The following is a 57671-nucleotide window of genomic DNA, read 5'->3' on the forward strand; positions in this document are numbered from 1 at the left end:
CAGATGGTCCGAGGTGACTGAAAATCGGGTGTTCTGAAACGGCTCGCTGAGCAGCGGAAACCAGGAAGTGAAGAAGAGCCCCGACATGATGTGCGGCGCGGTGAAGCGAATCTGCTCGCGTCTGCCGGCGACTTCCGCATGGACCGCTTTGCGTACGCTCTCGAGCGCGGTGACGGCATCGGCCGAAATGGGCAACAAGCGCTGTCCGACCTCCGTCAGCTCGATGCCGTTTGCCGATCTGACCAACACCGGCGCACCCAGCCAGATTTCCAGCGCCTGAATACGTCGGCTCAGCCCGGACGTAGAGACATGGCATTGCTCGGCGGCACGGCCGAAATGCTTGAGTCTTGCGAGGACGAGAAAGTCCTTCAGGCACTGAATGTCCAACACGATTTTGCTCCGTATCCTGCTCCGTATCGGGACCCCGATTCGTCTTCACGGACGACGCCCATTCTACTGCGTTATCCCGCCCGAGATCGGCGCGCGGGCGGACTGGCCAATGACAGTTTGGCAACGCCGGATTTTTTTCTCGCAACGCTTGCCGTACGGGCAATCGGAATAATTGCCTCGCAGGTTGCGGAACGCGATGCGCATCGAAATGCCGCGTCGCCTTGTGCCGCAGGCTGCCACGAGAAAAGACTTTGTCCGAACACTTGCAGCATGCGCTGCCGCCTTTCCGGGAGACACGATGAAAACCTTATCTCAACCGCAGGACAGCCGCGAGGGGCGGCGCAGCCTCAGGATCGGGCTGGCGTGGCAAATCGTGATCGGTCTGTTCGTCGGCGTTGTCGTCGGACTTGGACTCAATCACGCCCCCGAGGTCAGGGACGCCGCGATTGCCGGCTTTTTGCAGCCCGCCGGCGACATTTTCGTCAAACTGGTGAAGATGGTCGTGGTACCCATCGTATTTACCAGCATGGCGATCGGGGTGGCCGGCGTGGGCGACGGTAAATCGCTCGGTCGCATCGGCCTGAAGACCCTGGTGTATTTCGAGCTGATCACGACCCTCGCGATCGTCATCGGCCTGCTCGTCGGCAATCTGACGCAGCCCGGGGTGGGCATGGACATGGCAAGTCTGGGCCATGCCGATATGTCCGCGGTGGCGAACACCAGCAAGAGTCTGCACCAGCAGCATGGATTCATGTCGATCGTCGTGTCCGTTATCCCGGATAACATCTTCGCTTCGATGGCGCGCGGCGATCTGCTGCCGGTCATCGTCTTTTCGATTCTCTTCGGCATCGGTTTGCAATCGTTGCCCGACGGGGTGAGCGCTCCGGTGATCGCGGCGCTCCGGGGCATCGCCGAGGCCATGTTCAAGGTGACGAACCTCGTGATGCGCTACGCGCCGGTCGGTGTTTGTGCGCTGATCGCCGTGACGGTCGCGACATTCGGGTTTTCCTCTCTGCTGCCGCTCGTCAAACTCGTCGTCATCACGTACCTTGCGCTTCTGTTTTTCGGTATTGTCGTGCTGGGCCTGGTCGCGCGGGTTTTCGGGTTCAGTATCTTTCGACTGATGCGGGTGATCCGCGACGAACTCATCATCGCGTTCTCGACGTGCAGTTCGGCGTCGGTGATGCCTCAGATCATGAAGAAGGTCGAGGATCTGGGCGTGCCGAAGCGCGTCACGACGTTCGTGGTCCCGACCGGCTACAGCTTCAATCTCGATGGCGCGTCGATTTATCTCGGCATCGGCACGTTGTTCGTCGCGCAACTGTATGGCATCCATCTGGGGTGGCAGGAGCAGATCTTGCTGACGCTGACGATGGCGATGACTTCCAAGGGCGCGGCGGGCGTGCCGGGATTCATGCTCGTCATTCTGCTCGTGACGCTCTCGAGCGCCGGATTGCCGATCGAGGGCCTGGCGTTCATTGCCGGCGTGGACCGGTTGATGGATATGGGGCGCACAACGTTGAACGTGCTGGGTAACGCGCTGGCGCCGCTGATCGTCTCGAAATGGGAAGGGGTCTATCGCGCGCCTGTGTCGGCGGGTGTCAGTGCACAGGCGCGGGACCGATGAACGGTGGGGGGCGGCGCGTTATCGCGGATTGAGTTCGTCCTGACTGCGTCGCATGGTCGTCGGGCCGAGCCACCTCACGGTAATCGCGACAATGCAAAGCGCCAGCGAGATGACGCCGAACATGACGCCCGCACCGTAATTGACCAGCACGGGGATGAGGAGGAACGGCAGCGCGCCGCTGACGATTCTCGATAGCGCGTAGGTGCTGCCCACGGCCGTCGATTTGATCTCCGAGGGGAATATCTCGGCCTGATAGACGTGATAGGCGTTGCTGAACACATTGGACGCACAGGTGGTCGCAACGCCGAACAGGACGATCAGAAAGTTGGTCGGCGCATAGGCGAAGCACAAGCCGAACACGGCGATCGACATTACCGCAAAGATCACCAGACTGCGCCGCTCGAAGTGCTTGAGTAGCGGGATCGAGAGCAGCGAGCCGAGCGGGTAGCCGAGAAAGGACAATGCCATGAACAGCGTGCCATCCGTGACGGTATAGCCGCGACTCTTGAGCACGACGTTCGCGAGCGTGCCGAACCCGTAGTAGCCGAACGCCTGAAACAGATGGAACACGACGAGCATGCCGTAGCGCGAGCGGTAGGGCGCTCGTCGCAGCAAAGCGATGCGTTCGCCGAAACCCAGCGCTTTCACGCCGGCGCTGCTGTCAGCCACATGTTCGGGCAAGCCGACTTGCGAGCCGGCAGCGAAGCGGCGAAGTTCCCGCAAGGCTTCACTCGTGCGTCCGCGCGACGCCAGCCAGCGCGGACTCTCCGGCAGCTTGTGTTTCGTGAGCAGCACGATCACCGCGCCAAGGCTACCGATGGCGAGCATCACGCGCCAACCGTCGACGCCTTCGACCCTGGCGCCGTTCAGATAGAACGCCAGGAAGCCGACGAACGGGACGGCAAGGTATGAGCCTGTGTATGCCCAGGCGGCGAGCCGGCCGCGACGATCTTTCGGCAGGATCTCCGACAGATAACTGTCGGCAATCGGATATACGGCGCCGACGCCGATGCCGGTCAGGAAGCGGCTTAGCACGAGCATTGTCGCGTTCGTGGAAAATGCCCCGAGCAACGAAAACGCGCTGTACCACGTCAGATTGAAAATGAGCGCGTTGCGTCGGCCGATCTTGTCCGACAAACTCCCGAATACCGACGCGCCGAAGAACATGCCGACGAACGCCGACGCCAGAAGCAGTTTGAAATCGAGCGTATCCCGGCTGATACCGAAGGTTTGCTGGAGAGCCACGCCAATCGAGCTGACGAGAAAAATCTCGTACATGTCGAAAAAGAGCGTGACGCCGATAATGCCGATGGCGAACCAGTGCGCTTTGCCGACCGGGAGCGCATCGAGAAGCTGTCCGATGGTCGGTGCGGTTCCGGTCGGCGCAGCCGCTGAAGGTGAGGGGGCCTCCCGGGAAAGGCCGAAAGCGCTGCTTGCGGCGGCATTGGCAGCGAGCGCTTGCGCGCCGGTGCGGATTGTCTCCATGATGTCTCCACTGCATTCGAGTTGTTGTAGACGCTTCGGGGCGCCGGCCGGGGGTACGGCTGTCGTATCCGGCGAGTGCTTCACGATGGCTGCGCGCAAACGTCTGTCATCCCCTCGGCTGCGTTACCACCTGGGAGGCGCGCGACGTTTGCAATGCGGCTAGCCTGGATGTTGTCCGACTTGTGAAATGCGGGAAATTGATCGATGCTCAACCGTCGTTTCCGATGTGGAAAGCCTGTGATCCTTGTCTCAGGGTAAAGTCGGGGGCGGCAGTGCGCGGTGGCCGGTGCGGCGCGCTCGCCGGTGCTGCCTGCCGCTTGCGGCCGAGATGGATGGAAAATGGAAAGCGGATCGACATTGGCGTCGAATCGGCAAGAAAACAGCAGGAAATCAGCGAAATGGCGAATCCCACTCACTTCGATCTCCGATCGTTGCGCGTTTTCATCAAGGTGGCCGAAACCGGGAGCCTGACGCAGGCCGCAACGCAAAGCCAGCTCACACTCTCTGCGGTCAGCAAGCGTGTCGCGGAACTGGAGGGGACGGCGGGATGTGCGCTGCTGATCCGGGGGGCCAGAGGCGTGACGCTCACGAGCGCCGGACATGCGCTGCATCACCACGCCAGGATGGTGCTCGATGCCGTCAGCCGAATGGCAAGCGACGTCGGGGACTACGCCATCGGCGTGAAAGGACACGTTCGCGTGTGGGCCAACACATCGTCGATCGTCCAGTTTCTGCCGTGCGATCTGAGTCGCTTCCTCGGGGCGAATCCGAGCGTCAAGATATCGCTGGAAGAGCGCTTGAGCCACGAGATCGTGTCGGCAGTGTCGGCCGGACATGCGGATCTGGGCATTTTCGCTGAAGACAATCGTACGTCGTCGCTTGATGTACGCCATTACCGGTCGGATCAACTGGTGTTGCTCGTGCCTGCTGGGCATCCGCTGGCGGGCTTGCCGCGTGTGGCGTTCGCGCAGACGCTGGCGTATGAATACGTCGGCCTGAACGAGGGGAGTTCGTTGCTGGCCCGGATGCGCCAGGAAGCGCTCAGTGCGGAAGGTGTGCTGAAGTTGCGAATTCAGGTGAGCAGCTTCGACGGCATTTGTCGCATGATCGAGTCGGGGCTGGGTGTCGGGATACTCCCGCTCGGCGCCGTGCGTAACGAACTGCGCTCCGCAGGACTGGCGACGGTGGAGCTCACCGACGCCTGGGCGCACCGCAACCTTTGCATCGGCACGTCGATGGCGGCGGCGTGCACGCCGGAGACGCTTCGACTGCTGGACTTTCTGACCGCGCCGCGCGAGGACGGTTGATACGTCGCCCTCGCGCGTGTCTGACTTCGACACCCTTCGATTGCCCTTGGATGGCTCTTGGATGGCTCTTGGATGGCTTTTGAGGCGCCCTGGTCCGGTCAGTCCTGCGTGGCGGCTTGCGTCGCTTTGGTCAGGCGATGTCCGGCCTTCAGAAGGTGGCTCGGCACATCGTGCCCGATCATCTCCGGCAGACGTCGCGAGACGTTCAGCACCGACGCAAGATCGACGCCCGTGTCGATGCCATTGACCTCGAGCATGTGCACGAGGTCCTCGGTGCAGACATTGCCGGTCGCCCCCGGTGCGTACGGGCAACCCCCGATGCCGCCAAGACAGGCGTCAAAGCGTGTCACGCCGGCGTCCAGCGCCACCAGCGTGTTGGCCAACGCTATGCCCCGCGTGTTGTGGAAATGGAACGTCAAATCGATTTCGGACGTCAGCGCAATCGCTCGGGTCGCGATGCGGCCGACCTGTCTGGGGTATGCCATGCCGGTGGTGTCGCACAGTGTGATGCCGTCCACGCCGAGCGCGTGAAACTTCTCGACCCAGGCGAAAACGTCGTCCTCTTCGATGTCGCCTTCCATCGGGCAGCCGAAGACAGTGGATAGGGAAACGTTGATGCGGCTTGTGGTGGATTTCACCGCCGATATCACGTCGCGAAGCTGGACGAACGATTCCTCACGACTCATGCGAAGGTTCGCCCGATTGTGGCTTTCGCTCACCGACATCACCACGTTGATCTCGTCGATCTGACATTCCATGGCGCGCAAGGCCCCGCGCATGTTCGGCACCAGCGCCGTGTAGACGACGTTGGGGTTTCGCTTGATGCGATGCATGACGGCTTCTGCATCTCGCAGCGCCGGGATCGCCCTGGGAGAGGTGAAGGAGGTGACTTCGATCTTCGAGAATCCGCATTCGCTCAAGGCATCGACCATGGCGACCTTGGCATCGGTATCGACGAAGCGGCATTCGTTCTGAAGACCGTCCCGGGGGGAGACCTCCTGAATGTGGACTTGACGGGGGGTATGACTCACGGTTGTCTCCAATGAGGGGGTGTCAGATGATGTTTTTTGACCGGAGGTCTTCGATGTCTTGAGCGCCCAAGCCGAGCGAGGTCAGCACGGATGCCGTGTGTTGGCCCAGCGACGGTGCAAGGCTTCGCACCGCACCGGGCGATTCGGACAGCTTCGGCAGGATGCCCGGCAGCAGCATCGGTGTCCCGTCGGCAAGCGTGCTCTCGAGCAGCATGTCGCGGGCGCGGTAATGCGGGTCGGCGGCGATGTCCGAGACGTCGTATATCTTCCCGGCGGGAATTTTTTCCTGCGCCATCGCCGAGAGCACGTGCGACAGATCTTGCCTGGCCGTCCATGCCGAGATGGCGTCGTCGATGAGGCCGACGGCGGCGACTCGGCCGTCGTTTTGCGCAAGCGCCGGATCGTTGCCGAGATCGTCGCGCCCGATCAACCGCATCAGCCGCTTGAAAATGCTGTCCCCGTTGCCTGAAATGAGTGCGTATTTGCCGTCGGCGCAGCGATAGGCATTGCTCGGGGCGATGCCCGGCAGGCTGCTGCCGGCGGCCTGCCGGATCTCGCCGGATACCGAGTACTCCGGAAGCAGACTTTCCATGACATTGAATACCGACTCGTAAAGCGCAACGTCGACCACTTGCCCCTTGCCGGAGTTTCGGTCCCGATGGTGCAGTGCGAGCAGTACGCCAATGACGCCGTGGAGCGCCGACAGCGTGTCGCCAAGCGATACCCCGACGCGAACCGGGGTGCGCCCCGGCTCCCCCGTCAGATGCCGAATGCCGCCCATCGCCTCGCCGATCATGCCGAAGCCCGGACGATCTTTATAAGGCCCGCTCTGGCCGTATCCCGACACGCGCAACATGATCAGGCCGGGATTGACTTCGCTCAGCGCTTCCCAACCCAGGCCCCAGTTCTCCATCGTTCCCGGGCGGAAGTTCTCGATGAGGATGTCGGCATCTTCGGCCAGACGCAAGACGATCGCCTGCGCTTCGGGCTGGCGCAGATCGAGGGTGACGGATTGTTTGTTGCGCGACTGCGCCGACCACCACACGGACGTTTCGCCATGCATCATCCGCCATTTCCGAAGCGGATCGCCGACCTCGGGCGGCTCGATCTTGATCACTTCCGCGCCGAAGTCCGCAAGCATTTTTCCTGCAAAGGGACCGGCGATGAGCTGTCCCAGCTCAAGTACGCGAATTCCGGTTAGCGGGCCCGACATGACTGCTCCTTTGGGGGCGTTGATGACGTTAAGGACATTGGGGACGTTGTCAAAGTGATGGACGTTAGGACGTTAAGAACGTTATTGCCGTTCGGAAGTTATTGCCGTTCGGCATCGAATCCGGAGCGATCCAGTTCCAGAATGGTTTCATAGAGCACGCGGGTGCCGTCGAGCAACTGTTCGGGCGAAATCCACTCCTCGGGGCAGTGGCTACGCCCGTTCAGGCAAGGAACGAAGATCATGCCGATCGGCCCGGTCGGCGCGACGTACACGGCATCGTGCCCCGCGCCGCTGGGCATGTTCATCGTCTCGTAGCCCAGCCGTTTCGCGGCGGTCTCGATCGCGTTCATGACGACCGGCTGGCAGTCGGTGGGTGTCGAACTGCTGACCGGGGTCATCGTGACCGAGAGACGCAGTTCGACGAGTTGCGATTCGACCTCGCGCAACAGGGCTTCCGGAAAGGCGTCCAGCACGGTGGTGCTGTCGCTGCGCACCTCCAGCATCATCTCTACCTCCCCGGGCACGGCATTGGCGACGTTCGGCGTGGCGGTAATACGCCCGATAGTGGCGACGACGTAATGCGGGTTGCCTGCGATGCGCGTGGCCAGTGCGCTCGCGCCGGTCACGAGATGCGCCGCGCCCACCAGGGCGTCGCGCCGAATGTGCATGGGCGTCGTGCCGGCGTGATCCGGTCGTCCGACTACCCTGAGGAGCACGCGACGAATACCGACGATATTGGTCACGACACCGATCGGGTATTGCCATGTCTCCAGGACGGGGCCTTGCTCGATATGGAGTTCGACGAACGCGGCGGTGGTGCCGGGCCGGCGTAGCGGCGCGTTGAGTTGCGTGGGGTCGCCGCCGATGCGTCGAAGGCCGTCGCGCAACGTCTCGCCCTGCGGATTGCGCAGGGCAAGCATGTCTTGGGAGAGCAAGCCGGAAAATCCCCGGCTCCCGATACACGACACGCCGTAATCGCTCGGCTCTTCGGAGAGGAAGTCGATCAGCTCGAACGGATGGTGTAGGCGAACGTTCTGCTCGTGCAGCGTCTGCGCGACTTCGAGCCCGGCAATCACGCCGAGAATGCCGTCGAAACGTCCACCGGACACGACCGTGTCGCAATGCGAGCCGGTGATGATCGGCGCAAGGGCAGGGGTGGTGCCTTCCCGGCGTCCGATGAGATTGCCTGCGGCGTCCTGCTGTACGCGAAGCCCTGCGGCCGTGAATTCGTCCTGCAGCCAGGCGCGTGCGCGTTCGAATTCAGGGGAGAAGGCACGGCGTGTCCAGGGGAGGTCGCTGCGCGTGAACTCGGCAAGCTTCTCGATTCTGGCGTTGAGGCGATCCGTGTTGATGGCGGGGGCGCTACGATTTTGCATGATGGCGTTACATCCGATCCTGGTTCGACGGGGCGGCGCTTTGCGCCTTCGGCCTAAGGAACTTGCCGTAACCCGGGTTGTGGGTAATGGTCGGCGTCGTGCCGCCTTCGTCGAAAACCTGCGTCCCGCGGCAGAAGGTGGCCATGACGCGCGCCGTCATTTCCATGCCTTCGAACGAACTCCACTGCACGGCGCAGAGGCTGCGCGACGGGTCGAACCGGTACGTCTCGGGTTTGAGCACCACGATGTCGGCGTCGGCGCCCTCACGCAGCGATCCTTTGCGGTCGTCGAGCAGGAAGTGACGCGCCGGATTGCGTGCGAGCAGTTGCGCCACCACCGTCGGCGAAATGCCGCGGGTCTCGCAGCCGGTCCAGAAGGCGGGCAACAACGTTTCAAGCCCCGGGCCACCGGAAGCGTTCTTGAAGACGTTCGGATCGCGTTTGCGCTCCAGCCCCCAGCTGACGTGATCCGACGAGACGAACGTGCAGTTGCCTGCGGCAATGTGCGTCCAGAGCTGGTCGACCTCGGCCTTCGGGCGAATCGGCGGATAGTGTTTTGTCAACGCACCGAATTTCGCCGTGTGTTCTTCGTGGTTGAGCATCAGGTATTGGACGCATGTCTCGATGCTCACGGCGTGTCCTGCGTTGCGGTACGTCTTGAATATCTCGAAGCCGCGCGACGTCGACACATGCACCGCGTGCGCGCGCGCACCGGATTGCGCGCCGATCTCGTAAATCAGGGCGGTCGCCAGGTTTTCGATCAGCGGTGTGTGCGCGCGGTGAAACGCGTCCCAACCGACGTCGTTCGCCGCCATCAGCCGCTGCACGTTTTTTCGCGTGAGTTCCTGCATCTGGTTGTGGACCCCGCACGCCAGGCCAGCCGGGGCGATGCGGGTGAAGGCCGCGAGAAGATCGTCTTCTTCGATGCGGGGGAAGCGCCCCGGCGCGGCTTCGAACGTGGAAAACTTGAACGCGCAAACGCCGCCTTCGATGAGGCCGGCAATGGCGTCGAGCCCATGCTCTGCGTCGATCGTGCCGTAAAGCGCCACGTCGACATGGCAGTCACGTTCCGTTTCCGCGATCTTCTCGTCAAGACGGGCGCGGTGCGATACCGGACCGCTCGCGTCATACGGCATATCCACCATGACGGTAATGCCGCCGGCGGCGGCTGCGCGTGAGGCATGACCGAGGCCTTCCTGATCCGCCTGACTGCCGGCATGCACCTGGCCGTCGACGATGCCTGGCAGGACCCAGCAACCGCGCGCGTCCACCGATTCGCCGGCCGACGGGGGCGTGCCATGGCCTCGGGCGACGATCCTGCCGTCTCGAATGCCGAGCCATCCGTCGTGTTGAACGCGATCGGCATCGACGAGGTTTCCGCGCACGATTTTTTCGAAATCGCTCATGTCACGTTGCCCTTTGATAGTGGAGTGAACACGAGAATGGTACGCAAGGAGAACTTGAGGTCGCATATACTTAATCTTCGTGCATCCATAACGCGAAGTTAATAGACCGCCATGCGACTCAATTTGCGACAGATCGAAGTCTTCCGGGCCATCATGATCACCGGTTCGATCAGCGGGGCCGCGAAGTATCTGCACGTGTCGCAACCCGGTATCTCCAGATTGATCGCCTACACCGAGAATCGCCTGGGCCTGAAGTTGTTCGATCGGGTCAAGGGACGCCTCTATGCCACGCCCGAGGCGCGCAGCTTGTTCGCGGAGCTGGAAAGCGTGTTCGAAGGGCTTCAGCGCGTGAACGACTTTGCGCAGGATCTGGTGGAAAACAAGACCGGCGTGTTGCGTATCGTATGCAGCCCGAGCCTTGGCTTGTCGCTGATTCCCCGCGCGGCGGCGCTTTTCTACCAGCGGCATCCGGATGCGCGCCTCATCGTCAAGACGATGCTGCCGGACACCATGGTCCACTCGCTGCTCACGCAACAAGTCGAGGTCGGCATCGTGTTCTTGCAGGAGTCGCATCCGAACTTGCAGTCGCAGCTGCTCTACGACAACAAGATGGTCGTGGTCATGCCGCCCGATCATCCGCTCAGCGAGCGCGGTACGCTGACGGTCGCCGATCTCTGCGGCTATCCGTTTATCGGCTACAGCAGCGACATTCCGATGGGGCGCGCCATTCGGGAGTTGTTCAGCGAGACGGAGGTCATGCCCCGGATGAAAGCCGAAGTGCAGCAAGTGCACATGGCATGCGCGATGGTTCATGCGGGCTTGGGACTCGCGCTGGTCGACGAATTGACGATGAGCGACCCGATCTGGTCGAGTTCGCTGGCGGTTCGCCCGCTGATCCCGACGGTCACGCTCCCGGTCAGCGCCCTGCATCTCGCGCACTCGCCGCTTTCCCGTCTGGCGCAGGAATTCGTGGGCCTTCTGGCGTCTCTCGCCCCGTAATCTCTCGTGAATCGGTCGGTGATCCTGACCGAGTTTTCCGCCTGTCCACTGCCGCGCGCAATGCAAAGCACATAACCGCGTGTTATGGGTGGCACTCAAAAAAGTAATTTCGTGACGAAATATGGCTCCCTAGACTGGGGACACCTTAGCCATGGGTCACGGCTTTTCGACGGTAGTTCTCGACGTGCGTTGACCTGTTGGCTCTGAAGCGCCGGTGTCGTGCCGGCAACGGCCGCAGCGGGGAGCACGTTGCGGCGAAATCTACGTCAAGAACGAGCCGAAATGAGCCACCAAAACAGTAGCGTGATCGAGTGTCTTCGTCGTCAAGCGGGGGAGCCTGGGAATGATCTTGTCGATGCCTTCGTGTCGCAAACGATCGATCGACGCGCGTTCATGCGCGCCGCCAGCGTTCTCGGTCTGACGTCGGTTGCCGGGGCGCTCCTCGGGGTCGGCACGGCCGCCCATGCCTCCGAAGCGAGGGCAGGAAAGGTCGGCGGCACGCTGCGCATCGCCCACATGGTGCCCGCCGGCGTGGTCGATCCGATGACCGTCATCGATGGACCCGGCACCGCCCTCATCAGTCAGACGGGCGAGTATCTGATCTTCAGCGACGCCGCAAGCCAGGTGCTCAAGCCGTCGCTGGCGACGGCCTGGCAGGCGAACGACAAAGGAGACGTCTGGACGTTCAAGCTGCGCAACAACGTGAAGTTTCACGACGGTCGCGCCATGACCGCGAAGGATGTCGTTGCGACCTTCGATCGCCTGACGGACAAATCGAAGGTGTCCGCCGCGCTGTCGATCTTCCGTAACGTGCTGTCCAAAGGCGGCGTCAAGGCCATCGACGATTTCACCGTCCAGTTCCATCTGGACGCGCCCAACGGCAACTTCCCGTCCTACGTTTCCTCCGATACGGCCAACGCCGTCATTCTTCCGTACGACTACGCGGGGAGTTACGAGAAGTCGTTCATCGGCACCGGGCCGTTCAAGCTGGAGAAGTACCAGACCAAGGTCGGGGCCTCGTTCGTGCGGAACCCGGATTATTGGGGCGCTCCGGCTCGCCCGGACCGTGTCGAATTCTCGTTCTACGCCGATCAGCCTGCGCTCATGCTGGCCCTTCAGGGCGGACGTGCCGACGTCATGACGAACTTCAGCGCGCATGCCGGACTCGGCGTGCTGAACAACCCGGCCTACAAGGTGCTGAGCGTGCGCTCGAGCTCCCACCGCCAGATCCACATGAAGACCGATGCGGGCCCGTTCAAGGACAAACGCGTGCGCCAGGCGCTTGCCATGACGCTCGATCGGGAGTTGATCGTCAAGGGATTGCTGCGCGGATGGGCGGTCATCGGTAACGACAGTCCTTTCGCGGCGGTATTCCCCTCGACGGACACCTTTGTGCCGCAGCGCAAGAAGGATATCGAAGGTGCGAAGAAGTTGCTGGCGGCTGCCGGTGTTCCGAACGGCTTCAAGGCGACGTTGACCACGGGGCGCTTCAAGGAGATTCCCGACCTCGCAGTCATCATCCAGAACGGCGCCAAGGAGATCGGCATCGACATCGATCTCAAGCTCGAGAGTCAGGAGCTGTATTACGGTGCGGGCAAGCCGGGCCGCTCGGATTGGCTCGACGCGAACTTCGGCATCACCGATTACGGCCACCGTGGCGTGCCGAACGTGCTGATCAACGCGCCATTCGTCACGGGCGGGACTTGGAACTCGGCGCGCTTTGCAAATGACGCTTACGACAAGCTCGTCGCGCAATACACCGCTGCGCTCGACCTGACGACGCAGCGCCGTGTGGCCGGCGAGATGCAGCGGCTGTTGCTCGACGAGACGCCGGTCATCATTCCGTACTTCCTCGACTCGCTGATGGTCAGCAAGGCCAATATCAGCGGTGTGAAGTTCTCGCCGATCGGGCAAGTCAACTTCAGCGACGTGTCGATTGGGTAAGGACGGGAGAGTCATATGCATCGACGGTTCATTCTCGGCATGTTGACGCCATCCGCGCGCGTTCGCGGGGCCGCCGGCGTGCTGCTCGCGAAATGCGCACTGCTGTTCGTCACGCTCGTGCTGCTAAGCCTGCTGGTTTTCTTCGGAGGCCAGTATTTGCCCGGCGACATCGGGCGCGCCATTCTCGGTCCGCTCTCCGACCCGCAGGCCGTGGCCAACCTCAATCATCAGCTTGGGGTGGATCGCCCGCTCTTCGAGCAGTACTCGGGGTGGATCGTCGCGTTCGCCCAGGGGGATATGGGGGTCTCGTACCTGTTGCGAGAGCCCGTGGCGCCCATCGTGCTCGGCGCGCTGTTCAACTCGCTGAAACTGGGCGCAATGGCGTTTCTCATCGTCGTCCCGCTCGGCATTCTGGGCGGTGTCGCCGGTGCTTTGCACCAAGGTCGCTGGATCGATCGCGCCATCACGATCGGTGGCGTCTCCGCAACGGTCGTGCCGGAATTCGTGTCGGCGCTCGGGCTGATCCTGGTGTTCGGCGTCTGGCTCCAATGGCTTCCCATCGATGCCGTGGTGCCCGAAGACGCGGGTTGGGTGGAGCAACTGCGGCATCGGGTGCTGCCGGTACTGCCGCTCATTCTGGGTTACTTCGGCTACATCGCCCGAATGGCTCGCGCCGGCATGATCGAGGCGCTCGACGCGGACTACACCAGAACCGCCACGCTGAAGGGGCTGCCGCGCCGGGTTGTGGTGGTCCGCCATGTCCTGCGCAATGCGCTTTTGCCCACGCTCACCGTGTCGGCCACGCAGCTTGGCTACATGATCGGCGGACTCGTCGTGGTCGAGACACTGTTTCACTACCAGGGCATCGGCTCGGTCATCTACAACGCGGCGAAGTCGAAGGACTTTCCGGTACTCGAGGCGAGCGTTCTGCTCATCGGCGTGGTCTACACGCTCTCGAATCTGAGTGCCGACATTCTTAACGTGTTACTTAACCCTCGCTTGCGCAGCAGGGGGAACGCATGAGTATTGATGTGATCACCCAAACCAAAGTCGACGACGTTGCCAAGCGCAACCCGCCAGGTCGCCAGGCGACGTGCGATACCGGAAGAAAGCCTCGCGGCCCGGCACATTCGTTGCTGCGCTCGCCAACCTTCATGTGCGGCGCCGCCGTCATTGTTTTCTGGGCGGTATGTGCGGGGTGGGGCGTGCATCTGGTGCCCTGCGACCCCTACGCGTCGGATCCGCTCGCGGCGCTTCAGCCGCCGTCGCTGGACCACTGGTTCGGAACGGATCAGTTGGGTCGGGACGTCTTTTCGCGCGTCATCGTGGGCTCGCGCGACATATTGACGATTGCGCCGCTCGCCACGCTGCTCGGCGCGGTGGGCGGAACGATGCTCGGCCTGACGATGGGCTATTACCGGGGCGTGGTGGATCAGCTCCTGAGCCGCGTCGTCGATGCCATGCTGGCGTTGCCGATGGTGATCGTGGCGCTGCTGGCGCTGGCGGGACTCGGGCCGTCGAACGCCACGGTGATCTACGTGATCGGCATCGTGTTCGCGCCGGTCGTGGCGCGAACGGTGCGCACCGCCGTGATCACCGAGCGCTCGCTGGACTATGTCGCTGCGGCGCAGGCACGCGGTGAATCGGCGCCCTACATCATGTTCGCGGAAATTCTCCCCAACGTGCTGCCGCCGATTCTGGTGGAGTCGAGCGTTCGTCTGGGCTACGCCATCTTTACGGTCGCGACCCTGTCCTTCCTCGGATTCGGCATTCAACCGCCCTCGGCGGACTGGGGGCTTGCGTTGGCCGACAACTACGGCTTCATGCTGGGCGGCGCGTGGTGGAACGTGGTTTTCTACGCGCTGGCCATCGCCTCGCTGGTGGTGGCGATCAATCTGGTCTCGGACGGCTTTCAGGGAGCATGTCAGCGATGAATGCTCGGGTGCCGAATGTGAATATCTCCTTGGGCGAGCCGCAACGCCCCGTGCTGCGCGTGAGTGACCTGTCGATCGCCTACGCCGAGCAGGGAAAGCGCAACGACATCGTCCATCACCTCACGTTGAGTATCGGCGAGGGCGAGGCTTACGGGCTTGTCGGTGAGTCGGGGTGCGGGAAGTCGACGGTGGCAATGGCGATCATGAGCCACTTGTCCCGCAACGGCAGGGTCGTGAACGGACGCATTGAAATCGCCGGGAAGGACGTCGCACGGCTCAATCGTGCCGAATTGCGGCAACTGAGGGCGAACGATGTCGCGATGGTGTACCAGGATCCGGGGCGCGCATTGAACCCCTCGCTGACGATCGGTCGCCAGATGGCCGAAGCGTTCGAAGCGTCCGGCGTCGGCAAGACAAAGGCCGTGGAGGGGGCGCTGGACATGCTCCGGCGGGTGCGCATTCAGCGCGTCGAAAGTGTCATGCAGAGTTACCCTCACGAGCTCTCCGGGGGGATGCAGCAGCGCATCGTGATCGCAATGGCGCTGGCGAAGAACCCGTCGCTGCTGATTCTCGACGAGCCGACGACCGGTCTGGATGTCACGATCGAAGCCGAGGTTCTGGATCTGATTTCGGCGCTGCGTCGCGAATTCTCGACAGGCATTTTGCTGATCAGTCACAACCTCAGCGTTGTGCGTCGCGTCTGCGAGCGAATCGGCGTGCTGTATGCCGGGCGTTTGGTGGAAGAGGGCCGCGTAGACGACGTGCTCGACTCCCCCCGTCACCCCTACACCGCCGCATTGCTTCAATGCATTCCCGGGGCCAACGGCAGCCCGTCGAACAAGTTCGAGGGCCGGCTGAACACCATTTCGGGCGAGTTGCCCTCGCCGGGCGAGCGGATTGCCGGGTGCGCTTACGCGCCACGCTGCGCCCGGCGCAGCGCCGAGTGCGAGGTCGTCGCCCCGGTGCTGACGCCGCTGGACGACGCCAGGCATGGCCGCTTCGTAAGTTGTCACTACGCCGGGGCCGCGATGGCGCGGGTCGAGCCGGTTGAGTTGGCTGAGCCGGTTGAGCCGACCGTGCCGCCGGCGCCACAGGTAAGCCGCCCGTCCGCCCGCGACGATGTGCCGATGGTTCGCGTGAGAAACGTGAGCAAATCGTGGCGCGTGAAAGGACGCGCCGTGCGCGGCCTCGATGAGATTTCATTCGACATCCTGCGAGGCGAAACGCTTGGGCTCGTCGGCGAGTCCGGCAGTGGCAAGACCACGCTGGCGAAGCTGATCATGGGGATGATCGCGGCGGACGAAGGCGGTGTCGTCGAGTTCGACGGGGCGGCGCTCGCGTCGCGCGTGACGGCGCGAAGCAAAGCGCAGATCGGTGCGATGCAGATCGTCTTCCAGAATCCGGACTCGGCGCTCAATCGTTCGCATTCGGTCAGGAAGATCGTCGCAAGATCGCTGACGAAGCTCTCCGGCGGTTCGGGTACCGCCGAGCGCATCGGCGCACTGGTGAAGTCGGTCCGTTTGCCGTTGCGCTACCTTCCGGCAAAGCCACGACAACTCTCCGGCGGACTCAAACAACGCGTCGCCATCGCCCGCGCGTTCGCCGGCAGCCCGAGCCTGGTCGTGTGCGACGAACCCACCTCCGCGCTGGATGTGTCCGTTCAAGCCTCGATTCTCAATCTGCTGGCGGATTTGCAGGCGCGCGAACGCGTGAGTTATCTGCTGATTTCGCACGACGTCAACGTCATTCGCTATCTGGCCGACCGGGTGGCGGTGCTTTACCACGGCTGGCTGCTGGAGATCGGGCGGGTTTCCGACGTTTTCAGCTTTCCGGTGCATCCCTACACGGAGGTCTTGCTCGGGGCGTCCGCCAGGATGAAGCAAGGCGAGGCGGGCGCCGTATCGGTCGACGCGTCGTCGCCGATGCCATCGGATGCGGCGAATGAAGCCGATGCAGCGGAGGCTGCGCATGTTCATGGCTGCAAGTTCGAGTCGCGCTGCCCCCGTTCGTTAGGCGAGGTCTGCAAGACGTCGCTGCCGGCGTGGCAGGAGATCGGGGCACATCGGATACGTTGCCACATTCCCCTGAACGACCTGAAGCGCTATCAGGCTTCGGATTCGCGTTGACGCATTGAGCTTCTGCTGACCGCCGAGCTCGTTCGACGCGTCGGGATCGCAAATAGAACTGGAGATTCTGTCTCGCTTCGGGGGCTTTTCCCCGAGGCGATCGGGGGTGGGCGTGTCATACGATGAAGTCTATTTAATTAGGAATACTATATGAAATCGCTTTGGGTTGCAGGGGTGTTGGCGGGAGTCGTGGGGGTGGGCGTGGCACACGCGCAGAGCAACGTGACGATTTACGGCGTCATTGACGAGGGATTCAACTATACAAACAACGTCAATGGGGTATCGAACTACGAGCTCCAGAGCGGCTATGTGCAGGGAAGCCGCTTCGGATTGCGCGGCTTCGAGGATCTCGGCGATGGAACCAAGGCGATTTTCCGCCTGGAGAACGGGTTCAACATCAACAACGGCAAGTTGGGGCAGGGCGGACGCATGTTCGGCCGATCCGCCTACGTCGGACTCTCGGATAACAAACTCGGCACGCTCACGCTCGGGCGTCAGTACGACTCAGTCGTCGACTTCATCGGACCGCTGACGGCCAACGGCAACTGGGCCGGGTACATGTTTTCGCATCCGTTCGACAACGACAACACGGACAACTCGTTTCGGGTCAACAACAGCGTCAAGTATCAAAGTCCGGATCTGGGCGGCTTCCAGTTCGGCGGCCTGTACGGTGCGAGCAATCAGGTCGGCGGATTTTCGAACAACCGGCTCATGAGCCTGGGGGCAACCTACGCCAACGGCCCATTGACGTTCGGTGCGGCGTTCATGAACGTCGACAACCCCGCGAGCGCGGGGAATACCGGCGGGGCCGTGGCCGGTGGCGATGGCAGCTTCGTTGCCGAACGTCAGCGCATCTTCGGCGCGGGCGTGAATTACGTCTACGGCCCGGCGACGTTCGGGTTCGTGTACACGAATACGAATCTCAGTCGCCCGACCGCCAGCCTGTATGTAAGCGGGTCTATCGGTACGCCGTCGTCCATCAAGTTCAACAACTTCGAGCTGAACGTGAAGTATCAGATCTCGCCGATGCTCTTCCTCGGCGCGATGTTCCTTCACACGGAGGCGACTTACACCGCGAGCAAGCCGTCGCATCCGAAGTGGAACGAGGTGGCGCTGATGGCGGATTACAACCTTTCCAAGCGCACCGATGTTTACGTGCAGGGTGCCTATCAGCGGGTTTCCGGGGACACGACAGGTGCGCTCGGCATCGATAACGCCTACATCCCGGGGGCGGACGATTCGTCCGCCAATCGCAGTCAGTCGATCGTTCGCATTGGACTTCGGCACAAGTTTTGATCATTCCTAATCTAGGGGAAAACGATGGAGATTCTTCTCGGAGAACAGGCGCTGTCTGTTCGCGATGTCACGAAAGTCGCACGCGGTGAGTGCGGGGTAGCGCTGTCCCCGGTCGCACGTGCGCGGCTTGAACGCTCGCGTGAGCTATTGGAACGTTGGGCCAGCGAGGATCGGGCGATCTACGGAATGACGCGCGGTCTCGGGCACAAGGTCACTCAGGCCATTCCGCGAGAGGCTCGCTCGCGGTTTAGCGAAATGCTCCTCCGAGCGCGAGCCACCGGTGCGGGCGGTTACTTCGGCAACGACGTGGTTCGGGCGTCGATGTTCGTGCGTTCGGCGGGCCTGGCGCTTGCCGGGGCCGGCGTGCGGGACATCGTCGTCGACACGCAACTCGCCATGTTGGAAAAAGGCGTGTACCCAAGAGTCCCGAAGGTCGGGTCGGTCGGCGCTGCCGATCTGGTGTTGTGCGCCAATCTTGCGTTGCCGATCATCGGAGACGGTTTCGTCGAGTATCAGGGCCAAGTCGTTGCCAGCGCCGAAGCCATGGCCGCCGCGGGCATCGGGATCGTCCAGCTAAAGGAGAAGGAAGGGCTGGCGCTGTGCAGCTCCAATGCCGTGTCCGTGGCCCTCGGGGCGCTCGTCGTCGATGAACTCGAGACGCTGCTGCTTGCCACCGAAGCGACCGCGGCGCTCTCGCTGGAAGCATTTCGCGCCAACCTCAGTCCGATCGACGAGCGCCCCGCACAGGCACGCCCGGCGCCGGGGCAGGTGCGAAGTGCGAAAGCCTTGCGTGCGTTGTTGAAGGGATCCGAACTGTTCGCCGAAGGCACGGCACGTCGCCTGCAAGATCCGGTGAGCTATCGGTGCATCGTGCAAGTCCACGGGGCCGTGCGCGCCGAACTCGATCGGGCGCGCGAGAATGTGGAGATCGAGCTCAACAGCGCTTCCGACAATCCGTTGATTCTGCCCGAAGCGGACGTCATCATTCCGACCGGCAACTTCCACACGCCATCGATGGCGATTGCGTTCGATGCGCTGCGTATCGCCATTACGCAAATGGGAACGATGATCGCCGCGCGCGTTGCCAGAAGTCTCGACGCCGCGATTACCGGCTTGACGGTCGGGCTGGCGCCGGTCTCCGACCCGACGCACACCGGCTATGGGTTGATCAAGCTCGTTGCCCAGACGCTCTCGCGAGAGTTGCGCTATCTCGCGAATCCGGTATCGATCGACGATGTCGGCCTCATCGCCGTCGAGGATCAGGTGCCCATGACGCCGGTCGCCGTGCGGCGTGCCTCCGAACAACTGGACTATCTGCGGCAGTTGATCGCCTGCGAGATGCTGGTGGCGGCGCAGGCGATCGAGTTGCGAAGCCCGGCGAGGATCGCTGAGGCGCCCCGGCGTCTGCACGAGGCCATTCGAGAGGTGGTGCCGTCGCTGGGTGAGGACAAGAGCACCACGCGCGATATCGAGCGGTTGTCCGAGAGCTTGCGTAGCGGCCCGGTGCGGCTGGCCGTCGAGGACCTGTTCTCGCAGTGGAGCAAGTGATGGCGCGCAACATTCGTGCGCAGCGCGGCGACGTGCTGCGCTGCCAAGGCTGGCGGCAGGAATCCATTCTCCGGATGCTCGAAAACAACCTCGAGAACGGGGAGGACCCGGAGCACCTGATCGTCTACACGGGGGCGCGCGCGGCGCGTTCGTGGGACGATTTCGATCGGATTGTCTCCGCGCTCAAGTCGCTGGGAGACGATGAGACGCTGGTTTGCCAGTCCGGCCGGCCCGTCGCACGTTTCAGATCCCACGCGCGCGCGCCCCGCGTCATCATGGCCAACGGGAACGTGCTGGGACGGTGGGGCAGTCCCGACCAGTTCTTCGAGTTGACACAGCAGGGGCTGACATGCCGCCCCGGGATGACCGCCGCTGCCTGGCAGTACATCGGCAGTCAAGGGGTGTTGCAGGGCACTTATCAGTCCTTTGTCGGCGCCGGCGCGCGGTTTTTCGGTGGCTCGCTTGCCGGGCGCTTCATTCTGAGCGCCGGCTGCGGGGGGATGGGCGGCGCACAGACGCTCGCCGGCAAGATGGCCGGGGCGGTGATCATGGTCGTGGAGCCGTCGCGGGAAAAGATCGAACGCCGCATCGCCAACGGCTACTGCGACAGGATCACCGACGACCTGTATGAAGCGTTGGGCTGGGTCGGTCGGGCCAAGGCGGCAGGCACGGCGTTGTCGATCGGGTTGGTCGGCAATGCGGCCGAGGTGCATCCCCGGCTGGTCAGCGCCGGCGTCGTTCCCGACATCGTGACGGATCAAGTCAACACGGAACCCAACCGCGGCTACATCCCGGCGGGTATGACACCGCTTGAAGCGGAGGCATTGGCGAAATCGGACCCCGAGCGCCGCAGGCAGTTGGCCAACGAGAGCATGCTGATCCATGCGCGAGCCATGCTGGCATTCAAGGACGCGGGGGCCGTCGTCTTCGAATACGGTAACGGACTCAGGCTGCGATGCGCCGATCTGGGAGAGACGCGCATGTTGTCGCTCGAGAGCTTCCTGACGATGTTCATTCGTCCGCTTTTTTGCGACGGCGTGGGGCCGTTTCGCTGGCTGGCCATGTCCGGCGATCCGGCCGATATCGACGTGATCGACGAACTGGTGGCGCAGACGTTCGCGTCGGAACACCCGATCAATCATTGGATCCCGCTGGCCCGCAAATACGTGCAGTTCTCCGGGTTGCCCGCGCGTATCGGCTGGCTTGGGCACGGGGAGCGCAGCGCACTCGCGCTCAAGGTCAATGCGGCGGTCGCCGACGGACGACTTCGCGGCCCGGTGGCGTTTACCCGCGACCATCTCGACGCCGGTTCGGTGGCGAATCCCTTCCGGGAGACGGAAAAGATGGCCGATGGCTCCGACGCCATTTCGGATTGGCCGATCCTCAACGCGATGCTGGCGTGCTCGAACGGGGCCGATCTCGTCGCCGTGCACTCGAACGGCGGTTATGCCAATCAATCCGCCGGGCAAACGACCATCGCCGATGGCGACCCCGACTCGGCGGATCGGCTTCGTGCCGTGCTCGATGGCGACACTGGCATCGGGATCGTGCGGCACGCCGAAGCGGGGTACGAGCAAGCGCTCGGGAACCGCGCCAGGTTCAAGCTCGGAGTCCGATGATGTATCGCCTTCACGACAGCAAACTCTCCGGCAACGCGTGGAAGGTACGGTTGCTACTCTCGCGGCTGGGCATCCCTTTCGAGCGCATCACCTACGTGCTGCCCGAGGGGAAAACCCGCCAGCCATCGTTTCTGCGGATGCATGCGTTGGGCAAGGTCCCCGTGCTCGAAACACCTTCGGGCGAACACCTGTTCGAGTCGAACGCGATCTTGTGCCTGCTCGCACAGGGCACCGACATGTTGCCCGACGGATTCGCGCATGCGCAGGTCATGCAATGGTTGTTCTTCGAACAGTCCGAAGTGCTCAAGCCGTTCGCGTCGGCCCGTTACTGGATCAGCATCGCCCGTCGCGCCCACGAAAAGATCGACGAGATCTCGGCCTGGCATCTCGCGGGCAAGCGAGTGCTTTCGATCCTGAACACGCATCTGGCCACTCGCCGGTTCATGGTGGCGGAGCGCTACAGCATCGCCGATATTGCGTTGTTCGTTTATGTGTCGATGGCGCCGGAAGGCGGATACGACCTGACGCCTTTTCCGAACGTGACCGACTGGATCACGCGCATTCGCTCGCAAGCCGGGTTTGTGCCCCTGACGCATGAGGAGGCCGTCGCATGAGCCTGCTCATCAACAGCGATAACATGGGGGCGGCCTTGATGGGCGGGCTGATCCTGTCGGCGGGCGGAAGTGGCGAGAGGAAGGCCGAGCGCAACCGTGCGCTTGCACAAATGGCGTTGATTACCGGGCCGCTGATACTGAAACAGCTCGATGAGTTGAAGGACGACGCGCAGATCATCGTCGCAACGGGCGTGAGCGCGCCCGGCTTCGGCGCGGGCCACGCAGGACCGGAAGATGCCGTCGAATCGGCCCGCATGTTGTTGCGGCACACCGGTTTCAAGCACCCTGCGGGGGTCATGCCGGCGCATGTGCCGGGTGTACTTGCGTGGGTGCAGGCGGCAGTCCTCGGACTGCCGTTGATCGATGCGGCCACCAATGGCCGGGGACACCCGACATTGATGCTCGGGAGCATGAGTGCGCCGGGCGACGATCCCGTCTCGATCTGTCAGGCGGGGTGCGGCGGCGCGAGAGATTCGCGCATCACCGTTCTCACCACCGGACCCCTTCCCATGACAGCCGCGGTGATGCGCGCCGCATCCATCGAGAACCGGGGCACGTTGCATGCGACACGCGGCCCGTACTCGGCGGCGTTCGTGAAAAAAGGCGGTGCACCGGGGGCCGTCTCGCGGGCGATGGCGATTGGCAGCACCTGGCTCGACGCGCCCCGGGGCATGCCGCAGATCGAGGCGGTCGCCGAGTGTCTCGGTGGAGAAGTCGTCGCGCTCGGACGTGTCGCGCGCTGCGACGTGACGTATCGCAACGGTTACGACATTGGCCGTGTGGCGATCTGGGACGGCGGCAACACGCTTGAGCTCAACGCCTGCAACGAATGGATGACGGCCGCGTACGGCGGTTTTCGCATCGCCACGTTTCCGGACCTGATTTGCACGTTCGATCCGGAGAGCGGCAAGCCGCTTGCGGTGAGCGAGATGACCGTCGACCGACGGGTGGCCGTGGTGCGCTGTGCGTCGACAGCGTTGCCGGTGGGCGCGGGAGCGCGCGACCCCGCGGCGTTGGCGGAAGTCTCCCAGTTGATGGGGGTGTCCATGCAGGCGTGACACGGACACACAAGCAAAGATGCGCGAGCACGAACCCATGTTGAATACCGATACGGATGCAATTCCAATGACGATGAAAGACCTGGCCGGGGCGCCGCCCCTGGTCGATGTGCAATGGCTTGCCGAGAACCTTGGCAGGGAAGATATCGTGGTGCTCGATGGCACGCTGTTTCTCCCGGGCGAAGGCAAGTCCGGATTCATGTCGTATCTCGACGGGCACATTCCGGGGGCTCGCTTCTTCGATATCGACGTCTTTTCGGATCCGGACACCGATCTGCCTCACATGGTGCCCTCCGCCGGACGATTTGCTTCGCTGGCGGGCGCTTTGGGGATCGAGAATCGTCAACACCTGGTCATTTACGACGCCAAGGGGCTTTTCTCCGCCGCGCGCGTCTGGTGGCTTTTCCGCCTGTTCGGGCATGACCGTGTGTCGGTGCTGGACGGGGGGCTGCCCAAGTGGCGCTCGGCAGGCCACCCCGTGGAGCAGCGGGGCGGGGCTCACTGGTCGCCGACGACTTTTGCCGTGGCCTTTCGCGCGGCGCTTCTCAGGGGGCTGGGCGACATGGACGAGAACTTGCGCACCGGCGCACAACAGGTGCTCGATGCCAGGCCCGCGGCCCGCTTCGACGGTCGTGTGCCGGAGCCGCGACAGGGCGTGCGTTCCGGCCATGTGCCGGCGAGCCGAAGCTTGCCGTACACGGATCTCCTTCGCGAAGACAAGACGATGCTGGCCCCGGACGTATTGCGCGCGACGTTCCAAAGTGTGGGCGTCGACGCCTCGACCCCTGTCGTCGCCACTTGCGGGAGTGGCGTGACGGCGGCCGTACTGTGTCTGGCGATGGAAGTCGCCGGGCTCTCGAGAGGTGCGTTGTATGATGGCGCATGGGCCGAGTGGGGCACGTGTCGCTAGCGCCGGGCCCTGCCGCCAGGCGGGGTTCCGAAGGCTTTCCATTTTGGAAACACGCCGTTCAAAGTTCGACATTCCCTGATGTCCGTCGCTTTGCGATGATGACGACACGAACACGATCCGAGGACTAGGAGGGGCTTCGGGTTAGGGTGTTCGACGCATTCGGAGTGTATTCCCATGTCCCTTATCGATCATCTCGATCATCTGGTGCTGACCTGCACCGATCAGGCCAGGACCGTTCGCTTCTACACCGAAGTCATGCAGATGCAGCTCGAAACCTTCGGTGCGGGCCGTATCGCTTTCCGATTCGGTCATCAGAAAATCAACTTGCACGTTCGGGGCGCGGAGTTCGAGCCGAAGGCCCACCTTCCGGTGCCGGGCGCCCTGGATCTGTGTTTCATTGCATCGGTGCCGCTGGACGCCGTCATCGAACACGTGAAGGCATGCAACGAGCCCATCGTCGAAGGTCCGGTGATGCGCACAGGGGCGACGCAGAAAATTCGTTCGATCTATCTGCGCGATCCCGATTTCAATCTGATCGAAATTTCCGAGCTCGTGGACGACTGACCACGACGGAAGTCGACACTCCCGGCCGTAGGTGCTGTTCGCCGGGAGCGGCGCCTGCCCGCCTGCGTCAGGCTGCGGGGAACGGCTGGCGCAGGCGGGCAGCGGCAGTCGGGATGCCGACTCGCCAAGTATTCAAATAACGACAGGAGACAGTTTATGGAGACGACGCTCGAATCGGGCGCGGTGGTTACGCACGCCCGTCGATCCAAACGTTGGTATCAGCACTTGTATGTGCAGGTGCTGATCGCAGTAGTCATCGGCATTCTGATGGGCCATTTCTGGCCGGGGGCGGCCGAGCAGATGAAGCCGCTGGGCGATAACTTCCTCAAGCTGATCAAGTTGACGGTCGCGCCGCTGATCTTTTGCACCGTCGTTCACGGCATTGCGGGAATGAAGGATCTGCGCGCGGTCGGGCGAGTGGGCGTCAAGGCCCTGATCTACTTCGAAGTGATGACGACCATTGCGCTTGTCATCGGGCTTCTGGCGGCAAATCTGCTCAAACCCGGTGTCGGCATGCACGTCAATCCGGCCACGCTGGACGTCAGCGCGATTGCCGGATACACCAAAGTGGCGCATGACCAGACGATCGTGGGCTATCTGGCGCACATCATTCCGGCAACGGTCTTCGGCGCGTTTGCCGAGGGTGACATTCTCCAGGTGCTGTTCGTGTCGATCCTGTTCGCGTTTGCGCTTCAACTGCTGGGCGATACGGGCGAGCCGTTGCTCAAGGTGATCGAGGTCGGTGCGAACACGTTCTTCAACATGGTCCGGATCGTGATGTACGTCTCGCCGCTCGGCGCGTTCGGTGCGATGGCCTACACCATCGGCAAGTACGGTGTCGCGACACTCGCGTCCTATGGGCAGTTGCTGCTGACGTATTACCTGTGTGCATTCGTTTTCGTCTTCGTGATTCTCGCGATCGTTTGCCGTCTCGCCGGTTTCAGCCTCTTGCGCTTCCTGCGCTACATCAAGGAGGAGTTGCTGGTCGTGCTCGGCACGTCCTCATCGGAGTCGGCATTGCCCCGACTGATGCAGAAGCTCGAACGGCTCGGCTGCAAGAAATCGGTGGTCGGACTGGTCGTGCCCGCGGGCTACACGTTCAATCTCGACGGTAGCTGCATCAACATGACCGTACTGGCCATCTTCATTGCGCAGGCCACGGATACCGAGCTGACGTTGTGGCACCAGATCACGTTGCTGCTGATTCTGCTGCTGACGTCGAAGGGCGCGGCGAGCGTGAGCGGGGGCGCTTTCATCGTGCTGGCCGCGACGCTAGGCGCCGTCCCCGCCATTCCGGTGGCCGGTCTGGTGCTGGTGCTGGGCGTGTACCGATTCATCTCCGAAGGCGGCGCTCTCATCAACGTGATCGGCAATGGCATCGCAACCATCGTGGTCGCGAGATGGGAAGGCGCGTTGGACCGGGAAAAGCTCCAGGCGGCGCTGGCAGGACACAGTGCCTAGCGGTGTCGCGACACACGCGCGACGTAGGTATAGAAATGAGCGAGATGCGAATGCGGCGCGGCGCACGGGCGCGCTTGCCCTGCGAACGCACCATCGTGAGAGCCATGGGAATCAATTTGCAAATGAACGAACTTCGTAACCCCGTAGAGATCGCCTTCGTCGGACTTGGACAGATGGGGCGTCCGATGGCGCTGAACCTGCTCTCGAGCGGTGCGCGTCTGACCGTCATGTCGCAGATTCAGGACTCGTACGCCGAGTTCCGCGCGAAAGGGGCCAGCACGGTCGACGCGGTGCGCGACCTGAAGCACGCCGATCTCGTGTTCCTGAGTCTGCCGAACGACGCCGCCGTGCAGAGCGTGCTCTTCGGCCCGGACGGCCTGGCCGGCGTACTGCGCCCGGGGGCCGTAGTGGTCGACACCAGCACGATCACCCACGCGGCCACTTTGAGCATTGCCGACCGGTTGGCAGCGCTCGGGATCGAGTTCCTCGACGCGCCGGTCTCGGGCATGCAATCGCGCGCGGAAGACGGCACGCTGACCGTGATGTGCGGCGGCAAGCCAGCGGTCTATGAAAGGGTCCGGCCCTGGCTCGCGCGCATGGGCAAGGAGATCCTCTTCATGGGGGATTCGGGAAGCGGCCAACTGACCAAGCTGATCAATCAGTTGCTGTTCGACATCAACTGTGCCGCCGTCGCGGAGATTATCCCGATGGCCGTCAAGATGGGACTGGACGCCGGGAAAGTGTCCACCGTCGTGAACAGCGGGACCGGTCGAAGCTATGCGTCGGAATTCTTCCTGCCTAGGGTGCTGGCGCGTCACTTCGCCGATGGCTACCCGATGGAGAACGCGTACAAGGATCTGGTGAGCGCGGCGGAGCTGGGCGCGAGGCACTGCGTTCCCATGCCGGTGCTGGCGGCCGCGACGACGACGTATCAGATGAGCTTGCTGCGTGGTCACGGCAAAAAGGACAAGGGCGCAATGATGCTGCTCTTCGAGGAACTATTGGGCGTCGAGTACAAGGCGTCGAAGCAATGAAGGAGATCAATGCCATGAGCGAACCCCTCGGGTTGGATAACGGGTTGACGAACTACGGCGACAAGGACTTCGCGCGCTATCTGCGCCGGTCGATGGCGCATTCGATGGGCGTTTCCGGCGAACTGCTGTCCAGGCCGGTCATCGGCATTGCGCAGTCGCCGAGCGATTTCAACAACTGTCACCGCTACATGCCGCAACTGGTCGAAGCCGTCTCGCGTGGCGTTCTCGCGGCTGGCGGGTTGCCGCGGGCATTTCCGACGGTGTCGCTAGGCGAGGTGTTCCTCAACCCGACGAGCATGGTCTATCGAAACCTGATGTCGATGGACATCGAGGAGATGATCCGCGCTCAGCCGATGGACGCCGTCGTGCTGATCGGCGGTTGCGACAAGACGGTGCCCGCTCAACTGATGGGGGCTGCGTCGGCCAATCTTCCGGCCATCCAACTGGTGACGGGGCCGATGTCGACGGGACGGCACAAGGGCGAGCGCCTCGGGGCGTGCACGGATTGCCGTCGCTTCTGGGGGAAGTATCGCGCCGGCGAAATCGAAAAGCAGGAGATCGATATCGTCGAGACCCGGCTCGCGACGACGGCGGGCACCTGCGCGGTGATGGGCACGGCAAGCACGATGGCGTGCATCGCCGAGACGCTGGGCATGTCGCTTCCGGGAACGGCGGCGATTCCCGCCGTGGACGCGCAACGGCTCGTGGCTGCGGAGGCTTCCGGCCGGGCGGCCGTGCGCATGGCGTTCCACCCGATTCGTCCTTCCGAGATCATTACCGAAGCGTCGGTCGAAAACGCGTTTCGGGTCCTCATGTCGCTCGGCGGATCGACAAACGCGATCATCCACCTCACAGCGGTGGCGGGGCGCCTGGGCATTCATATCGACCCGAAGCGGCTGAACGAGATCTCCGATGAAACGCCGGTACTGGTGGATCTCAAGCCGGTCGGACAGGGCTACATGGAGGATTTCCACGCCGCCGGCGGCGTTGGCGCCGTGTTGCGCGAATTGCGTGCGCTGCTCAATCTGGATTGCCTGACGGTCGACGGAACGACGTTGCGTGAACGTCTGGACGGCCCGTCGGGCTGGGTCGACCGCAACGTCATTCGATCCGTGGCCGAGCCGGTCTCGCCGGTGGGCGGGCTCATCAGTCTGTCGGGTTCGCTGGCGCCGCAAGGTGCAATCTTCAAGCGGGCGGCGGCCACGCCGGCGCTGTTCGAAAAGGAAGGCCGGGCGATCGTGTTCGACGGACTGGAGGATCTCAGCCGCCGGATCGACGACCCGGATCTCGACGTGACGGCAGACGACATTCTCGTGCTGAAGAACGCCGGCCCGCTGGCTGCCGGCATGCCGGAGGCAGGCTACCTGCCGATCCCGGCGAAACTCGCCCGGGCAGGCGTGAAGGATATGGTGCGCATCTCCGACGCCCGGATGAGCGGTACGGCATACGGCACGATCGTGCTGCATGTCTCGCCGGAAGCGGCGGCGGGCGGCCCGTTGGCTGCGGTGCAGACCGGGGATCGCATCCGGATGTCGATCGATAACAAGACCATCGATCTGCTGGTGGACCCGGCCGAGATCGAACGACGGCTCGCGCGCGTTCCCAAACTTGCCGAGGTCAAACGCGGATACAAGGCGCTTTATCAGCGAACCGTACTTCAGGCCCCGCAGGGGTGCGATCTCGACTTCCTCGTGGCCCGGGAGTGAGCGGAACGGCCTGGACGCAAAACCCTTCAGCAACAACCATGGTGACTTCTGAATGAACTACTTTTCTGGCTTGCAGCGCATTGCGTCGCAAGGAAATCCGTTGCGGGTGGCGCTTATCGGCGCCGGCAAATTCGGCTCGATGTATCTGGCGCAGGTGCCGCGCACCCCTGGCGTGCATCTGGTGGGGATCGCCGACCTCTCTCGCGACAATGCGCTTCGCAATCTCGCGCGCGTGGGCTGGGAGCCCGAGCGTTACGCCGCCACGTCACTTGAGCAAGCGGCGAAAGACCAGACGACGTTCGTCACGGAAGATTGGCAAACGCTGGTGAGCAGCCCGCAAGTCGACATCGTGATCGAGTGCACCGGCAATCCGATCGCCGCCGTCGACCATTGCCTGGAAGCGTTCCGTCAGGGCAAGCATGTGATCAACGTGACGGTCGAAGCGGATGCCTTTTGTGGACCGTTGCTGGCGAGAAAGGCGGCGTCTCATGGCGTGGTCTACTCGCTCGCTTATGGCGATCAGCCCGGTTTGGCGGTAGAACTTGTCGACTGGGCCCGTACCTGCGGCTTTCCCATCGTTGCCGCCGGGCGCGGCCACAAGTGGCTGCCGCACTATCGCGAGTCGACACCGGATACGGTCTGGGATCATTGGGGGGTAAGCGCCGAGCAAGCCCGGATCGGGGGGATGAACCCCAAGATGTTCAATGCGTTCCTGGACGGCTCGAAGCCGGCCATCGAGAGCACGGCGATCGCCAATGCGACGGGGCTTCGCGCGCCGACCGGCGGCCTCACGTTTCCGCCTGCGTCGATCAACGAGATCGCGACCGTCATGCGCCCCCGCAAGGACGGCGGTGTCCTCGATGAGACGGGCGTGGTGGAAGTCGTGTCCTCGCTTCGTGAAGACGGCACGTCGGTGGGATACGACATCCGCAAGGGCGTATGGGTCTGCGTGGAAGCGCCGACCGAGTACATCAGGCGATGCTTCAAGGAGTATCAGGTGGTGACGGACCCGGAAGGGCGATGCATGGTGCAGTACAAAAAGTGGCACCTGATCGGACTCGAACTCGGCATTTCCGTAGCATCCGTCGGGCTGTTTCAGGAGCCGACGGGGGTGGCGACCTGCTTCAACGCCGATGTGGTGGCGACGGCGAAGCGGGCTTTGCAACCCGGTGAAATGCTGGACGGCGAGGGCGGTTTCACCGTCTACGGGAAGTTGTTCCCGGCGAAAACATCGATGGCGCTCGGTTCGCTTCCGCTCGGACTGGCCCATAGCCTGAAGTTGCGCCGCCCGGTGGCGAAGGACCAGTCGCTTACCTGGGACGATGTGGAGGTGGACACGAGCCTTCGTGCGTACACGATTCGCAAGGAGATGGAAGCGATGTTTGCGGATGTCGTCGCGGCATAAGCGATCGGTGGGGGCGCCTTCTGCGAAGGCGCTCTCTCGAGTTCGACGCGGGGCGTGCAACGCGCCCCATTGGCCGCTCGCGCCAAGAGCGGCGTCGATAGTCATGCTTCGCGCGCTTTCTGCCGCGCGCAATACAAAAACTTACCTCTCCCGCCGGCCCCCCTCGACTGCCCTCTCTCCCGCGCTACCGCTCCCGCCCATCGACGAGAGGCGAGGGCCGAGGGCCGAGGCGACTGCCGCATACGGCGCTGTCGCCCCACAACGGCTGCCTGCCAAACGAAACCCGTATTCAACTCTATTTAAATAGTGAAGAGTGTCTCCCGAAATGAGAGAGTCTGCGGGAGATATTGTCGATCTATTATTCGCAGCGTCAAGACAATAAATCGGATGGAGAGAAGTCGATGAACCCAATCAAGAACGTCGCCGATCTTACGGAATTCGGAAGAATCCAATTGTCGGAGCATTTCTTCATGCGGGAGATGCTGTATTCGGAAGTGGGCAACTTTTACGCAGTCCCCAATATTCCCGACGATCCGGCATTGGTGGCGGAAGTCGCCACGCAGTTGGCGGTCAACGTTCTCGAGCCGCTGCGAAGCGCGTTCGGTCACATCAACATCCGCAGCGCCTACCGCTCGTCGCGGCTGAACGACTTTTGCAGCAAACGCTATATCGAAGGCGATAAGGCGTGCTGGTGCACCAGCAATGACGACAACGCCGCCCAGCATATCTGGGATAAGCGCGACAAGGCGGGAAACATCGGCGGCACCGCCACGGTGGTCATTCCCGGCTACCTCGAGCACTACCGCAAGACCGCGGATTACCGCCCGCTCGCCTGGTGGATCGTCGACAACATTCCCGCGTTTTCCGAGATCTTTTTCTTTAAACACCTTTGCGCATTCAATATCCGCTGGTATTCCGGTGAATCGAATAAAGCGATTTGGTATCTGGATCCGCCTACGCGTGAATTGCTGACCCGCAAGGGTATGGATGGCTTCGATGGAGACCACTCCACGGAATATGCGGGAATTATTCCCGGGCGTAACAAGTAAGTCAGCGGAGGAAGCATGTTTGCAATTTCCAGTTTCGATCATGTAGGCGTTCGTGTCACCGACATCGAACGTGCCCAGTCGTTCTACGAAAAGCTCGGCTTCAAGGTCGACCCGACCGAGGAGTCGCCGAACGCGAAAGCTCGCGGATTGGTGAATGCGGACGGTGTGCGCATCCATCTCATCTACAACGGCAAAACACGTGAGGGCGGGAACGTGTTGATGGATGTTCCCGAGAAGTGGCCGGGGTACACCCATGCGGCTTACATCGTCAAGAACCTCGATGCGCTGGTCGACTGGTTCCACAAAGAAGGGATTCGCATCACCGAGGGGCCGGTGGTCTATGGCGAAGGCCGCCGCAAGGTCTGCTTCGTGCGCGACCCGGACATGAATGTCCTCGAGTTCAACGAAATTCTGGAGCACGAGTCGTCGTGTTGACTTCCGCGAGAGATGTGGCACGGCGGGCAACGCCGTCCCTCATCTCGCGTGATGCGAGCCATGAAATGTCCGTCAAAATCGTGCAGTTTCCCTGTCTCCAGGACAATTACGGATTTCTTGTCCGGGACGAGCAAAGTGGGGCCGTCGCCGCGATCGATGCGCCCGATCCCCACGTCATTCTGGCGCAGTTGACGGCGCTGGGCTGGACGCTCTCTTGTGTGTTGACGACCCATTGGCATGCGGATCACGCCGGCGGTAATGCGTTGCTCAGGGACGCGACCGGCGCCCGGATCTTCGGCCCTCGGGAGATTGCCCGGCACTCGCCGCTGGACGTTCCGGTGGACGACGCAGACGAGATCATGCTCGGGGCGACCCGGATTCAGGTGCTGAACACCGGCGGGCACACGCTGGAGCATGTCAGCTATTACCTCCCCTCGGAAGACGTCGTCTTCGTTGGCGACACCCTTTTCGCGCTCGGTTGCGGACGCGTATTCGAAGGGACATTTCCCCAGATGTGGGAAAGCCTCTGCCGACTCATGGCGCTTCCCGATCGAACCGACGTCTACTGCGCGCACGAGTACACGCAGGCAAACGCCCGGTTCGCGTCGCGCTGGGCCGGCGCCCCCCATATCGAGCGCCGTTTCGCAGAGGTCGCCGAGTTGCGCCGCCGTGGTGTGCCCACGGTACCGACGCAGATCGGGATCGAGAAGGCGACCAATCCCTTCCTGAGAGTGGCTGAGCTGTTCCCGGACATGGCGCCGGCAGCCGCCTTCGAAAAACTCCGAACGGCGAAGGACCACTTCACGGGCTGAAAACGTCCGTACACCTTCACAACCCAGGTAAAGCAATGCACTCATTTCCTCATACGGACATGATTTCGCTCATGGGCGACGGTCCCCAACACGACCTTGCGGCCAGCGTTGGCCCCGAAGCCAGCTTCGCAGACCTGTTCGGTGGCGCGATGCCACCGGGCCTGGAGGATTTGCGACTCGGCTACGGCTCGTTGCAGGGCAACGCGTCGATACGGGAAATCGTGGCGCAAGCGCACGGCGTGCTGGCCGACGACGTGGTGCTCACAGTGGGCGGCATGCACGCGTTGTTCCTGATGGCCTTCGTTCTTTGCCGTCAGCAGCAGGAAGTCGTGCTGACGGTGCCGGTGTTCCCGCTGTTCAAGAACTGTCTGGATGCCGTGGGCGCGTCGAGCAGGATCGTCAGGTTGACATTCGATCAGGGGTATCGGCCGCACACGGCGCAGTTCCATAGCGCGTTGACGCGTCAGACCAAGCTCGTCTGCCTCACGTCTCCGCAGAACCCCTCCGGTGTGGTGCTGGGTACGGAATGCCTCCGGGAGTTGCATTCGCTGATGGCATCGGTTTGCCCGGACGCCTACCTTCTGCTCGATGAGACCTACCTCGAGGCGGGGCTCGATGCGGCGACCGATCTGCGCAGCAGCGTCGGTATGTCGTCGAAGGTCGTGTCGGTCGGCTCGCTATCCAAGTGCCACGGCGCGCCGGGCCTGCGGCTGGGATGGGTGATTACCCGGGACCCGGAACTCAAACGTCACCTTCTGCTGGCGAAATTCAACACCGTCACGAGTTGTTCCACGGTCGACGAAGCGTTCGCCCTGCAACTTCTCAAACGTCGGGCCGACATCGTCATGGAGCGCAGACGTTTTCTGTCGGGCGCACTGACGCATGTCTCGCGCTGGGTCGAACAGCACAGCGAGTACGTCGAGTGGGTGCGCCCGGATGCGGGGGCGTTGTGCTGCATCCGGTTGCGGCGCGACGCATTCGACGACGCGGCGACGCAGGATTTCTACGCGTCCTTGCAACGCCTGAACGTGCGGGTCGCCAGCGGTGACTGGTTCGGCGACGAGCGACGTGTCTTTCGACTCGGATTCGGCGCGATGGATATCGCCGCGCTCAACGACGGCCTCGCGCAACTCGCCAAGGCGGTGCAGGCGTGTGCCGCGCGCCCGCGCGCCTGCGCCGACTGACGCGCGAGCGCCATCGAAATCCCTATTCCCTATTCCCTATCCGTGCACAGGAATCAGGAGGTTGCATCCATTGGCTGAGGGGAGCGAACGGCGACCCTTGCCATCCACATAACGTGCCAATTCCATAGGCGCGAAAAAATATCGGAGACAGGCAATGAGCAATAAAAACCGAGAATTGCACAGAGGTCTGGAGGAACGGCATCTGAGCATGATGGCGCTGGGCGCCACGATTGGCGTGGGGCTGTTTCTCGGCTCGGCGAGCACCATCAAACTGGCCGGGCCGGCGATTTTGCTGGCCTATCTGATCGGAGGTCTGGCCATCTTCATCATCATGCGGGCGTTAGGCGAGATGGCCGTCGATAACCCGGTGGCGGGGTCGTTCAGCCGTTACGCCCACATTCACGTCGGCCCGCTCGCCGGGTACCTGACCGGCTGGACCTACTGGTTTCAGTGGATCGTCACCTGCATGGCGGAGGTGACGGCCGTGGGCGTGTACATGCACCTGTGGTTTCCGGGCGTGCCTACCTGGATATGGGCGTTGATTTCGTTGTGCAGTATCGGTGCGATCAACTTCATTGCCGTCAGGGCGTATGGCGAGTTCGAGTTCTGGTTTTCGCTCATCAAGGTCGTCACGATCATTCTGATGATCGTCGCCGGATCGGGGATGATCGTCTTCGGCTTCGGCAACGGCGGTGTACCGACGGGCATCTCGGCGTTGTGGAAGCATGGCGGCTTCATGCCCAATGGCGTGAGCGGCGTCGTGCTCGCGTTGCCGATGGTCGCGTTTGCCTACGGGGGCGTGGAAATGCTCGGGCTGACCGCAGGTGAGGCGAAGAACCCCAGGAAGTCGCTGACGAGAGCCGTGGACGCCGTGTTCTGGCGCGTGCTCGTCTTCTATGTCGGGGCGTTGCTCGTGCTGATGAGCATCTATCCGTGGAATCAGATCGGCGTCGAGGGCAGTCCGTTCGTCATCACATTCGAGCGTCTCGGGATTCCGGCAGCGGCGGGACTCATCAACTTCGTTGTGCTCACGGCGGCGCTCTCGTCGTGCAATAGCGGCATCTTCAGTACGGGGCGCATGCTCTTCAACCTTGCGCAACAGGGTCAGGCGCTGCGCATCTTCTCGAAAGTCGGCGGCAACGGTGTGCCGAATGTCGCGGTGGCGGCCTCGCTGTTGCTGCTGCTCATCGGTGTGCTGTTGAACTATCTGGCGCCGAAATCGGTGTTTGTCTGGCTGACGGCCATTGCCACGTTCGCCGTCGTCTGGACGTGGGCCGTCATTCTCCTGGCGCACTGGAACTTCCGGGCCCGTACGCGCCGGGCGAGCGACGAGTCCCGGTCGATGCGTCTGGGCCTCTTTCCCTTGACCTCCTACCTGGCCGGCGCATTTTTGCTGCTGATTCTGTGCGTCATGACGCTCAACGAGCAGGCGCGCATCGCTCTGTACATCGGCCCGGCGTGGCTGGCGTTCCTGTGCGCCGTGTACTTTTTGCTGGGATACGAACGCACTTGCCGCGAATACGTCGAGGGAGGTTCGCAGTCTTAGTCATGGCATCGACGAGGTCGGTGCGGGCAACAGAGGCAGGATGGGCAATCAAGGCGACGCGTGCGCCAATCGAAACGGAGGAAAAATGTTTGCGCAACGGATCGGCGGCATCAGGCCGTCACCTACATTGGCGCTGGCGTCTCAGGCGGCGGAGCTCAGGAAGCTCGGCAGGGATATCGTCAACATGGGGGTCGGTGAGCCGGACTTCGACACCCCGCAGGAGGTCTGTGCCGCTGCGCTCGATGCCATGAAGTCCGGTGAAACACGATATACGCCGACTGCGGGAACCGCTGTCCTTCGCGCCGCCATTGCGCGCAAACTCGCAAACGACAACGATCTGCGGTACGGCATCGATCAGATCGTCGTATCGAACGGTGCGAAGCAGTCGATCTTCAATCTCGTCGGCGCGTTGATCGATCCCGGCGACGAGGTGATCGTGCCCGCGCCGTACTGGGTCAGCTACTGGGATGTCGTCACACTCTTCGGTGGCGTGCCCCGCAGCATCGAGTGCCCGATCGAGGACGGCTTCCGGCTCCGTGCGGATCGGCTCGAAGCGAGCCTGACCCCGGCGACGCGACTGCTCTTTCTGAACAGCCCGAGCAACCCCAGCGGCGCGGTGTATTCCGATAAGGAACTCGCTGCGATCGGCGACGTGCTGCGGCGTTACCCGAAGGTCTGGATCGTCAGCGACGATATCTACGAGCACATCCTTGTCGGGTCGCGTCCGTTCGTCAACATTCTGAATGTCTGCCCGGATCTGGCGGATCGCACCGTAATCGTCAACGGGGTTTCGAAGGCGTTTGCCATGACCGGGTGGCGCATCGGCTACTCGGCCAGCTCCCGCGCGCTCGCGCTGGCGATGGAGACCGTGCAGTCGCAGGCGACCGGGTCGCCCAATGCGATCGCGCAGCGCGCCGCCGCCGAGGCGCTCGATCAGGCTGCGACGTTGATCCCGAGGATGACCGACCGCTACCGTCAGCGCCACGCATTGATGTGTGGGGCGCTGGCCGGTATCGACGGCTTGCAGTTCAGGCCCGCCGAGGGCGCTTTTTACCTCTTCGCGAAAGTCGAAGACGTCATTGCCGAGTTGCACCGGCGTGGCAAGCTTTCGGCGCCGACCGATGTCGCCTTCTCCGCGTACCTGCTGGAGCACTTCGGACTCGCCGTCGTACCGGGGAGCGCCTTCGGACTGTCGGGCCATCTGCGCATGTCGTTTGCGACCTCGGAGAAGAACATTGAAATTGCCTGCCAACGCCTGAGGTTGGCATGTGCGTCGACTTGAACAAGCGGAGCGATGACGATCTATGGAGCCAAACAACGTGAATACCCCAACGAGTGACAATCGCGGGCCGCACGCGAACGATTTTCTCGCGGCGCTCGAAGCCAAATGGCGCACGGAGATCGGACTGTGGTGCAGTCTGGGCAGCCCCGTCACCACGGAAATATGTGCGGGGGCCGGCTACGACTGGCTGCTGCTCGACATGGAGCATGCGCCGAACGAATTACGCGACATCTACGCGCAGTTGCAGGCCGCAGCGCCATATCCGGTGTCGTGCATCGTTCGCCCGGACGCCAACGACCCCGTGAAGATCAAGCGGTTGATGGACATCGGCGTCAAGTCGTTTCTCATTCCCTTCGTCGAATCGGCATCGGACGCAGAGCGCGCCGTTCGCGCCACGCGCTATCCGCCGCACGGCGTGCGGGGGTTGACGCTGTCTTCGCGCGCCAATCGCTTCGGCCGGGATAAGCATTATCTGAGCCGGATTCAGGACGATGTCTGTGTCATCGTTCAGATCGAGACGCGCAAGGCCATCGAGGCGCTCGATGATATCTGCGCGGTGGAGGGGGTCGATGCCGTATTCATCGGGCCCTCGGACCTTTCCGCCGACCTGGGGTATCTCGGAGAGCCCGGCGCGCCCGAACCGGTCGCGCTCATCCGTAAGGTGATCGACAGGTTGACGGCGCGAGCAATCCCCTGGGGGATTCTCGCGCCGGTGGAGAGCGACGCCCGAATGTACTGCGAACTCGGCGCCGCATTTGTGGCGGTGGGCTCGGATCAGTCGAGATTGGTGGCGGGGGTGGATGCGCTGGCGCGTCAGTTCGATTGAGGGGGGAGGCAGGGCACTTCGCCCGGGCAAGGTCGAGCGTCGCCCGGCGAGGTAGCGGGATAGTGGAATGGCAGGATAGCGCACGGATCTGCTGGTAAGCTTCGAACAGGTCTGCGGTGCGTGTGTGTGCCCGGGGGGGAACACACACGCGAACCGTGGTGACGGGCTTGCGCTTGCGGCGGATGGAGAAGGGGCGGGAAATGTTGGATCGACTGGGCGAGTTGGAAGTCTTTCTTGCTATCGCGGAGGCGGGGAGTCTCTCGCAGGCAGCCATCCGGCTAAGGAAGTCGTTGGCCGCCGTCAGTCGCATTCTCGGCGAGCTGGAAGAACGGCTCGGCGTGGTTTTGGTCGATCGTACGACGCGCCGCTGTGTCCTGACCGCCGAAGGGCGGCAACTTGCCATCGAAGCGGAGAGCCTGCTCTCGCGCTATCAGGATATGGTCGGGGCCACCGCCGACGAGGTGATGGCGCCACGCGGCACGATACGCCTGACGGCGCCGCTGGTGTTCGGCCGGGAGTACGTGGCGCCTGCGCTCTCGTCGTTTCTGGCGACGTATCCGTTGCTGAGCGCGGAATTGGAGCTCGCGGATCGCATCATCGATTTGCGTTACGACGGCTTCGATCTGGGGGTGCGCATCGGCGCCATTGAAGACGACTCGCTCGTTGCACGTCGTCTGGGGCACGTCGGGCGGGTGATCGTCGCCAGCCGCGAGTATCTGGCCGCTGCCGGCACACCGGCGACGCCTGCGGATCTGGTCGATCACGAGATCGTGCAGCAGATCAACAACGGTGAAGTCGACTTGTGGCGGCTCGTCGAGCCCGACGGCAAGCGCATCACCTTGCGCCCGTCGTCCCGGTTTCTCGTCAACTCGGCGGACGCGGCGATCAACGCCGCCAAAGCCGGACGCGGCCTTGTCCGGGTCTTGTCGTATCAAGTGAGCGATGCACTGGCCTGCGGCGAGTTGGTGCGTGTGCTTACCGGATTCGAACCGCCGAAAGTCCCTGTCAGTCTCGTGTGGCCGGAATCGAAGAAGTTCACCCGACGTGTCCGGCTGTTGTCCGACTTCCTGTTAGCGGAGCTTGGCCGCCTGCCGGTGCTCACGGACGTAGCACCGCGCTGCTGAACCCTGCACGTCGCCGTGCACGGTTGCGCGTCGGCGAGGTCGGCCCGACGGCTCATCGGGAAAATGCCAGACACGGCCCGTCGACCGAGTATTCGACGAAGCTCCCTGTTGCCCCCTCGAAACGCCGTTGAAGCGGATCGCCAAGCAGCGAGATTTCGGTGACCTGCTCGGCGGACGTCGCGCAATGGGTGCGAAATGCAGGAATGCCCGCCTGTCCAAGCCATTGGGAGACCTCGCAGAATTGCGACAGCCGCACGATCACCTTGCGCAGGGCATGCCCTTCGGTGGCGAACCAGGAAATCCCTTTCGAGTGCGAGGCGATCGCCTGATACGCGTCGAGCCTCGGAATCCCGTGAAGGCGCTCGAAGCAACGGGCGATCTTGAGAACCAGATCGCTGGCGTCGTGAAAGTTGAGGGGCTTGCCGTGTTCGAGTTCGCCTAACTGCGCCGACGCCGAAACCGCCTGCGCAAGCGGATTGACGCTCGGCACCGTGACGCCTGCCAGCGGTTCGCGAATGTGGCTGGGCAGACGATCGAGCTGAATGTCGTGAACGATCATTTTCGGCACGTCGTCGGGATAGTCCGCATGCCGGTAGCGACATATGCGGAACCCGGCATCGCCGCCCCAGCCTTCCCAGTCCACAACGAAACCGAGCGACGTGAGAATCCTGGGGATCATGTGAGCGACGTCCCCGTACTCGCCGCATGCCTGGCCGGATACCGTGTAGAGATCGCAGCGCTCGAGCGCGATCCGCACGGAGGCCGGCTTGACTTCGACCAGGAAGTTACGCGCCGTTGGCGCGCGCCGCAGGAAGTCGTGGAACTGGATGAGGGCGACCGCCTGGGCCACGATGCTGCGATCCACGTGGCCTTTGGCGGCGCTCACCAACAGCGGCGCCGAGACGTCGACGTTCGAGATCAGGTCGATGGCTTCCGCATCGCCCAGCGCGTACACGAGAAGTTGGAAGACCGCAGAGGAGGTGAGTGTCTGATCGAGTCGTGCCATGATTTTTTTTACTGCGAGTATTTTCCGACGGTCAGGCCACCGCATACGAACAAGGTCTGCCCGGTGATGTATGCCGCCGCTTCGGAGGCAAAGAAATCGACGGCGGCGGCCACGTCTTCAACCGAACCGAGCCGCCCCATCGGGATCGAACGGATCATTTCGCGCGTTTTCGGGCTGTCCGGTTGATTGTTGGCGGCCCAGAGCGTCGTCAATATCTGTCCCGGCGCCACGCAGTTGACCGTGATGCCGTGCTGGCCCAGCTCGATCGCCAACGTTCGGGTCATGCCGACGATCGCCGCCTTCGACGCGGCGTATCCCGTGCGGCCGGGCTTCCCGAGCATCGCGCCGCTGGCGATATTGATCACTCGCCCGTTGCCATTGGCGATCAGGCCGGGAAGCAGCGCCTGAATCCCGATGATCGAGGCTTCGACATTGACGCGCCACTGATGATCCAGCGCGGGCACCGTAATACTGCCGACGGGTTGGGCTTCGACCGCGCCGGCGTTGTTGACGAGTACGGAGATGCCCTCCATTGCACGGACTTCGGCAAACGTCGCTTCCGTCTCGACAGGATCGTCGAGATCGCATCGGAAGAACGTGCCGGCAAAGTGCTGGGGCGTCTCCCGGGCAATGCCGACGATTTCGAACCCGCCCCGCGTAAGCCGGTCCGCAATGGCGGCGCCGATACCACGGGTAGCGCCGGTGATGACGGCTCGCTTAGGCATGGACGACCTCCTGATCCACGGGGGCTTCCTGACCCAGGTAGTGTTGCGTCAGGTCGGTATTGCGAAGCAGATCGATCGGCCGACCTTCGGCGGCGACGCGACCGAGGTCCAGCAGATAGGCGTAGTCGGCGGCGTCCAGCGCTCGCTGCACACTCTGCTCCACGAGCAGGACCGTGACGCCGCTCTCCCGCAACGTGCGCAACGTCTCGAAAATTTCGTCGACGATGGCGGGCGCGAGCCCCATGCTCGGCTCGTCGAGCAGCAGCAATCGGGGTTGCGCCAGCAGGGCGCGCGCAATCGCCAGCATTTGCTGCTCGCCGCCGGAGAGCAATCCGCCCAGATGGTGAAACCGGTCGCGCAATCTCGGGAACATGGCCATGACGCGCTCAAGCGCTTCCGGATAACTGGCGCGCGCCAGCCAGAAGCCGCCGAGGCGCAGATTCTCCTCGACACTCAGACGTGAAAATATCTGCCGGCCTTCGGGCACGAGGGAGATCCCGCGCCGGGCGATCACCGACGGGCGGCATTTCGACATAGTCTGCTCCTCGCATGCGATCTCGCCGCCTGCGAGCGGGACCAGGCCGGAGATCGCACGCATGAGGGTGGTCTTGCCGGCGCCGTTGGCGCCGATGACCGCGACAGTCTTGCCCTTCGGTACTTGCAGCGAGACCCCTCTGAGGGCGTCGACGGCGCCATAGCGCACATGAATATTCCTGACGTCAAGCATGGACGCTCCTTTGGTGCGCCGCACCGAGATAGGCGCTGATGACGTCGGGGTGCCGGCATACATCGTGCGCCGCGCCGTCTGCGATGATGCGTCCGAAGTTGAGCACGGTAATTCGGTCACTGAGCCGGTTGATGAATCGCAGGTCGTGTTCGACGATCAGGACGGTCACCCCTTCGTCGCGAATCGATTCGATCAGTCCCGACAAGGTGTCCCGTTCGTCATCGTTCATACCGGCGACCGGTTCGTCGAGCAGCAGCAGGCGAGGATCGCTCGCCAGCGCCCGCGCGATTTCCAGACGGCGCTGCGCACCGTACGGAAGATGGCGCGCCGGGGTGAGCGCCTGTTGCGCGAGTCCGACGCGGCGCAGCAGGGCATACGCACGGTCGATCTCCTGTTGCTCCTTGCGATTCGACGACGGCAATCCCAGCGCGGCGCCGAGGATCGAATCGCTGGCCTTGCAGGACGCGCCGAGCATCGTGTTTTCCAGCGCGGTCATGGTGCCGAAGAGCCGGAGATTCTGAAACGTGCGCGCGATGCCTACCCGTGCCCGGCGGTGCATCGGGCTTGCGGTGATGTCGGCGTCGTCGTTGAAGCGAATCGTGCCGGACGTGGGGCGGTACAAGCCTGCAATCACATTGAACAGCGTGGTCTTGCCCGCGCCGTTCGGGCCGATGACGGCGTGAATGTCTCCGGACCTGACGGAAAAGCTCACGTTCTCGAGCGCGACGACGCCCATGAAACGCATGGAGAGGCGATCAACGTTTAGCATGGCCGCGGACCCTCAGCAGAGAAAATGGGAAGACACCGGCGGGCAGCAGGAGCACGACGAGAACGATCGACAGCCCGGTCGCCATGGTTCGGTACTCGCTAAGCACACTGAACAGCTCCGGCATCACCGTCAGAAAGATCGCCCCCAGCACGGCGCCCAATGGGGATGCCACACCGCCAAGCGCCACGAAACTCAGGACCGTGACGGATGCCACGAAGGAAAAGCCGTCAGGCGAGAGGGTGCCCAGACTGTGCGCGGACACGCCGCCGGCAAATCCCGAGATGGCGGCCGACGCAAGGATGCTCAATCGCTTGACGCGCCTTACGTCGATGCCCATCGACTGCGCTGCAAGCTCATCCGTGCGGGTGGCCTCGACGATGCGCCCGAGCCGAGAACACGACGCCCAGCAGGTCAGTGCGATCAGCAGCGCGTCAAAGACATACAGCTCGAACGGCGACACGGCCAGCGGGATGCCGGACAGTCCGAGCGCCCCGCCGAGTACGCCGATGTTGACGAGACTCGAGCGCACCACTTCCCCGAACGCGATGGTCGCAATCGCCATATGCACGCCGGACAGGCGAAGCATCGGCTCCACCAGTAGTGCGGAGATCGCCAGCGAGGCGATCGTCCCGCTCAGGATCGCCACGGCCGGCGCCAGTCCGAAAACCGTCGTCAGCACGGCGCTCGTGTAGGCCCCGATCGCCATGAAGCCGATTTGCCCCAGGAACAATTGCCCTGTCGCGAGAACGCAATACATGGCGATGGACATCAGAATGCTGAGCGCGACTTGAATCAGCGTGGTCTGGTACGTCCAGACAAAGTTCGACAAGAGTTCTTCCATGTCACACCTTCTGTGCGGTTGGCGCGGGCAACAACCCGTTGGGGAGCAGCCATAACGCCGCGAGCAGCAATGAGAACGTCACCGCGTTGCGGTAGGCCGACGACACGTATGCCGTGACGAGAATCTCCAGAATGCCGATCAGCAGCCCTGCGAGCAGCGCGCCGGGCATGCTCCCCAAGCCACCGACGATGACCACGGCAAAGCCCTGGAGCATCATCGTCTCTCCCATGAACGGCTGAACTGCACCGAAGTTCATGCCGATCAGCGTACCGGCGACGGCCGCGAGCGCGCCGCCCAGGAAGGAGACGATGGCGAACAGCGAGCGCGGCGACAGGCCCATGAGTTGCGCCGCCACCTCGTTGTCGGCGATGGCGCGGATCGCTGTGCCCCAGCGGGTTCGCCGCAGGAACCAGAACAGCGTGCCGACCATGAGGAGTACCAGAGCGACGATCATGAGCTGGAGTTGTGTGACCGAGACTGCCCCCAACGACAGGGAGGCGTCGCCGACCGGCGTGGCGAACGTGCGTGTCTCCGTTCCCATGAGGCGGGTCAGCAACGCGTAGGAAAACAGCGACATCCCCATCGTGGCCAGCAGCGAGGCGAGGTGGCGCTCTTCGCGACGGCGCAATGGCGACACGACCAATGTGTCGCACACCACGGCCAGCGCGCCGGTCGCAATGGCAGCCAGCATGGCGGCGCCGAGAATGCCCAGGCCCAAATGTTGCGTTGCGTAAAGCGCGATGTACGCGCCGACGGCGAAGAAGACGCCGTACATCAGATTGATGACGTGAAGCACGCCGAAAATGATCGTGAAACCGAGGGAAAACAATGCATAGATGGTCCCCAGTACGACGCCATTGAGCAGTTGCTGGCCTAGCATGGTTGGTAACTCCTAAAGGCGGACAAGCGGTGCACCGGGCGCCAGGGGCGGCGTCCGGCGCGGTGCATTGCCATCGTGACGGTCAGAGGGGCTGGAACCGGCCATCCTTGATCTGCAACGTGATCGCGTTGCCGACGCTGGCGGGGTCGCGGTTCGGGGCAAAGGAGAAGGGGCCGAAGAGACCGTCCATGCGCGTGCCGGCCATTGCGTCGCGCAGTGCCTGGGGGGTACGCGCGGTCTCCCTGTTCAACGCCGAGGCGAGCAGCATCATTCCTTGATAGCCCTGCGCGGCATAGGTATCGGGGTCCTTTTGGTACTTCGCCCGGTAGCGGGCGACGAAGGTCTGGTTCGCCGCGTCGCGGTTGTCGACGAACCAGGGGCTCGACACGATGAGCCCTTCGGCTGCCGTTCCCGCCAGCGTTACCAGACTCGGCGAGTTGAAACCGTTGCCGCCGATGAAGACGATGTTGCGCCCCATCCCGATCTTGCGCGCCTGCGTGAGGATTGCGGCCCCGGTCTCCGGATACGAGCCGAGCCAGATGGCGTCGACGCCGAGACTCTTCACCTTGGTAATCTGCGCCGAGAAATCGGTGTCGTGCGTTGCGAACGCTTCGACATCGACCACTTCGATGCCGAAACGCGCGGCCGTCTCCTTGTAGATGGTGTAAGACTCAACCATGTTGGGATCGTCGTTGGCATAGAAAATTGCGACGCGCGCCATCTTGTGCTTGGTCATCGCGTTCTTGACCGACAAGGGAATGAGCTGCCGCTCCGAGAGCGAGGTGCGGAAGATGAACTGACACACATCGGGAATGCCTTTGGCGGTGGCGTTCACAGTCAGCATCGGGATGCCTCGCTGACACGCGACGGGGGCGGCGGCAATCGACTCGGCACTCAGTGTCGGTCCGACGACGACATCGACTTTCTCGTTCGCGATGAGCCTTCGCATGGCGCTGACGGCCTGCTCCTTGTTGCCTGTGCTGTCCTCGGTAATGAGGCGTAGCTTGACCGAGCCTTTCACGCCACCCCCGGCATTGATTTCCTCCGCGGCCAGTTGAATGCCCGAATAGGTCTGTGCGCCGAATCTGGCGTTGGGACCCGTGAGCACCTGAATGACGCCCACCTTGATTTCGTCCGCATGCGCCAGGGCGGCGCACCAAGGCAACATCGACGCCCATAGCAGGGTCCGTAGGGCTGAGCGACACGCTTTCGCGTTCATGTCCGTATCTCCGTGAGGATAAAAGTGCTTGCACGCAAGGGTTGCGCGGCGGTTCCGACTTGGTTGCTGGAGCGTAGGAGGGCAAAAAATCGGCAGCAAACAAAAGAACTGCGATTGGCTTGAAGAAAATTTGAGTCACCGCCGGGCACGCCGAGTCGCCCTGTCGCGTAAGGCCTTGCGCCGATGTCCTGAAAATTTCAAGCCGACTTGAAAAGAAATTTATCGGCGCGCGAGACGAACGTCGAATAATCGGATCGAGCACATTCAGGGAGATCGCTCATGTCCAAGTTCTACCCATCGATTGACGGCCAGTTTCAGGAATTCATCGAAGACCAGAAATTGTTTTTCACGGCCACTGCGCCCGTCAACGGACGCGTCAACGTCTCGCCCAAGGGCATGGATACCTTTCGTGTGATCGGGCCGAACGTCGTGGCCTACCTGGACCTCACCGGCAGCGGCAACGAGACGGCTGCCCACATCGGGGACAACGGCCGGCTGACGATCATGTTTTGCAGCTTCGGGCGTCAGCCGATGATCATGCGGCTGTTCACGATTGCGCGCGTCGTTCAGCGGGACGACCCCGAGTGGTCGGGGCTGATCGATCGGTTTCCCGATCTGCCGGGCACGCGCCAGATCATCGTCGGTGACGTCGCGCAAGTGCAGACGGCGTGCGGCTTCGGCGTGCCCGAGTATGAATTCAAGCGAGTGCGCCCCACCTTGCAGCAATGGTCGGAGACCAAGGGCGAGGAGGGCATGCAGGAATACTGGGCGGACAACAACCTGCAAAGCATCGACGGTCTGCCTACCCATCTCCGAGTTTGAGGGAACGACTATGTACGACGCGAACGATCTGGCTCACCTCGAGCACGCTTCGACGGCAGCGATTGCGGACGCCCTGGACACGATGACGCGCAAGCCGTTCGTCGTTTTGCCCCCGGTGAAATTGCAGTGTGGCAAGCGTATCTTCGGCCCGGCCGTCACGGTCATGATGGCGCCCACAGGTGAAAAAGCGCCCCATAACGTGGCCATGAAATTGCTCGACGAATGCGCACCGGGCACGGTGCTGGTACTGAGCGGGGAGCCTGACCCGGTGGCGGGGGTCTTCTGCGAGCCGGAGATCGCTGCGGCCACCGCTCGCCGGCTTGGCGGATTGCTGACCGATTGCGCCGTGCGCTGGAGCCTGGGTCCGACCGAGCACCTGGTCGGCGTGGCAGGCGCTTCGCTGTCGCCTGCAAGTGCCTTCGGCCGGTTGAAGACGATGGCGGTCTCGCAGGCTTCACCGTGCGGCGGCGTGCAAGTGCACACGGGCGATCTGGTCGTTGGCGACGCGCTGGGTGTCGTCGTGGTGCCGGCGAGATACGTCCCGGACGTCGCGGGCAAGGTACAGCACGCGGCGGACCGTGTGAAGCGCATCGTCGCGGACGTGGCTGAGGGCCGGTCGATTCGCGATGCGGTCAACCATCATCGAAGCGGAGCCTGAATGTTGCCATCCACCGATGTTTTTCTGCACTTCGCCGACGCGGAGCGCGTGCATATCGATTGCCGCCACGACAGCACGGTGTTCGATGCCGCGAAACACGCGGGCGTAAGCCTCGCCCATGACTGCCTCAACGGGTCTTGTGGCACGTGTCACGGCGCATTGCTCTCGGGCGCCGTGCGTTATGGCGTTCACGAAGACGCGTTGAGCTTGCCCAGGTTTGTCGACAAGCCGGTACTGCCCTGTCAGGCGAAGCCCGCCAGTGCACGAGTGGAAATCGCGCTGCCTTACTCGCGCGCTTCCGTGTTTCCAAAGAAAAAGCGGACCGTGCGGGTCGCCTCGTGTCGGCGCGTGAGCGAATCCGTGTGGGACATTCGCTGCGTGAGCGAGGGCCTTCGGATGTTCAGTTTCCTGCCCGGGCAATACGTTCGCGTATCGCCGCGTGGCAAGGGCTTCACGCGTGCTTACTCGCCTTATACGGTTCCCGGCGCAAGCGAGGTCGGCTTTCTCGTGCGCGAGGTCCAGTCGGGCGCGATGTCCGGATATTTGGCGGGGAGTTGCGTCGAGTCAGACGTGTGGGACGTCGAGGGGCCCTTCGGGGTCTTCTACCAGCGCAGCGTGCAAGCGCCGTCGCTCTATATCGCCGGGGGAACCGGCCTTGCGCCGATTCTTTCCATGCTTACGTCGCAGATTGGACTCGGCAACGGGCATTGGCCCCGGAAGGTCGTGTTCGGGGTGAGCCGCGCGGAGGACCTTTTCTTCGTCGACGAGCTTCGGCAACTGGGGGAGCGCCTCGGCAACACGTCGGTGATCGTGACCTGCGTGGCAGAGAGCGTGAATCCGGGCGTTCGTCGGGGAGGCGTTATGGAGATGCTCGACGAGGACGATTTCATCCGGCTCGGCGAATTCGGACCGGTCTATCTGTGCGGTCCGCCCGGCATGATCCGTTCGGCACGCGAAGCGGCGCTCGCCCATGGTGTGGCATCGCAGAACCTGCTCTTTGAAGAATTTACCGCCTCTTGAGGATGCCTATGACGCCGCAAAAAGTAGTGGTTTGTGCCGCGCAGATCGCACCGGTCTATATGGATCTGGAAGCGACGACGGACAAGATTGTCGACATGGTCCATCAGGCCGGACACGATGGCGCGCGACTGGTCGTGTTTCCGGAGACCGTGCTGCCCGGGTATCCGTACTGGACGCTGATTCACGATCCGTTCAGCGCGCGAACGCGGTTTGCCCGCAAGCTCTATGAGCAGGCCGTTCGTCTCGACTCCGGTGTGGTGGATCGGATTCGCACGGCCGCACGCGAATCGGGATGCGTCTTGTCCGTCGGCATCAATGAGTTGGATGGGGGCACGATTTACAACAGTCAACTGCTGATCGACGGCGACGGCGAGATCCTGAGTTGCCGCCGCAAGCTCGTGCCGACGCACCACGAACGGATGACCTGGGGTAGGGGAGATGGCGCGGATCTCGGCGTGCACGACACGTCGATCGGCCGAGTCGGCGCGCTGGTCTGTTACGAGCACACCAATCCGTTGTTCCGATTCGCGCTCCAGGCGCAGGGCGAGCAGATTCATATCGCGAACTGGCCGGGCGGCATGCCGTGGACCGATCCGCTCATCGACGCCTGCGTTCGGGGGTACGCGATCGAATCGGCGTCCTTTGTCGTAAGCAGCACGTCGGTTCTGACGCCGGCCATTCGGGACTGGCTGGGCGAGGAGGCCTGCGCGCCGCTTGCGTCCGGCGGCGGCGCCTCTGCCATTGTTGCCCCCGGCGGCAAGTATCTGGCGAAAGCCAGCGCCGATCGCGAGGAACGCCTCGTCGCCGAGCTGGATTACGCCCTGATCGCCGACTGGAAGCACATCGTCGACGGGGCAGGCCACTACGCACGTCCCGATGTGGTGCGTCTGCACGTCAATGCCGGGCGTCAGACCTGTGTCGAAACTTCCTACCAACGATATTGATCTTCACGCCAACATGACCAAGAAAGTCACGATTTCTTTTGATGACGGCCCGGAGCCGGAATCCACCCACGCTGTGCTCGATGCGCTCGCCGAACACAATGTGAAGAGTTCGTTCTTCTCCATTTGCTCGAAACTCGCGGATCCTCACGCCCGTGCGGCGGCCGAGCGGGCCGTCGCCGAGGGCCACTGGTACGGCAGTCATTCCCACTTTCACAAGACGCCGATGGGGTGGATGGAGGATTTCAACGATGCCGTCGCCGAGATCGATCTGGGTTTCGACGCCCTTGGCGATCTGGCGACGCCCCGATCCATGTATCGCCCCTTCGGCTTTGGCGGCGTTTTGGATACGCGGTTGCTAAATCCTGTCGCCGTGCGGCATCTCATCGAGAAAGGGCACCAATGCGTGCTGTGGGATTTCACGCCGCGCGAATGGCGCAATGAAGAGGGGTGGGTCGAGATGTGTCTGGACTACTGCGAGCAGCATGCGTGGAGCTGTCTGGCATTGCGTGACAGTGAAAAGACCATCGGGGAGCGTCTGGACCTGCTGTTGAGGGAGCTGAAGGCGCGTGGTTTCGAGATCGTGCAGGAATTCCCGCCGCACGTGGTGCCGATCTCCGATGGGGCGGTCGTGGGATCGCTTTCGGGATTCGTGGCTGGCGAGAGCGCGCCATGATCTTTGTCATCTATCGCATCGATGCCCCGCAGACGTCGGGAAAGCGCGACGACTTCCGTCGCGCCCACCTGGACTATCTCCAACGCTTCAATCTGGAGATCCTGTGCGCGGGCGCGTTGCTGGGCGATCCGGATGATGCGGCGGCGCCCGGGTCGCGCCCGGAGATCGGCAGCCTGTACGTAGTGGACTTCCCGTCGGAATCTTCCGCGCGGCGCTTCGCGTTTGAAGATCCCTTTCATCAGGCGGGTCTGTTCGCCAGCGTGGAGGTTCGCCCGTTCACGGCGCGGCTCGGGCCGTTGGCGGCGAGCCTGATCCGCTGATCCGCTGACTCGCTGACCGGATTACCGCTGAGCCGCGTCGGAGAATTCGGCCTGAAGCCACGCCGACAAGGCTTTCACGGCAGGGGACCCGCTCCGGAGGTCGGAGACGAGCAGGAAATAGGGTCCACTCGCCATCGGCTTGCTGTCGAGCGCCACGGTCAGGCGCCCATGACGTAGATCATCGGTAATCTCTCCTACGCCTGCCAGCGCGAGACCGAGTCCTTCGAACGCCCCCTGAAGCGCGAGCTCGCGCGTCTCGAACGTCAGTGTTCGCGTCTTCTTGCCGATCGGCACGCCGGTACATCTCGCCCATCGCTCCCATTCATTGGGCTGCGACTCGACCTTGAGCAGCCGAAACCCCGTCACGTCCTCGGGTGTCAGCCTGCTAGCGCCACGCAGCAACCTGGGGTTGCAGACAACGACCAGTTGCTCGGAGAAGAGCAGGTGCTCGCGAAATCCCGGCCAATCCGCCTGACCGAATCGGATGATGCAATCGAGTTCCTTGCGGGTGCGTGCGTCGTTGGTGTCCTGACACAGCAAACGCAGATCGATGTCCGGATGCGCCGCTTCGAACTTCCCCAGATTCGGGATGAACCAGCGCGACGCGAAACTGGCCGGCATGGAGATCGTGACGGCGCTTGCTGCGCGGTGCGTCTTGAAGTCCGACACCGCCGCCGCCAACGTATCGAAGATGGCTGTCAGCGTGGGGAGCAATTCTGCGCCGCGCTCGGTGAGTTCCAGTCCGCGTCCCGTCCGGTTAAACAGCTTCGTGCCTAATTCCTCTTCCAGTTGACGGATCTGATGGCTCACGCCGGACGGGGTGATGAACAGCTCCTCGGCCGCATCGGCAAGATTCAGATGCGTGCCGGCCACCTGGAATGCGCGAAGTGCTCTTAGCGAGGGGAGTCGGCTCATAACGTCTCGGCGTGAACGCTCATGGGGGCTTGTCAGGGCGTTCTCTTGCGCGCTTTAAAGCGAAGATGAACATAGTCGGCCACCCAGTCGCCGCGGCTCGTCTTGAGTACCGGGCAAAGCAGACGTTCGGCGTGACGCATTGCGTCATCCCGGTCGCGCTCGGGAATCGTGCCGAAAAATGGTTTGGCGAACATCTCGAACCAGGCGCGAATGCCCAGCGGTAACGGGGTTGGGCGATGAAACGTCTGGATCATGGTGACGGAGAATCCGCACGCTTCGAGCAGATCGCAGCATTCGTCCGCCGCCGGGTAGAAAAAGCGCGGAATCTTCTCTTCCGGAACGTCGAACTGGAGCAGCGTGGCGATCAAGGCGGTGTGGATCGCGGCGATATTTCTGTGCGCGCCCGTCTCGGCGACGAAGCGGCCGCCCGATTTGAGCGCCCGCCACGCGCCGGTGAAAACGCCTTCGGCGTCGGGCATCCAATGGATGGCCGCGTGAGAGAACACGGCATCGAATTGCGCGGGCAGTCGCAGGCCCTGTGCGTCTTGCGTCATGGCGTCGATGCCGCGCTCGCGCGCGGATGCTACAGCTGCCGGGTCGATATCGATGCCTGTCACGATGGCGCCGCGCTCGCCAAGTCGCGCGGAGAGTTCGCCATCCCCGCAGCCGATATCGAGGATGTGCTCTCCGGGGCGAGGGTCGAGCAGTTCCACAACCCTCAGGCTGTGGTCCCGGAAGAAACGAACGTCGTTCGAACTGGTAGGCACTTTTTCTGGCATGACGTCAGCGATTCGTCGGCGTGCTTCAGTGCGTTTTCGAACGCCATTCGCCGTTGATCTCACGAAGGAAATGTCAAATTCAGTCTAGCAAAATCGCTGAAATATGCGAAAGAATCAAAATAGATCGGGCACGCCTTTTCCTTGATGGGGCGGACACAAGGTGGTTCGCAACGACCTGCAATTCGTGTCTTCGTGTCTTCGTGTCTTCGTGTCGATGCCAGGCGCTCGCGAGAGGGCTGGCCGGCGACCGTAGGCCGAGACATCGACAGCGGGATTCGTGAGGCGTGATACCGATATTTTTCACCGCTTTCGGCATGGTAGTGTGATTGATCAGAAAAGGAGCCGCCTTGATCGCAGATCCCGCCATCCATCCGCCTGCCGACTGGCTGGCCCTGTTGCTGGACAGCACTGGCGAAGGTGTCTACGTGATCGATACCGAAGGTCGATGCATCTTTGTCAATCGGGCGGCGCGGGACATGCTCGGCTGGCCGGCCAGCGAAATTATTGGCCGCAACATGCACGATCTCATTCATCACTCGACATTGTCCGGCCACACCTACCCTGTGTGCGACTGTCCGATCTTCGACGCCTTCCGCAGAGGTACGCCCTGTCGTGTCGACGATGAGGTGCTCTGGCGCGCCGATGGCACGTCGTTCCCCGCGGAATACTCCAGCTATCCCATCTTTCAGAACGGTGAGGCCCGCGGCGCAGTCGTCACCATGAACGACATCACCGAGCGCAAGCAGTCGGAGGAATCGCTCAGATCGGCGCATGCGCTGCTCGAACGTCGGGTCGATGAGCGAACGCGCGAGCTTCGGGAACTCGCCAACCATCTCGAATCCGTGCAGGAAACGGAGCGTAAGCGCATTGCCCGGGAGATTCACGATGAGCTCGGGTCGTTGCTCACCGCATTCAAGATGGACCTGAACTGGATCAAACGCCGCGCCGGCGATCCCCTCTTGCAGAGCGCGCTCGTCGACAAATGCGTGAGCATGGGCAAGTCCGTCGATACCGCCATCGATGCGCTGGGGCGCATCATGACCGACCTGCGGCCGAGCATTCTCGATCACCAGGGGCTCTGGGCCGCGCTCGAATGGCAAGCCAACGAGTGGCAGCACGGGGTGTCGGACGAAATCGCCGCCGAATTCAAGATGTTCGTGACGAAAGACGTGCCGAGTCCGGAGGGCGGTCTCGCCATTGCCATTTTTCGAATCTTCCAGGAGATCCTGTCGAACATCTCCCGCCACTCGTGTGCGACGCGCGCGAGCATTCGCATCGATGTCGACGCGCCGCCGGATCCCGTGCTTTACATGCAGGTAAGCGACAACGGCATCGGAGCGCGCCGCGAGGCTTTGACGGATCCACGCAGCTATGGCGTGCTCGGCATGCGCGAGCGCGCGGCTTTTTTCGGTGGTTCGGTTCGTATCGAGAGTTCGGAGAATCATGGCACGACGGTACGCCTGGTCATGCCATTGAAGACATTGAAGACAGGAGGCGCGTCATGACCGTGCGCGTGATGATTTGCGACGATCACCTCATCGTGCGCCAGGGTATCCGGCAGGTGCTGAACGACGCCGGCGATATCGACGTCATCGGTGAGGCCGCCACGGGGCCGGACGTGCTCCAGAGCCTGCGCGCGTTGCATACCCTGGGGACACTGCCCGATGTCGTGCTCCTGGACATTGCCCTGCCGCAGCGCGACGGTCTGGACGTCCTCAGGATGCTGGGGACGGAATTTCCGAAACTCCCCGTGTTGATGCTAAGCACTTACCCGGAGCGCCAATACGCGGTGCGATGCCTCAAACTTGGGGCCGCCGGCTATCTCAACAAGAGCGCCGACGCCGAGATCATGATCGAGGCGATTCGCAAGACGGCGAGGCGTCAGCTCTTCGTCACCCCCAGCGTGGCCGAGCTGCTGGCGAGCGCGATCGGCTCGGGCGCCGACGCGGCACCGCTGAGCGCACGGCTATCGCACAGGGAGTATCAGGTTTTCCGGCACCTCGCGAGCGGCCAGAGCGTGGGTGAGATCGCCACGCTGCTGCATTTGTCCCCGAACACGATCAGCACGTATCGATCGAGAATTCTCGAGAAGGCGGGCGTCAGAAACGATGTGGAACTGGCGCTCTACGCGGCCCGTAACGAGCTATGAGCGCATGGGGTTGTCCCCATGCGCCGCTCGCTTGCCGGTCAGGCTTGCCGGGTGACGTCCATCGCTGCGTCCATTACGGTGTGTGTGCGCTTGGGTGCGGTACGGTAGTGCGTGGCGTAGAGCGCAGCGCCGACGAACACCAGCCCACCGACGAGATTGCCGACGACGGTCGGAATCTCGTTCCAGATCAGGTAGTCCATCAGTGTGAAATGTCCACCGAGCATAAGCCCCGACGGGAACAGGAACATGTTCACGACCGAGTGCTCGAATCCCATGTAGAAGAACACGAGAATGGGCATCCACATGGCGATGACCTTGCCCGGTACCGAAGTCGACATCATGGCGGCAACCACGCCGGTGGAGACCATCCAGTTGCACATCACGCCGCGGATGAATAGCGTCAGCATGCCTGCCGCACCGTGCGCAGCGTACCCCAGCGTTCGGGATTCGCCGATACCGCCGATTTTCTGACCGATCAGATTCGGCGCCTCCGAAAACCCGAAGGTGAAAATGATGGCCATGAACAGGGCCACGGTAAGCGCGCCGGCGAAGTTGCCCACGAAGACCAGGGTCCAGTTGCGCCAGACACCACGCCATGTGGCACCGGGGCGTTGATCCAGCACGGCGAGGGGGGCGAGCGTGAAAACGCCGGTCAGCAGATCGAATCCCAGGAGATACAACATGCAGAAGCCGACCGGAAAGAGCAGCGCGCCGACCAGTGCGTTACCGGTATTGACGGTGATCGTCACGGCAAACGCTGCCGCGAGCGCGAGGATCGCGCCCGCCATATAGGCGCGGATGAGCGTGTCGCGCGTGGACATTTGCAGTTTGGATTCACCGGCGTCCACCATTTTCGTGACGAACTCCGTTGGGGCAAGGTAGGCCATTGAGATTCCCCGTGATTGGTTATCGGCGAGCCAGCGTCTGGCAGCCGGATCAGTAAGTCTTGTAAGACAGGAATTTTCCGGACATGACAATGTTGACCCGGTCGCCATTGGGATCGGGTTCTCGTGTCATATCCATCTTGAAGTCGATGGCGCTCATGATGCCGTCGCCGAACTCTTCGTGAATCAGCTCTTTGAACGTGGTGCCGTAGACGGACACGAGCTCGTAAAAGCGATAGATGGTCGGATCGGAGGGAACGGCGGTGGGCAGGGCGCCGCGGTAGGGCGGGATTTGCAACCACTTCCGCTCCTCTTCCGAGAGGCCGAAGATTTCGCCGATCGTTTTGGCATGCTCGGCCGCGAGCGGCATTTGCCCCAGACATGCGGCGGTGACCCATTCCTTGCTCAAGCCGACATCCCTGGCGATGTCGCTCCACTTGAGACCCTTTGAAACTTTCGTCGAGACGATCTTTTCGACAATTGCTGCGCGGTTCACGGTTTCTCCTTTGGGCTGATGAGGTGGTAGTCTCTGCCGGCAAGGCATTGCGTGAACGATATGTCGCGAGCGCGTCCCGGCATATCACGGGAATCACGACATTCATGTAGTGCTGGCACTACAAGCTGATTCGAGGGGCGTGGTCTCCCGATCGTCGAGGGGCGTAATGCGGTGTGCGCCCCGTCAGGGCGACGAAGCCCTCGCCTCATCCGCGAAGCGAGCGCTGTGCAGGCTCGATAATGCGGAGTACCTCGGTTATCGCGGCTTCCATGACCGCGACATTCCAGCGGCTGGCGGGGCCGGAAATCGTCAACGCCGCAGCAAGCGCCCCGGGCCCCCGAAGCGGAATCGACAACGTGCCGACATCCGGCGTGCGCATACCGATGCCGACGATGTGTCCGTGCTTGCGGATCGTCGCGATGTCTCGCTGGAGCGCCTTGGCGTCGGTGCCGGCCTTCGCGGCGGCGTCGATGTAAGCGCAGACCTCCGCGTCGGGGAGCATGGATAGTAGCGCGCGCCCGGTTTCCCCTGCGTAAATCGGGAGCGTTTCTCCTACTGGCACCACTCGCCGGATAGCGTGAACGCCCTCGACCACATCGACGCAGACACGCTGGTCTCCGCTTCTTACATGCAGCGACGCCGTTTCTCCGAATCGCTGAACGATCTCCTCCATGACGGGGCGAAAGAGCCCGCGAATATCGAACCGACTGGTGATCTTCACGCCAATCGAGAACAGCGCCGGACCGTACGTATAGCCGCCTTGCACGGGGTCTCGCGAAACGAACCCCGCATTCTCGAGAGAACGAACCAACCGATAAACGATGCTTCGGTGAAGCCCCACGCGCGAGGCGAGTTCGTCCAAAGACACCGGACTCGCCTCGCTGGCGATCAAGTCAAGCACAACCAGGGCGCGGTCCACTGTCTGCGATCCGCCTTTATTCAAGGACGTGTCGATGATGGTTCTCCTTTCGTAAGGCGCGCGCCGCAGCTTCCTCGGTGGAAGTCATTGACACGCAAAATTGTCGAGTTCACTATTTATAATATTAATCTCTAATATAGAGACTTAATGACGGATGTGCAACTATCCGAACGTTTGCAAAGGAGGCATTGTGACCGGTCGGTTAAATATGTTGATATCGTGGTGTTGTCTTGCTGCGCCGCGAACGGGGGCGCGGTTGCTCGTCCGGCGCGCCATCGCCGGGGCGTTGCTTTTCCTGTGCACGGCGTTCGTTTTTGCTCAGGGGCGCATGGAGACCCTTCGCGCCTCCGGGGAGATTCATCTCGGATTTGCCGAGACCTCCATACCTTTCTCATATCTGGGACCCGGTCAGCGTCCCACCGGCTATACCGTTGACATTTGCCGTGCGATTGCTGAGCGCCTTCAGGCAAAGCTCGGTTTGCGTGAGCTCGATACGCGCTTTATTCCGGTCACGGCGTCCACGCGCATTCCGTTGATCTCCAACGGCACGATCGACATGGAGTGTGGGAACGCAACCAACACGCCGGAGCGGCAAAAGCTGGTGGCTTTCGCGCCGACGACATTTGTGTCGCACACGGTCATCGTCTCCCGCAGAGGAAGTGGTTTTGATCTTAATCGAATCGAGTCTTTCAGAGGACAAGCCGTTGTTACGCAGGCGGGCAGTCTTGCGCACAAACTGCTTCAGGAAATCAGCGCGAAGGCGCATCTCGACCTGACGATCATTGCGGCAAGCGATATCGGCCAAACACTGATGACGGTTGAGACGGGACGTGCGGCGGCGGGGATCACCGACGACGGATTGATCTACGCCGCGGTCGCTGCGTCGAAACATCCGGCCGCGTTCGAGATCGGGAGTCGCGGCATCAACGTTCTGCCGTACGCCATCATGCTGCCCAAGGACGACCCTCAGTTCAAATCGGCTGTCGACGCCGCCGTCGTCGAACTCATTCGCAATGGGACGATAGCGCGGCTGTACGACCGGTACTTCATGTCGCCGCTCCCGCCGAGCGACATCAATCTTCAGTACCCGATGAGCGAGGACTTGAAGCGGGCACTCGCGAATCCGTCAGATTCCAGCGATCTATCGGCCTATGTCCCGGCCAGGCCCACCGGCAATGCATTCATGAATTATCCCTGGCAATGGGGAGCATTTTTCGATTTGTCGCCCGACGGCGTGCACACATATTTTCAGACGATGTTGATAGGGCTCGCATGGACGTTAGCGCTTGCGCTTGGCGCCACGGCTTTCGGGATGGCGCTGGGCATCGCCGTTGGGGTAATGCGCACAACCGAGTCCGCGATAGCGGTTGCTGTCGGTACGACTTATGTAGAAGTCTTTCGAAATATTCCGCTGCTCGTACAAATGTTTCTGTGGTATTTCGCGTTGCCTGAGTTGCTGCCCGTGTCCCTGGGCACGGCGCTCAAACAGATGACTCAGCCGTGGGGGTCCTTTCTCCCGGCATGGCTTTGTCTTACGTGCTATTGCGCCTCTCGCATTGCCGAGCAAGTGCGTGCGGGCATTCAGTCGGTATCTCGTGGGCAATTCAACGCTGGAAAAGCGCTCGGCCTATCCAATGTCGACGTGTATCGGTATGTCGTTTTGCCGCAGGCGTTGCGTTTGATATTGCCCTCGCTGACGTCGGAGTTTGTCGGTGCAGTCAAGTATTCCTCGGTGGCGCTGACGATCGGGCTGCTCGAACTCACGGGCGAAGCGCGATCGATGCAAGAGCTTAGCTTTCACATATTTGAAGCCTTTACGGCAGCGACGATCGGTTATCTGTGTATCAACACCTTCATTGTGCAAAGCATGCGATTCCTTGAGCGCAAGGTTGGTACGGCGTCATACCGCGCTGGTGGCGCCGCAAAGCTGGATGGAGGCATGAGATGAATCCGTCTGCCATCGCCGTCATTGTTGATGCACTCCCGTATCTTGCCAAGGGAATGGGACTCACGCTGGGACTGACGGTCCTGGTAACTTGCTTGGGGCTCTGTCTGGGGGCAGTGCTTGCGTTGATGAAACTCTCCCCGATTCGTGCACTCTCGGCGATCGCGTCGATGTACGTCGATACCATTCGCGCTATCCCGCTTTTGTTGGTGATCTTTTGGTTCTATTTCCTTGTCCCGTATTTGGGGGCTTGGATCGTTGGCGCTGCGTCGCCCATTCAAGTGGGAGCGTTCAAGTCCGCACTCATCAGCTTCACGTTTTTCGAAGCTGCGTACTTTTGCGAGATGTTTCGCGCGGGCATCGGATCGATCGGACATGGACAGAAGGCCGCCGGTTATGCGCTCGGGCTGACCTACTTTCAGACGATGCGCTATGTCGTTTTTCCTCAGGCGATCCGTAATATGGCGCCGCCGATTGCGACTCGCATCATTGTCATCTTCCAAGACACGTCATTGGTCTACGTATTGTCGATGACGGATTTCCTCGGTGCGGCCTCGAAAATTGGACAGATGAGTGGGCGATTGACCGAGCTCTATCTACTTGTCGCCGTGGTGTATTTGCTGATGTGCTTCGCGGCGTCCCGGGCCGTGCGTCGGTTGGAGCATCGTGC

The 57671-nt window shown here is 62.4% G+C and carries 54 protein-coding genes and 1 pseudogene (2 of these 55 running past the window's edge); 37 read left to right on the top strand and 18 right to left on the bottom strand.

The features are described from left to right. Positions 1-390, bottom strand: the start of a protein-coding gene (locus PAN31108_RS15965; RefSeq protein ID WP_150669795.1) for a LysR family transcriptional regulator. 576 nt of this gene lie to the left of the window's left edge; the window shows 390 of its 966 coding nt (coding positions 1-390); it begins with the start codon at positions 388-390; its stop codon lies off the left edge, out of view. Between the two features lie 298 nt (positions 391-688). Here PAN31108_RS15965 and PAN31108_RS15970 point away from each other — a divergent pair, with 298 nt between their 5' ends. Further along, positions 689-2017, top strand: a complete 1329-nt coding sequence (locus PAN31108_RS15970; RefSeq protein WP_150669796.1) for a cation:dicarboxylate symporter family transporter — start codon at positions 689-691, stop codon at positions 2015-2017. A gap of 18 nt (positions 2018-2035) precedes the next feature. Here the strand turns inward: PAN31108_RS15970 and PAN31108_RS15975 are convergent, their stop codons facing one another. Continuing rightward, positions 2036-3502 (bottom strand): MFS transporter, encoded by a 1467-nt coding sequence (locus PAN31108_RS15975; protein ID WP_150669797.1) that lies wholly within the window; start codon positions 3500-3502, stop codon positions 2036-2038. A 398-nt stretch (positions 3503-3900) separates the two neighbouring features. On the opposite strand from PAN31108_RS15975, the gene PAN31108_RS15980 reads away from it, so the two are divergent. Continuing rightward, entirely contained in the window at positions 3901-4809 is a 909-nt protein-coding gene (locus tag PAN31108_RS15980; protein ID WP_150669798.1) for a LysR family transcriptional regulator, read from the top strand. 98 nt (positions 4810-4907) lie between these two features. On the opposite strand, the gene PAN31108_RS15985 is transcribed toward PAN31108_RS15980, so the two are convergent. The 4 genes from PAN31108_RS15985 to ertD all read right to left on the bottom strand — a co-directional run bounded on the left by PAN31108_RS15985 (position 4908) and on the right by ertD (position 9834). Next, positions 4908-5840 carry a hydroxymethylglutaryl-CoA lyase gene (locus PAN31108_RS15985; protein ID WP_150669799.1) on the bottom strand — a complete coding sequence of 311 codons (933 nt, stop codon included), beginning with the start codon at positions 5838-5840 and terminating at the stop codon, positions 4908-4910. Between the two features lie 22 nt (positions 5841-5862). Beyond that, entirely contained in the window at positions 5863-7053 is a 1191-nt protein-coding gene (locus PAN31108_RS15990) for a CaiB/BaiF CoA transferase family protein (RefSeq protein ID WP_150669800.1), read from the bottom strand. Positions 7054-7151: 98 nt separating this feature from the next. Beyond that, complete coding sequence (gene ertE, locus PAN31108_RS15995; protein WP_150669801.1) at positions 7152-8429, bottom strand: N-carbamyl-l-glutamate amidohydrolase ErtE; 1278 nt, start codon at positions 8427-8429, stop codon at positions 7152-7154. Between the two features lie 7 nt (positions 8430-8436). Continuing rightward, entirely contained in the window at positions 8437-9834 is a 1398-nt protein-coding gene (gene ertD, locus PAN31108_RS16000) for a hydantoin-5-propionate amidohydrolase (RefSeq protein WP_150669802.1), read from the bottom strand. A 111-nt stretch (positions 9835-9945) separates the two neighbouring features. Between ertD and PAN31108_RS16005 the strand changes: the two genes are divergently transcribed. From PAN31108_RS16005 to PAN31108_RS16120, 24 genes are all read left to right on the top strand, one after another. Further along, positions 9946-10833 carry a LysR family transcriptional regulator gene (locus tag PAN31108_RS16005; protein WP_150669803.1) on the top strand — a complete coding sequence of 296 codons (888 nt, stop codon included), beginning with the start codon at positions 9946-9948 and terminating at the stop codon, positions 10831-10833. Between the two features lie 282 nt (positions 10834-11115). Then, positions 11116-12777: an ABC transporter substrate-binding protein gene (locus PAN31108_RS16010; RefSeq protein ID WP_150669804.1), complete on the top strand. Its 1662-nt coding sequence runs from the start codon at positions 11116-11118 to the stop codon at positions 12775-12777. A gap of 15 nt (positions 12778-12792) precedes the next feature. Beyond that, positions 12793-13800 (top strand): ABC transporter permease, encoded by a 1008-nt coding sequence (locus PAN31108_RS16015; RefSeq protein WP_150669805.1) that lies wholly within the window; start codon positions 12793-12795, stop codon positions 13798-13800. Continuing rightward, a complete protein-coding gene (locus tag PAN31108_RS16020; protein ID WP_150669806.1) occupies positions 13797-14711 on the top strand; it encodes an ABC transporter permease in 915 nt (304 codons plus the stop codon). Before PAN31108_RS16015 ends, PAN31108_RS16020 begins: the two co-directional genes overlap by 4 nt. Positions 14712-14728: 17 nt before the next feature. Beyond that, positions 14729-16837: a dipeptide ABC transporter ATP-binding protein gene (locus PAN31108_RS16025; protein WP_217426318.1), complete on the top strand. Its 2109-nt coding sequence runs from the start codon at positions 14729-14731 to the stop codon at positions 16835-16837. Positions 16838-16987: 150 nt separating this feature from the next. Beyond that, the gene (locus tag PAN31108_RS16030; protein WP_150669807.1) at positions 16988-18133 is read left to right on the top strand and encodes a porin; all 1146 of its coding nucleotides are present in this window, start codon (positions 16988-16990) and stop codon (positions 18131-18133) included. Between the two features lie 24 nt (positions 18134-18157). Beyond that, the gene (locus PAN31108_RS16035) at positions 18158-19681 is read left to right on the top strand and encodes an HAL/PAL/TAL family ammonia-lyase (protein WP_150669808.1); all 1524 of its coding nucleotides are present in this window, start codon (positions 18158-18160) and stop codon (positions 19679-19681) included. Continuing rightward, on the top strand, positions 19681-21300 hold the full coding sequence (locus tag PAN31108_RS16040; RefSeq protein WP_150669809.1) for an S-methyl thiourocanate hydratase: 1620 nt from the start codon (positions 19681-19683) through the stop codon (positions 21298-21300). The genes PAN31108_RS16035 and PAN31108_RS16040 overlap by 1 nt, the downstream gene beginning before the upstream one ends. Continuing rightward, complete coding sequence (locus PAN31108_RS16045) at positions 21297-21914, top strand: glutathione S-transferase family protein (protein WP_150669810.1); 618 nt, start codon at positions 21297-21299, stop codon at positions 21912-21914. The genes PAN31108_RS16040 and PAN31108_RS16045 overlap by 4 nt, the downstream gene beginning before the upstream one ends. Beyond that, on the top strand, positions 21911-22972 hold the full coding sequence (locus PAN31108_RS16050; RefSeq protein ID WP_150669811.1) for an S-methyl thiohydantoin desulfurase: 1062 nt from the start codon (positions 21911-21913) through the stop codon (positions 22970-22972). The genes PAN31108_RS16045 and PAN31108_RS16050 overlap by 4 nt, the downstream gene beginning before the upstream one ends. 67 nt (positions 22973-23039) lie before the next feature. Then, entirely contained in the window at positions 23040-23882 is an 843-nt protein-coding gene (sseA, locus tag PAN31108_RS16055) for a 3-mercaptopyruvate sulfurtransferase (protein ID WP_217426319.1), read from the top strand. Between the two features lie 174 nt (positions 23883-24056). Next, positions 24057-24446 (top strand): VOC family protein, encoded by a 390-nt coding sequence (locus PAN31108_RS16060; RefSeq protein WP_150669812.1) that lies wholly within the window; start codon positions 24057-24059, stop codon positions 24444-24446. Between the two features lie 156 nt (positions 24447-24602). Then, positions 24603-25907, top strand: coding sequence for a dicarboxylate/amino acid:cation symporter (locus PAN31108_RS16065; RefSeq protein WP_150669813.1), 1305 nt, complete (start codon positions 24603-24605; stop codon positions 25905-25907). 122 nt (positions 25908-26029) lie between these two features. After that, on the top strand, positions 26030-26941 hold the full coding sequence (locus PAN31108_RS16070) for an NAD(P)-dependent oxidoreductase (RefSeq protein ID WP_150669814.1): 912 nt from the start codon (positions 26030-26032) through the stop codon (positions 26939-26941). Between the two features lie 14 nt (positions 26942-26955). Beyond that, complete coding sequence (locus tag PAN31108_RS16075; RefSeq protein WP_150669815.1) at positions 26956-28647, top strand: IlvD/Edd family dehydratase; 1692 nt, start codon at positions 26956-26958, stop codon at positions 28645-28647. A gap of 52 nt (positions 28648-28699) precedes the next feature. Then, positions 28700-30052 carry an NAD(P)H-dependent oxidoreductase gene (locus PAN31108_RS16080; protein WP_150669816.1) on the top strand — a complete coding sequence of 451 codons (1353 nt, stop codon included), beginning with the start codon at positions 28700-28702 and terminating at the stop codon, positions 30050-30052. 401 nt (positions 30053-30453) lie between these two features. After that, complete coding sequence (locus PAN31108_RS16085) at positions 30454-31101, top strand: hypothetical protein (protein ID WP_150669817.1); 648 nt, start codon at positions 30454-30456, stop codon at positions 31099-31101. Between the two features lie 15 nt (positions 31102-31116). After that, positions 31117-31536, top strand: coding sequence for a VOC family protein (locus PAN31108_RS16090; protein ID WP_150669818.1), 420 nt, complete (start codon positions 31117-31119; stop codon positions 31534-31536). A gap of 65 nt (positions 31537-31601) precedes the next feature. Beyond that, the gene (gene gloB, locus PAN31108_RS16095; protein WP_150669819.1) at positions 31602-32348 is read left to right on the top strand and encodes a hydroxyacylglutathione hydrolase; all 747 of its coding nucleotides are present in this window, start codon (positions 31602-31604) and stop codon (positions 32346-32348) included. 35 nt (positions 32349-32383) lie between these two features. Next, entirely contained in the window at positions 32384-33532 is a 1149-nt protein-coding gene (locus tag PAN31108_RS16100; protein ID WP_150669820.1) for a pyridoxal phosphate-dependent aminotransferase, read from the top strand. A 154-nt stretch (positions 33533-33686) separates the two neighbouring features. After that, positions 33687-35078, top strand: coding sequence for an amino acid permease (locus tag PAN31108_RS16105; RefSeq protein WP_150669821.1), 1392 nt, complete (start codon positions 33687-33689; stop codon positions 35076-35078). Between the two features lie 85 nt (positions 35079-35163). Continuing rightward, the gene (locus PAN31108_RS16110) at positions 35164-36360 is read left to right on the top strand and encodes a pyridoxal phosphate-dependent aminotransferase (RefSeq protein ID WP_150669822.1); all 1197 of its coding nucleotides are present in this window, start codon (positions 35164-35166) and stop codon (positions 36358-36360) included. Positions 36361-36397: 37 nt separating this feature from the next. Continuing rightward, positions 36398-37186, top strand: coding sequence for an HpcH/HpaI aldolase family protein (locus tag PAN31108_RS16115; RefSeq protein ID WP_246183996.1), 789 nt, complete (start codon positions 36398-36400; stop codon positions 37184-37186). Positions 37187-37386: 200 nt separating this feature from the next. Further along, positions 37387-38310 carry a LysR family transcriptional regulator gene (locus tag PAN31108_RS16120; protein ID WP_174995014.1) on the top strand — a complete coding sequence of 308 codons (924 nt, stop codon included), beginning with the start codon at positions 37387-37389 and terminating at the stop codon, positions 38308-38310. Positions 38311-38362: 52 nt separating this feature from the next. On the opposite strand, the gene PAN31108_RS16125 is transcribed toward PAN31108_RS16120, so the two are convergent. The 7 genes from PAN31108_RS16125 to PAN31108_RS16155 all read right to left on the bottom strand — a co-directional run bounded on the left by PAN31108_RS16125 (position 38363) and on the right by PAN31108_RS16155 (position 44477). Then, positions 38363-39316 (bottom strand): VOC family protein, encoded by a 954-nt coding sequence (locus tag PAN31108_RS16125; RefSeq protein ID WP_174995015.1) that lies wholly within the window; start codon positions 39314-39316, stop codon positions 38363-38365. Positions 39317-39324: 8 nt separating this feature from the next. Then, positions 39325-40041 carry an SDR family oxidoreductase gene (locus PAN31108_RS16130; protein ID WP_150669826.1) on the bottom strand — a complete coding sequence of 239 codons (717 nt, stop codon included), beginning with the start codon at positions 40039-40041 and terminating at the stop codon, positions 39325-39327. Then, positions 40034-40768 carry an ABC transporter ATP-binding protein gene (locus PAN31108_RS16135; protein ID WP_150669827.1) on the bottom strand — a complete coding sequence of 245 codons (735 nt, stop codon included), beginning with the start codon at positions 40766-40768 and terminating at the stop codon, positions 40034-40036. The genes PAN31108_RS16130 and PAN31108_RS16135 overlap by 8 nt, the downstream gene beginning before the upstream one ends. Further along, positions 40761-41537, bottom strand: coding sequence for an ABC transporter ATP-binding protein (locus PAN31108_RS16140; protein WP_150669876.1), 777 nt, complete (start codon positions 41535-41537; stop codon positions 40761-40763). Before PAN31108_RS16140 ends, PAN31108_RS16135 begins: the two co-directional genes overlap by 8 nt. Further along, a complete protein-coding gene (locus tag PAN31108_RS16145; RefSeq protein ID WP_150669828.1) occupies positions 41524-42378 on the bottom strand; it encodes a branched-chain amino acid ABC transporter permease in 855 nt (284 codons plus the stop codon). Before PAN31108_RS16145 ends, PAN31108_RS16140 begins: the two co-directional genes overlap by 14 nt. A gap of 1 nt (position 42379) precedes the next feature. After that, positions 42380-43258 (bottom strand): branched-chain amino acid ABC transporter permease, encoded by an 879-nt coding sequence (locus PAN31108_RS16150; protein WP_150669829.1) that lies wholly within the window; start codon positions 43256-43258, stop codon positions 42380-42382. 82 nt (positions 43259-43340) lie between these two features. Then, on the bottom strand, positions 43341-44477 hold the full coding sequence (locus PAN31108_RS16155; RefSeq protein ID WP_150669830.1) for an ABC transporter substrate-binding protein: 1137 nt from the start codon (positions 44475-44477) through the stop codon (positions 43341-43343). Between the two features lie 279 nt (positions 44478-44756). Between PAN31108_RS16155 and PAN31108_RS16160 the strand changes: the two genes are divergently transcribed. From PAN31108_RS16160 to PAN31108_RS16185, 6 genes are read left to right on the top strand one after another with little or no spacing between them, the layout of a single operon-like run. Next, a complete protein-coding gene (locus PAN31108_RS16160; RefSeq protein ID WP_150669831.1) occupies positions 44757-45299 on the top strand; it encodes a pyridoxamine 5'-phosphate oxidase family protein in 543 nt (180 codons plus the stop codon). 10 nt (positions 45300-45309) lie between these two features. Beyond that, entirely contained in the window at positions 45310-45957 is a 648-nt protein-coding gene (locus tag PAN31108_RS16165) for an RraA family protein (RefSeq protein WP_150669832.1), read from the top strand. After that, a complete protein-coding gene (locus PAN31108_RS16170) occupies positions 45958-46977 on the top strand; it encodes a 2Fe-2S iron-sulfur cluster-binding protein (protein ID WP_150669833.1) in 1020 nt (339 codons plus the stop codon). An 8-nt stretch (positions 46978-46985) separates the two neighbouring features. After that, the gene (locus tag PAN31108_RS16175) at positions 46986-47921 is read left to right on the top strand and encodes a carbon-nitrogen hydrolase family protein (RefSeq protein WP_174995016.1); all 936 of its coding nucleotides are present in this window, start codon (positions 46986-46988) and stop codon (positions 47919-47921) included. 13 nt (positions 47922-47934) lie between these two features. Next, complete coding sequence (locus PAN31108_RS16180; protein WP_174995017.1) at positions 47935-48594, top strand: polysaccharide deacetylase family protein; 660 nt, start codon at positions 47935-47937, stop codon at positions 48592-48594. Next, positions 48591-48914 (top strand): YciI family protein, encoded by a 324-nt coding sequence (locus PAN31108_RS16185; RefSeq protein WP_150669836.1) that lies wholly within the window; start codon positions 48591-48593, stop codon positions 48912-48914. The genes PAN31108_RS16180 and PAN31108_RS16185 overlap by 4 nt, the downstream gene beginning before the upstream one ends. A 21-nt stretch (positions 48915-48935) precedes the next feature. On the opposite strand, the gene PAN31108_RS16190 is transcribed toward PAN31108_RS16185, so the two are convergent. Together PAN31108_RS16190 and PAN31108_RS16195 are read right to left on the bottom strand one after the other, a co-directional pair. Next, entirely contained in the window at positions 48936-49829 is an 894-nt protein-coding gene (locus tag PAN31108_RS16190) for a LysR substrate-binding domain-containing protein (RefSeq protein WP_150669837.1), read from the bottom strand. A 32-nt stretch (positions 49830-49861) separates the two neighbouring features. Further along, complete coding sequence (locus tag PAN31108_RS16195) at positions 49862-50608, bottom strand: class I SAM-dependent methyltransferase (protein WP_150669838.1); 747 nt, start codon at positions 50606-50608, stop codon at positions 49862-49864. A 347-nt stretch (positions 50609-50955) separates the two neighbouring features. Between PAN31108_RS16195 and PAN31108_RS16200 the strand changes: the two genes are divergently transcribed. Beyond that, complete coding sequence (locus PAN31108_RS16200) at positions 50956-52113, top strand: sensor histidine kinase (RefSeq protein ID WP_246183997.1); 1158 nt, start codon at positions 50956-50958, stop codon at positions 52111-52113. After that, entirely contained in the window at positions 52110-52757 is a 648-nt protein-coding gene (locus PAN31108_RS16205; protein WP_150669839.1) for a response regulator, read from the top strand. The genes PAN31108_RS16200 and PAN31108_RS16205 overlap by 4 nt, the downstream gene beginning before the upstream one ends. Positions 52758-52795: 38 nt before the next feature. Here PAN31108_RS16205 and PAN31108_RS16210 read toward each other — a convergent pair whose 3' ends face one another. The 3 genes from PAN31108_RS16210 to PAN31108_RS16220 form a co-directional block, all read right to left on the bottom strand. Next, the gene (locus tag PAN31108_RS16210) at positions 52796-53644 is read right to left on the bottom strand and encodes a formate/nitrite transporter family protein (RefSeq protein ID WP_150669840.1); all 849 of its coding nucleotides are present in this window, start codon (positions 53642-53644) and stop codon (positions 52796-52798) included. Positions 53645-53693: 49 nt separating this feature from the next. Beyond that, a complete protein-coding gene (gene cynS, locus PAN31108_RS16215) occupies positions 53694-54137 on the bottom strand; it encodes a cyanase (RefSeq protein ID WP_150669841.1) in 444 nt (147 codons plus the stop codon). A 205-nt stretch (positions 54138-54342) separates the two neighbouring features. Continuing rightward, positions 54343-55056 carry an IclR family transcriptional regulator gene (locus PAN31108_RS16220; RefSeq protein WP_281350093.1) on the bottom strand — a complete coding sequence of 238 codons (714 nt, stop codon included), beginning with the start codon at positions 55054-55056 and terminating at the stop codon, positions 54343-54345. A gap of 328 nt (positions 55057-55384) precedes the next feature. Here PAN31108_RS16220 and PAN31108_RS16225 point away from each other — a divergent pair. The 3 genes and pseudogenes from PAN31108_RS16225 to PAN31108_RS16235 form a co-directional block, all read left to right on the top strand. Continuing rightward, a pseudogene (locus tag PAN31108_RS16225) lies at positions 55385-56095 on the top strand (amino acid ABC transporter substrate-binding protein); the annotation flags it as partial. Positions 56096-56239: 144 nt separating this feature from the next. Next, positions 56240-57004 carry an amino acid ABC transporter permease gene (locus PAN31108_RS16230; protein WP_150669878.1) on the top strand — a complete coding sequence of 255 codons (765 nt, stop codon included), beginning with the start codon at positions 56240-56242 and terminating at the stop codon, positions 57002-57004. Continuing rightward, positions 57001-57671, top strand: the 5' portion of a protein-coding gene (locus PAN31108_RS16235; protein WP_150669843.1) for an amino acid ABC transporter permease. Its footprint extends 13 nt past the window's final position; 671 of the gene's 684 nt are visible here — the first part of the coding sequence; it begins with the start codon at positions 57001-57003; its stop codon lies off the right edge, out of view. Before PAN31108_RS16230 ends, PAN31108_RS16235 begins: the two co-directional genes overlap by 4 nt.

The sequence above is a fragment of the Pandoraea anhela genome (genome assembly GCF_902459655.1).
In the GTDB taxonomy this organism is placed as follows: domain Bacteria; phylum Pseudomonadota; class Gammaproteobacteria; order Burkholderiales; family Burkholderiaceae; genus Pandoraea; species Pandoraea anhela.

Bases quoted from the DNA above. Each gene is read 5' to 3' on its own strand.
- PAN31108_RS16020 (WP_150669806.1), top strand. From the start codon at position 13,797: ATGAGTATTGATGTGATCACCCAAACCAAAGTCGACGACGTTGCCAAG.
- ertD (WP_150669802.1), bottom strand. From the start codon at position 9,834: ATGAGCGATTTCGAAAAAATCGTGCGCGGAAACCTCGTCGATGCCGAT.
- PAN31108_RS16205 (WP_150669839.1), top strand. From the start codon at position 52,110: ATGACCGTGCGCGTGATGATTTGCGACGATCACCTCATCGTGCGCCAG.
- PAN31108_RS16005 (WP_150669803.1), top strand. From the start codon at position 9,946: ATGCGACTCAATTTGCGACAGATCGAAGTCTTCCGGGCCATCATGATC.
- PAN31108_RS16145 (WP_150669828.1), bottom strand. From the start codon at position 42,378: ATGGAAGAACTCTTGTCGAACTTTGTCTGGACGTACCAGACCACGCTG.
- PAN31108_RS16135 (WP_150669827.1), bottom strand. From the start codon at position 40,768: ATGCTTGACGTCAGGAATATTCATGTGCGCTATGGCGCCGTCGACGCC.
- PAN31108_RS16140 (WP_150669876.1), bottom strand. From the start codon at position 41,537: ATGCTAAACGTTGATCGCCTCTCCATGCGTTTCATGGGCGTCGTCGCG.
- sseA (WP_217426319.1), top strand. From the start codon at position 23,040: ATGACGATGAAAGACCTGGCCGGGGCGCCGCCCCTGGTCGATGTGCAA.
- PAN31108_RS16130 (WP_150669826.1), bottom strand. From the start codon at position 40,041: ATGCCTAAGCGAGCCGTCATCACCGGCGCTACCCGTGGTATCGGCGCC.
- PAN31108_RS16085 (WP_150669817.1), top strand. From the start codon at position 30,454: ATGAACCCAATCAAGAACGTCGCCGATCTTACGGAATTCGGAAGAATC.
- PAN31108_RS16190 (WP_150669837.1), bottom strand. From the start codon at position 49,829: ATGAGCCGACTCCCCTCGCTAAGAGCACTTCGCGCATTCCAGGTGGCC.
- PAN31108_RS16185 (WP_150669836.1), top strand. From the start codon at position 48,591: ATGATCTTTGTCATCTATCGCATCGATGCCCCGCAGACGTCGGGAAAG.
- PAN31108_RS16100 (WP_150669820.1), top strand. From the start codon at position 32,384: ATGCACTCATTTCCTCATACGGACATGATTTCGCTCATGGGCGACGGT.
- PAN31108_RS16150 (WP_150669829.1), bottom strand. From the start codon at position 43,258: ATGCTAGGCCAGCAACTGCTCAATGGCGTCGTACTGGGGACCATCTAT.
- PAN31108_RS16045 (WP_150669810.1), top strand. From the start codon at position 21,297: ATGATGTATCGCCTTCACGACAGCAAACTCTCCGGCAACGCGTGGAAG.
- PAN31108_RS16080 (WP_150669816.1), top strand. From the start codon at position 28,700: ATGAACTACTTTTCTGGCTTGCAGCGCATTGCGTCGCAAGGAAATCCG.
- PAN31108_RS16110 (WP_150669822.1), top strand. From the start codon at position 35,164: ATGTTTGCGCAACGGATCGGCGGCATCAGGCCGTCACCTACATTGGCG.
- PAN31108_RS16120 (WP_174995014.1), top strand. From the start codon at position 37,387: ATGTTGGATCGACTGGGCGAGTTGGAAGTCTTTCTTGCTATCGCGGAG.
- PAN31108_RS16015 (WP_150669805.1), top strand. From the start codon at position 12,793: ATGCATCGACGGTTCATTCTCGGCATGTTGACGCCATCCGCGCGCGTT.
- PAN31108_RS16040 (WP_150669809.1), top strand. From the start codon at position 19,681: ATGGCGCGCAACATTCGTGCGCAGCGCGGCGACGTGCTGCGCTGCCAA.
- PAN31108_RS16180 (WP_174995017.1), top strand. From the start codon at position 47,935: ATGACCAAGAAAGTCACGATTTCTTTTGATGACGGCCCGGAGCCGGAA.
- PAN31108_RS15970 (WP_150669796.1), top strand. From the start codon at position 689: ATGAAAACCTTATCTCAACCGCAGGACAGCCGCGAGGGGCGGCGCAGC.
- PAN31108_RS16090 (WP_150669818.1), top strand. From the start codon at position 31,117: ATGTTTGCAATTTCCAGTTTCGATCATGTAGGCGTTCGTGTCACCGAC.
- PAN31108_RS16060 (WP_150669812.1), top strand. From the start codon at position 24,057: ATGTCCCTTATCGATCATCTCGATCATCTGGTGCTGACCTGCACCGAT.
- PAN31108_RS16065 (WP_150669813.1), top strand. From the start codon at position 24,603: ATGGAGACGACGCTCGAATCGGGCGCGGTGGTTACGCACGCCCGTCGA.
- PAN31108_RS16070 (WP_150669814.1), top strand. From the start codon at position 26,030: ATGAACGAACTTCGTAACCCCGTAGAGATCGCCTTCGTCGGACTTGGA.
- PAN31108_RS15980 (WP_150669798.1), top strand. From the start codon at position 3,901: ATGGCGAATCCCACTCACTTCGATCTCCGATCGTTGCGCGTTTTCATC.
- PAN31108_RS16160 (WP_150669831.1), top strand. From the start codon at position 44,757: ATGTCCAAGTTCTACCCATCGATTGACGGCCAGTTTCAGGAATTCATC.
- PAN31108_RS16075 (WP_150669815.1), top strand. From the start codon at position 26,956: ATGAGCGAACCCCTCGGGTTGGATAACGGGTTGACGAACTACGGCGAC.
- PAN31108_RS16165 (WP_150669832.1), top strand. From the start codon at position 45,310: ATGTACGACGCGAACGATCTGGCTCACCTCGAGCACGCTTCGACGGCA.
- PAN31108_RS16125 (WP_174995015.1), bottom strand. From the start codon at position 39,316: ATGGCACGACTCGATCAGACACTCACCTCCTCTGCGGTCTTCCAACTT.
- PAN31108_RS15990 (WP_150669800.1), bottom strand. From the start codon at position 7,053: ATGTCGGGCCCGCTAACCGGAATTCGCGTACTTGAGCTGGGACAGCTC.
- PAN31108_RS16035 (WP_150669808.1), top strand. From the start codon at position 18,158: ATGGAGATTCTTCTCGGAGAACAGGCGCTGTCTGTTCGCGATGTCACG.
- gloB (WP_150669819.1), top strand. From the start codon at position 31,602: ATGTCCGTCAAAATCGTGCAGTTTCCCTGTCTCCAGGACAATTACGGA.
- PAN31108_RS16155 (WP_150669830.1), bottom strand. From the start codon at position 44,477: ATGAACGCGAAAGCGTGTCGCTCAGCCCTACGGACCCTGCTATGGGCG.
- PAN31108_RS16195 (WP_150669838.1), bottom strand. From the start codon at position 50,608: ATGCCAGAAAAAGTGCCTACCAGTTCGAACGACGTTCGTTTCTTCCGG.
- PAN31108_RS16175 (WP_174995016.1), top strand. From the start codon at position 46,986: ATGACGCCGCAAAAAGTAGTGGTTTGTGCCGCGCAGATCGCACCGGTC.
- ertE (WP_150669801.1), bottom strand. From the start codon at position 8,429: ATGCAAAATCGTAGCGCCCCCGCCATCAACACGGATCGCCTCAACGCC.
- PAN31108_RS16010 (WP_150669804.1), top strand. From the start codon at position 11,116: ATGAGCCACCAAAACAGTAGCGTGATCGAGTGTCTTCGTCGTCAAGCG.
- PAN31108_RS16105 (WP_150669821.1), top strand. From the start codon at position 33,687: ATGAGCAATAAAAACCGAGAATTGCACAGAGGTCTGGAGGAACGGCAT.
- PAN31108_RS16050 (WP_150669811.1), top strand. From the start codon at position 21,911: ATGAGCCTGCTCATCAACAGCGATAACATGGGGGCGGCCTTGATGGGC.
- PAN31108_RS16230 (WP_150669878.1), top strand. From the start codon at position 56,240: ATGAATTATCCCTGGCAATGGGGAGCATTTTTCGATTTGTCGCCCGAC.
- PAN31108_RS16030 (WP_150669807.1), top strand. From the start codon at position 16,988: ATGAAATCGCTTTGGGTTGCAGGGGTGTTGGCGGGAGTCGTGGGGGTG.
- PAN31108_RS15975 (WP_150669797.1), bottom strand. From the start codon at position 3,502: ATGGAGACAATCCGCACCGGCGCGCAAGCGCTCGCTGCCAATGCCGCC.
- PAN31108_RS16170 (WP_150669833.1), top strand. From the start codon at position 45,958: ATGTTGCCATCCACCGATGTTTTTCTGCACTTCGCCGACGCGGAGCGC.
- PAN31108_RS16210 (WP_150669840.1), bottom strand. From the start codon at position 53,644: ATGGCCTACCTTGCCCCAACGGAGTTCGTCACGAAAATGGTGGACGCC.